Annotated in this window: 44 protein-coding genes (1 of these 44 running past the window's edge); 30 read left to right on the plus strand and 14 right to left on the minus strand. The window is 38.2% G+C overall.

The annotated features are described in order from the left end of the window. The 6 genes from K5G00_RS16165 to K5G00_RS16190 all read right to left on the minus strand — a co-directional run. Nucleotides 1–954: sulfatase-like hydrolase/transferase (locus tag K5G00_RS16165; RefSeq protein WP_238767221.1), on the minus strand; the 954-nt coding region annotated here is incomplete at its 3' end. A gap of 66 nt (nt 955–1,020) precedes the next feature. Next, the gene (locus K5G00_RS16170; RefSeq protein WP_238767222.1) at nt 1,021–2,526 is read right to left on the minus strand and encodes a sulfatase family protein; all 1,506 of its coding nucleotides are present in this window, start codon (nt 2,524–2,526) and stop codon (nt 1,021–1,023) included. Between the two features lie 160 nt (nt 2,527–2,686). Further along, nucleotides 2,687–4,189 (minus strand): RagB/SusD family nutrient uptake outer membrane protein, encoded by a 1,503-nt coding sequence (locus K5G00_RS16175; protein ID WP_238767223.1) that lies wholly within the window; start codon nt 4,187–4,189, stop codon nt 2,687–2,689. A gap of 12 nt (nt 4,190–4,201) precedes the next feature. Then, nucleotides 4,202–7,477, minus strand: a complete 3,276-nt coding sequence (locus K5G00_RS16180) for a SusC/RagA family TonB-linked outer membrane protein (RefSeq protein WP_238767224.1) — start codon at nt 7,475–7,477, stop codon at nt 4,202–4,204. Between the two features lie 156 nt (nt 7,478–7,633). Further along, entirely contained in the window at nt 7,634–8,641 is a 1,008-nt protein-coding gene (locus K5G00_RS16185; protein ID WP_238767225.1) for a FecR family protein, read from the minus strand. Nucleotides 8,642–8,705: 64 nt separating this feature from the next. Beyond that, nucleotides 8,706–9,275 carry an RNA polymerase sigma-70 factor gene (locus K5G00_RS16190; protein WP_238767226.1) on the minus strand — a complete coding sequence of 190 codons (570 nt, stop codon included), beginning with the start codon at nt 9,273–9,275 and terminating at the stop codon, nt 8,706–8,708. 158 nt (nt 9,276–9,433) lie between these two features. Between K5G00_RS16190 and K5G00_RS16195 the strand changes: the two genes are divergently transcribed. From K5G00_RS16195 to K5G00_RS16215, 5 genes are all read left to right on the plus strand, one after another. Then, complete coding sequence (locus tag K5G00_RS16195; protein WP_238767227.1) at nt 9,434–10,783, plus strand: alpha-L-fucosidase; 1,350 nt, start codon at nt 9,434–9,436, stop codon at nt 10,781–10,783. Nucleotides 10,784–10,906: 123 nt separating this feature from the next. Next, nucleotides 10,907–12,370, plus strand: a complete 1,464-nt coding sequence (locus tag K5G00_RS16200) for a glycosyltransferase family 2 protein (RefSeq protein ID WP_238767228.1) — start codon at nt 10,907–10,909, stop codon at nt 12,368–12,370. Between the two features lie 27 nt (nt 12,371–12,397). After that, complete coding sequence (locus K5G00_RS16205) at nt 12,398–13,393, plus strand: DUF4922 domain-containing protein (RefSeq protein ID WP_238767229.1); 996 nt, start codon at nt 12,398–12,400, stop codon at nt 13,391–13,393. 19 nt (nt 13,394–13,412) lie between these two features. Then, complete coding sequence (locus tag K5G00_RS16210) at nt 13,413–14,756, plus strand: SpoIID/LytB domain-containing protein (RefSeq protein ID WP_238767230.1); 1,344 nt, start codon at nt 13,413–13,415, stop codon at nt 14,754–14,756. Beyond that, on the plus strand, nt 14,749–16,035 hold the full coding sequence (locus tag K5G00_RS16215) for an AmpG family muropeptide MFS transporter (protein ID WP_238767231.1): 1,287 nt from the start codon (nt 14,749–14,751) through the stop codon (nt 16,033–16,035). The genes K5G00_RS16210 and K5G00_RS16215 overlap by 8 nt, the downstream gene beginning before the upstream one ends. A 15-nt stretch (nt 16,036–16,050) precedes the next feature. Here K5G00_RS16215 and K5G00_RS16220 read toward each other — a convergent pair whose 3' ends face one another. After that, a complete protein-coding gene (locus K5G00_RS16220; protein WP_238767232.1) occupies nt 16,051–16,449 on the minus strand; it encodes a DUF2752 domain-containing protein in 399 nt (132 codons plus the stop codon). A gap of 1 nt (nt 16,450) precedes the next feature. Further along, nucleotides 16,451–16,744 carry a CD225/dispanin family protein gene (locus tag K5G00_RS16225; RefSeq protein ID WP_238767233.1) on the minus strand — a complete coding sequence of 98 codons (294 nt, stop codon included), beginning with the start codon at nt 16,742–16,744 and terminating at the stop codon, nt 16,451–16,453. 510 nt (nt 16,745–17,254) lie between these two features. Between K5G00_RS16225 and K5G00_RS16230 the strand changes: the two genes are divergently transcribed. The 3 genes from K5G00_RS16230 (at nt 17,255) to K5G00_RS16240 (ending at nt 23,655) form a co-directional block, all read left to right on the plus strand. Further along, nucleotides 17,255–19,714, plus strand: coding sequence for an outer membrane beta-barrel family protein (locus K5G00_RS16230; protein WP_238767234.1), 2,460 nt, complete (start codon nt 17,255–17,257; stop codon nt 19,712–19,714). Nucleotides 19,715–20,050: 336 nt separating this feature from the next. Continuing rightward, nucleotides 20,051–20,410 carry a BlaI/MecI/CopY family transcriptional regulator gene (locus tag K5G00_RS16235; RefSeq protein ID WP_238767235.1) on the plus strand — a complete coding sequence of 120 codons (360 nt, stop codon included), beginning with the start codon at nt 20,051–20,053 and terminating at the stop codon, nt 20,408–20,410. After that, on the plus strand, nt 20,410–23,655 hold the full coding sequence (locus K5G00_RS16240) for a TonB family protein (protein WP_238767236.1): 3,246 nt from the start codon (nt 20,410–20,412) through the stop codon (nt 23,653–23,655). The genes K5G00_RS16235 and K5G00_RS16240 overlap by 1 nt, the downstream gene beginning before the upstream one ends. A gap of 105 nt (nt 23,656–23,760) precedes the next feature. On the opposite strand, the gene K5G00_RS16245 is transcribed toward K5G00_RS16240, so the two are convergent. After that, nucleotides 23,761–24,297: a peroxiredoxin gene (locus K5G00_RS16245; protein WP_238767237.1), complete on the minus strand. Its 537-nt coding sequence runs from the start codon at nt 24,295–24,297 to the stop codon at nt 23,761–23,763. Nucleotides 24,298–24,628: 331 nt separating this feature from the next. On the opposite strand from K5G00_RS16245, the gene K5G00_RS16250 reads away from it, so the two are divergent. After that, nucleotides 24,629–26,131 (plus strand): Gfo/Idh/MocA family protein, encoded by a 1,503-nt coding sequence (locus tag K5G00_RS16250; RefSeq protein WP_238767238.1) that lies wholly within the window; start codon nt 24,629–24,631, stop codon nt 26,129–26,131. A gap of 111 nt (nt 26,132–26,242) precedes the next feature. Here K5G00_RS16250 and K5G00_RS16255 read toward each other — a convergent pair whose 3' ends face one another. Continuing rightward, the gene (locus K5G00_RS16255) at nt 26,243–26,965 is read right to left on the minus strand and encodes a peroxiredoxin (protein ID WP_238767239.1); all 723 of its coding nucleotides are present in this window, start codon (nt 26,963–26,965) and stop codon (nt 26,243–26,245) included. A 292-nt stretch (nt 26,966–27,257) separates the two neighbouring features. On the opposite strand from K5G00_RS16255, the gene K5G00_RS16260 reads away from it, so the two are divergent. The 4 genes from K5G00_RS16260 (at nt 27,258) to K5G00_RS16275 (ending at nt 32,382) form a co-directional block, all read left to right on the plus strand. Then, the gene (locus K5G00_RS16260; protein ID WP_238767240.1) at nt 27,258–28,742 is read left to right on the plus strand and encodes a Gfo/Idh/MocA family protein; all 1,485 of its coding nucleotides are present in this window, start codon (nt 27,258–27,260) and stop codon (nt 28,740–28,742) included. A 75-nt stretch (nt 28,743–28,817) separates the two neighbouring features. After that, nucleotides 28,818–29,642 carry a patatin-like phospholipase family protein gene (locus tag K5G00_RS16265; protein WP_238767241.1) on the plus strand — a complete coding sequence of 275 codons (825 nt, stop codon included), beginning with the start codon at nt 28,818–28,820 and terminating at the stop codon, nt 29,640–29,642. A 101-nt stretch (nt 29,643–29,743) separates the two neighbouring features. Further along, the gene (locus K5G00_RS16270; RefSeq protein WP_238767242.1) at nt 29,744–31,261 is read left to right on the plus strand and encodes a TolB family protein; all 1,518 of its coding nucleotides are present in this window, start codon (nt 29,744–29,746) and stop codon (nt 31,259–31,261) included. 128 nt (nt 31,262–31,389) lie between these two features. After that, nucleotides 31,390–32,382, plus strand: coding sequence for an aldo/keto reductase (locus tag K5G00_RS16275; protein WP_238767243.1), 993 nt, complete (start codon nt 31,390–31,392; stop codon nt 32,380–32,382). A 6-nt stretch (nt 32,383–32,388) separates the two neighbouring features. Here K5G00_RS16275 and amrB read toward each other — a convergent pair whose 3' ends face one another. After that, entirely contained in the window at nt 32,389–33,486 is a 1,098-nt protein-coding gene (amrB, locus tag K5G00_RS16280; RefSeq protein ID WP_238767244.1) for an AmmeMemoRadiSam system protein B, read from the minus strand. Nucleotides 33,487–33,630: 144 nt separating this feature from the next. Continuing rightward, a complete protein-coding gene (locus tag K5G00_RS16285; RefSeq protein ID WP_238767245.1) occupies nt 33,631–34,533 on the minus strand; it encodes a hypothetical protein in 903 nt (300 codons plus the stop codon). 181 nt (nt 34,534–34,714) lie between these two features. On the opposite strand from K5G00_RS16285, the gene K5G00_RS16290 reads away from it, so the two are divergent. The 15 genes from K5G00_RS16290 to K5G00_RS16360 all read left to right on the plus strand — a co-directional run bounded on the left by K5G00_RS16290 (nt 34,715) and on the right by K5G00_RS16360 (nt 52,863). Beyond that, a complete protein-coding gene (locus tag K5G00_RS16290) occupies nt 34,715–36,457 on the plus strand; it encodes a sensor histidine kinase (protein WP_238767246.1) in 1,743 nt (580 codons plus the stop codon). Nucleotides 36,458–36,492: 35 nt separating this feature from the next. Then, on the plus strand, nt 36,493–37,191 hold the full coding sequence (locus K5G00_RS16295; RefSeq protein ID WP_238767247.1) for a response regulator transcription factor: 699 nt from the start codon (nt 36,493–36,495) through the stop codon (nt 37,189–37,191). A gap of 167 nt (nt 37,192–37,358) precedes the next feature. Then, complete coding sequence (locus K5G00_RS16300; RefSeq protein WP_238767248.1) at nt 37,359–38,075, plus strand: SDR family oxidoreductase; 717 nt, start codon at nt 37,359–37,361, stop codon at nt 38,073–38,075. A gap of 49 nt (nt 38,076–38,124) precedes the next feature. After that, the gene (locus K5G00_RS16305; RefSeq protein ID WP_238767249.1) at nt 38,125–39,042 is read left to right on the plus strand and encodes a sugar phosphate isomerase/epimerase family protein; all 918 of its coding nucleotides are present in this window, start codon (nt 38,125–38,127) and stop codon (nt 39,040–39,042) included. Nucleotides 39,043–39,047: 5 nt separating this feature from the next. Further along, a complete protein-coding gene (locus K5G00_RS16310; protein ID WP_238767250.1) occupies nt 39,048–39,371 on the plus strand; it encodes a MazG nucleotide pyrophosphohydrolase domain-containing protein in 324 nt (107 codons plus the stop codon). Nucleotides 39,372–39,373: 2 nt separating this feature from the next. Continuing rightward, complete coding sequence (gene yiaK, locus K5G00_RS16315) at nt 39,374–40,381, plus strand: 3-dehydro-L-gulonate 2-dehydrogenase (RefSeq protein ID WP_238767251.1); 1,008 nt, start codon at nt 39,374–39,376, stop codon at nt 40,379–40,381. A 198-nt stretch (nt 40,382–40,579) separates the two neighbouring features. Next, nucleotides 40,580–41,692, plus strand: coding sequence for an efflux RND transporter periplasmic adaptor subunit (locus tag K5G00_RS16320; RefSeq protein ID WP_238767252.1), 1,113 nt, complete (start codon nt 40,580–40,582; stop codon nt 41,690–41,692). A 4-nt stretch (nt 41,693–41,696) separates the two neighbouring features. Further along, nucleotides 41,697–44,765, plus strand: a complete 3,069-nt coding sequence (locus tag K5G00_RS16325; RefSeq protein WP_238767253.1) for an efflux RND transporter permease subunit — start codon at nt 41,697–41,699, stop codon at nt 44,763–44,765. Continuing rightward, nucleotides 44,722–46,101, plus strand: a complete 1,380-nt coding sequence (locus tag K5G00_RS16330; protein ID WP_238767254.1) for a TolC family protein — start codon at nt 44,722–44,724, stop codon at nt 46,099–46,101. The genes K5G00_RS16325 and K5G00_RS16330 overlap by 44 nt, the downstream gene beginning before the upstream one ends. Nucleotides 46,102–46,898: 797 nt before the next feature. Further along, a complete protein-coding gene (locus tag K5G00_RS16335; RefSeq protein ID WP_238767255.1) occupies nt 46,899–47,801 on the plus strand; it encodes an oxidoreductase in 903 nt (300 codons plus the stop codon). A 21-nt stretch (nt 47,802–47,822) separates the two neighbouring features. After that, nucleotides 47,823–48,611, plus strand: coding sequence for a helix-turn-helix domain-containing protein (locus tag K5G00_RS16340; protein ID WP_238767256.1), 789 nt, complete (start codon nt 47,823–47,825; stop codon nt 48,609–48,611). A gap of 301 nt (nt 48,612–48,912) precedes the next feature. After that, nucleotides 48,913–49,860, plus strand: a complete 948-nt coding sequence (locus K5G00_RS16345; protein WP_238767257.1) for a hypothetical protein — start codon at nt 48,913–48,915, stop codon at nt 49,858–49,860. Nucleotides 49,861–50,205: 345 nt separating this feature from the next. Continuing rightward, on the plus strand, nt 50,206–50,979 hold the full coding sequence (locus K5G00_RS16350) for a class I SAM-dependent methyltransferase (RefSeq protein ID WP_238767258.1): 774 nt from the start codon (nt 50,206–50,208) through the stop codon (nt 50,977–50,979). Nucleotides 50,980–51,489: 510 nt separating this feature from the next. Beyond that, nucleotides 51,490–52,047 carry a Crp/Fnr family transcriptional regulator gene (locus tag K5G00_RS16355; RefSeq protein ID WP_238767259.1) on the plus strand — a complete coding sequence of 186 codons (558 nt, stop codon included), beginning with the start codon at nt 51,490–51,492 and terminating at the stop codon, nt 52,045–52,047. A gap of 78 nt (nt 52,048–52,125) precedes the next feature. Next, nucleotides 52,126–52,863: an SDR family oxidoreductase gene (locus K5G00_RS16360; RefSeq protein WP_238767260.1), complete on the plus strand. Its 738-nt coding sequence runs from the start codon at nt 52,126–52,128 to the stop codon at nt 52,861–52,863. Between the two features lie 261 nt (nt 52,864–53,124). On the opposite strand, the gene K5G00_RS16365 is transcribed toward K5G00_RS16360, so the two are convergent. Both K5G00_RS16365 and K5G00_RS16370 read right to left on the minus strand, forming a co-directional pair. Beyond that, entirely contained in the window at nt 53,125–55,008 is a 1,884-nt protein-coding gene (locus K5G00_RS16365) for a serine hydrolase domain-containing protein (RefSeq protein ID WP_238767261.1), read from the minus strand. 159 nt (nt 55,009–55,167) lie between these two features. Beyond that, nucleotides 55,168–55,572 carry a hypothetical protein gene (locus tag K5G00_RS16370; protein ID WP_238767262.1) on the minus strand — a complete coding sequence of 135 codons (405 nt, stop codon included), beginning with the start codon at nt 55,570–55,572 and terminating at the stop codon, nt 55,168–55,170. A 148-nt stretch (nt 55,573–55,720) separates the two neighbouring features. Between K5G00_RS16370 and K5G00_RS16375 the strand changes: the two genes are divergently transcribed. Then, a complete protein-coding gene (locus K5G00_RS16375; RefSeq protein WP_238767263.1) occupies nt 55,721–56,527 on the plus strand; it encodes a LytR/AlgR family response regulator transcription factor in 807 nt (268 codons plus the stop codon). A gap of 403 nt (nt 56,528–56,930) precedes the next feature. Beyond that, nucleotides 56,931–57,671 carry the 5' portion of a hypothetical protein gene (locus tag K5G00_RS16380; RefSeq protein WP_238767264.1) on the plus strand. Its footprint extends 21 nt past the window's final position, so the window shows 741 of its 762 coding nt (coding positions 1–741); the start codon lies at nt 56,931–56,933; its stop codon lies beyond the right edge, outside the window.

Here is a 57,671-nt window from a genome sequence, read left to right on the forward strand (position 1 = left end):
GTCAAAATAATCCGGGTCAGCTCCACCTTCCTGGTGTGGCCCGTTGTCGGAACTAAACATCACGATGGTATTATTTTCCAATCCCAGTTCTTTTAACTTTTCCAATACTTCCCCAACCTGTTTATCGAGCAGACTAACCATCGCAGCAAAAGCGGCATGTCCCTGTGGTTGTGTTCCGTAAGAACCACTTCTAAATCCGGGATCGCCCGGTTCGGCTCCTTTAAAACTTTTCTCAGGAAGTAGCTTGCCTTCATATTCTTTCATATATTTTTCAGGAAGCAATAACTCGGCATGAGGAATGGTTGAAGGATAATAAAGAAAAAATGGCTTGTCTTTATTTTTTTCGATAAACTGTAATGCATGTTGATGAATAGAATCTGCAGCATACTCGGATAGGTTTGCCCCGGTATTTTCCTGCATAATTATCTTTTTCTGGTTGTTCCACAGGTGCGAAGGGTAATAATTGTGCGCCATTCGTTGGCAGTTGTAACCGTAAAATTCATCAAAGCCCTGCATGTTGGCGTCACCTTCTGAACCAGGATACCCCAGTCCCCATTTACCAAACCCGCCGGTAACATATCCCGCCTCTTTAAGCATTTCCGCCATTGTAAAGGTTGAATCGGGCATGGGCCATTGTCCTTCGGGCTGCCATTCTTTATTTCCACGAATTGGAGTATGTCCGGTAGTTTGACCTGTCATCAGCGATGAACGTGAAGGGGCACAGACAGTTGTGCCTGCATAATGCTGGGTAAACAACATTCCTTCGCGTGCCATTTTATCAAGATTGGGCGTTTGAAAACGGCTTTGACCGTAACAACCCAAATCGCCGTAGCCCAAATCATCGGCCAGAATGTAGACGATATTTGGCTTTTGCAATTCTTGAGTTTGACTCTGTCTCTGGCAGCTACTCCCTGCAAATAACAATACCACTAAAAAAAGCAACACTACTTTCATGATTTCCTTCTTATTTTAAACAGCTAAATAATCTGTATTCATTTTTCTTTTATGTAGCCCCTGCCACTATTTTGATTTCTCCCGGGAATATTCCCTCTCCAGCGTGCTAAAACCTATTTCCACGCCATTCCGCATTTCCTCATAGAGCAGCGGTTTTTCCTTTTTTACCCAATTGAGAACATCAACAGATTCCGGATGAACAGGATGAAATACGCTATTGACAGGCTCCATTTGGTGATCGTACTTTTGTGTTTTTATCCGCATCGAATCCAATATGGATTTATAAGATGGATCTTCTGCCAGATTTATTAATTCAAAGGGATCATTTTCCAAATTATACAGCTCTTCCTGTGGTTTACTTTTCTGAAAGAAAAGCGCCTGTGCCTTATTTAATTTATTTTCTGCATTAAGCGCACGCATTACATGCACTGCCGGACGATAAAACTCCAGGTAGGCCTGATGCGCATCATAGGGAATCTCGGGCTTATCGTTTCTAATGTATTCCCATTTGCCGTTGGTAACACATCTCGATTTCTCCATGATTTCATCCCAGAGGTCGCGTGCTGCATACACCTCATCGCGTTTAAAATCATTTTTTAGAAAGGATTTCCCGGTAAGGTATTCAGGCATTTCTGCCCCTGCAACATCAAGAATGGTGGCGGTAATGTCAGTGGTACTTACAACATCAGTTCTCACTTGTCCTTCACTCAGTCCTTTTGGCCATTTCACAATAAGCGGAATGTGTATCCCCGGATCATGGAGATATCCTTTTCCAAAGACATTACATCTTCCGTTATCGCCAATAAATATTACAATCGTATTCTCAGCCATTCCTTTCTCTTCCAACTCCGCAAAAATCATAGCCACTTCATTGTCGATGTATTCCATCTGATCCAGATATTTAGCCCAGTCAAGCCGGATAACCGGATCATCAGCAAAATACGGAGGTAATTCAACGGAATCAGGATTAACCGGATGCGCAGATTCTTCGCGTACTTTGTTCCACCATTCTCCACGATGGGTTGCCACCAACTGTATTTGTGCAAAAAATGGTTGGTCGGAAACCTTAAAGGTGTCCAGTTTATCAAAAATCCCAAATCTGTTTTTTCCGTCCCACGGGCCTATTTGTTCAAATTTAAAATTCACATCGATTTTTCTCCCTTTTTTCATCACTCCATGATGCCCAAGAATACAGGTGTAGCCGGCTTCACGAAGCCAATAGGTAAAAGGCTTGTATGGTTCAGGAAGTATCACATCCCTGTTGCTACGATGGTGCTGGGCATTAATTTTTAACTGGTGAACACCTGTCATCATCGCTGAACGACTGGGAGAACATATTGAATTGGTGCAAAACGCATTGGTAAACATTACTCCTTCCTGCGCCATTTTATTCAACGCAGGAGTCTTCACACCCTTCATTCCGTAGCATTCCAAATCAAGGCTAATATCTTCAGCCATTAACCAAATTATATTTGGTTTTTGCGTTTTCCCTGATTGTGATTGTTTCTGTCCCCGGCAACTACTACCCACTGACAACAGTACCACCAGAAAGAAAAACATACCCTTTTTCATATCTTATAAAAATTTATTCTATAGTCAGGAAACTTCTGTTTCCGAATAACTAAGACTTTCTACTCCAGCGAGCAAGAGATTCTGTTAAGTGCGAACCTGCATTTCTATTAAAAAGATGAAGTGGTTGCCTAAAACAACCACTTCCTGAAAACTACCTATTTTACCATCCTTCTGCCTGAGTGCAAAGCGGATTGGTTTGAATTTCTTTACTTGGTATAGGGAAATATGAATATTTTGATTGAAAATTAGCGGCTCTCTCTTCAGATGAGTTACTAATTTCAGTTTCTAACAATCCCCATCTGCGCAAATCGTAAAAACGTTCTCCTTCGCAGAAAAATTCAATTGCCCGCTGTTTTATAATATCGGCCATTACTTCATCTGTTGTGGCTGAATTTTCAAGCGGACTAAGATTTGCCCTTTCGCGGATTTGGTTTAAATATTCAATGGCTTTTGCTTTATCGTTGGTATTTAATTCAGCTTCTGCCAAAAACAGCAAAACATTGGCATACCTATAAGCCCGTACATTCAATTCCGATTCCGGCACAATTTCCTTCTCGAAATAATTTGCATAGGTATATTTACGTACATAAATCTTTGATTGATTGCTTGAACTAACCCCTTCAGTAAAAGGTTGCAAGTAGTAAATACACCCCGGATAATCCCAGGCCAGACCAGCTCTAGCCCGAATATCATAATCCCCGTCTTTATCCAATTCTGAAGTAAAAACATCAAGCATTTTTGGCGAGCAGTTGCATATGTCCCAGCCACCCAGGTCGCCACAGGCAAAAATGCGGTTGATCGGATTTGTCATCATCGTATTCGAGTTTTCTTCCCCCCATCTGCCTGTAGCTGCACCAACTTTTTCATAGGTAACCTCAAAAATACTTTCACTGTTGTATTCGGTTTCCAAATCAAAGTTCTTTGCATAATCGTCTACCAGAGAATAATTGTAAGGCGATTTTGTTAGGGGTTCGAGGGTAGAAATTGCCTTGTCCCAATTTTCCATATAAATATAGAGTTTACCTAAATATGCCAGCGCAGCACCTTTGGTAGCTCTTCCCTGATTTAACGCTTCTACAGGAAGCAATTCAGAAGCCTTTGTCAAATCACTTTCAACTTGTGCAAAAACCTCTGCCTGTGAAGATTTAGCCAATGGAAAATCTTCGTTTGCCTGAGATGCAGTGAGGCGTAAAGGAACATCTTTAAACTCTTTCGCCAGAATGAAATAATTGATTCCTCTCAGAAACAAAGCTTCGCCAGTTACCTCATTTATAAAATCAGCTGATAATTCACTGCTTTCTATCTCTTCCAACAACAGATTTGCACGATAAATTGCAGAATAGCACTCTTCAAACAGTCTTGCAACAAAATCATTATTGGGTGAGTTGATAAAAAGATAAGTCTGGTACTGGTCTTCTGTGTCGTTTCTCACAACCACATCATCGCCCCTGTAGTTTCTTATTTCTATTGATCTCACATTATAATATCCTCCGTTCGGATTTCTTAACGGAGTATAGGTTGCTGCCAAAGCCTGTGTGAAATCACTTTCAGTCTGAAAAAAAGTCTCCGTAGTAATTTTGTTTGGATTTACCTGATCGAGATAAGATTCGCATCCCGAAAAAATAAATAAAACTAGAAATGGCAATATTATTTTTATTTTCATGATTTTTAGATTTTAAAATGAAACATTTACCCCTATTGTTAATGTGCGTGGCAACGGATAACTGTATCGGTCAACACCGCGTTCCAAAGCACTTGAACTATTCACATCGGGTGTAAAACCTGAGTAATTTGTAAATGTGTACAAATTGTCAGCATTAACATATATTCTTGCTGTTTCGAAATACGGCACTATCGATTGAGGAATATTGTATCCGAACTGCAGGTTTGTAATACGCAGATAATCGCCACTTTCAAGAAAACGGTCAGAATCGGTTCGTGCATTTTGATTTGGATCCCCCCAAATCAACCTTGGGAAAGAAGTATTTGTATTGTCTTCACTCCACGCATTCAGTGTTGCACTTGAATAGTTCGTCCCTTTACTTACATCTTCAAGATCGGGACGCATCGAATTGTATATTTTCGCACCAAAACTCGATTGTAATCCCAGAGATAAATCAAAGTTTTTCCAGTTAACCGAACCGTTAAAACCTAAGGTAAATTCAGGGAATGGGGAACCTTTGTAAACACGATCGTCGTCATTAATTTTACCATCGCCGTTGGCATCTTTAAAACGAATATCTCCGGGTTTGGCATTGGGTTGAATCAAAACACCATCTTTACTGTGCGCATCCACTTCTGCCTGCGACTGAAACAAACCATCGCTTTCAATTAACCAAAATCCGCCAATTGGATATCCTTGTAGTGATTTTGTAGTATTGGCACCCGATTGGTTGGGTGTTCCGCTCCAGATTACCTGGTCACCTGTCCCCATTTTCACAACCTCGTTATTTACAGTACTTGCAACAAAGTTGAGTGAGTAACTCAGATCCTCAGAAACAAAATCGTTCCAGCCTGCCATAATCTCGAGACCTTTGTTTCTGATTTGTCCTGCGTTTTTTAATGGATCGTTACCTGCACCCGTTGAAATTGGGATAGGAACATTTAACAAAATATCAGTAGTGTTTTTAACGTAGTATTCAACCGTTCCTGTTAACTGATTATTAAAAAAGGCCACATCTAATCCGATATTTGTCATTTCGGTATTCTCCCATTTGATAGAAGGTGAAGCAAAAATCTTTGGAAAAGATCCATTCCACATTGTTGTTCCATCAATCAGGTAATTAATATTGGAGGTTACATCGGAAGAATACAAATAGTTACCAACCTCCTGGTTTCCAAGAACCCCATAACCAGCTCTCAATTTCAGCTGATATAACGGCTTGAAATCTTTCAGGAAATTTTCTTCGCTAATATTCCATCCTAAAGAAAATGAAGGGAAGTTCCCGTATCGTTTATTTTTCAAAAATTTTGAAGAACCATCTCTACGGATTGTTGCGCTAAGCAAGTATTTATTTTTATAAGAATAAAAAACACGTCCCAAAATCGAAGTTAGGGCTGTAACTGTTTCATTGCTTCCTCCGTTTGTTTCAGTGGCAGCGTCAACCACGGTAATTCCGTCAGCCATGTATGAACCTCCCGCACTTATTAAACGGTATTTACTTTGCTGAAAAGTATAACCTCCTAAAACAGTTAATTTATGGTCTCCAAACGTTTTATCAAAAGTCAACAAATTTTCAACCAGGGTATTTTTGGTTTGCCCACGGCTTTCTGTCATCTGATTGTAAGCACTTGAAACTAAACCCATTTCATAATGAGGGGTAAAACTGTAATTATAATTTCCCCTTAAATCGGCATTCACATTTAATTTATATTGAAAGTTAAACGGGAGGTCAACCATCATATATGTATTTACATATGTCTTTGAATTTTCTCTCTCAGCCCTTTGCAAATTTATAATTCCTAAAGGATTAGCCCAGGTAATTGCATCGCCCCAGGGTCCGTTATACCCACCGTCATTATCTTCGTTATAAATACTGTATGTTGGAATTGAGTTTAACATTGCTCCTACAATACCTCCTGCCCTGGTTACTGAACGCGCAACGGGGCTTGTTTGCTCGTACGATACCAAAAGGTTTTCACCGATGGTTACAATCCCTTTTTTAAACTCGGTTTTAACCTGAATATTCATACGTTCATAATCCGTATTAATAATAATCCCTTCCTGATTTGTATAACCTCCGCCAACATAGTACTTAAAGTTTTTGCTTCCTCCCTGTGCCGACAGATTATAATTCTGCATCAATCCGGTTCTCATCAGTTCGTCCTGCCAATCGACATCAGCCTGCGGAGTTAATGCCATATCAAGAGCTGAATAACCAGCTGCCTCTCTTGAAATCGTACTAATATTAATCCACTCATCAGCATTCAGTACATCTATTTTTTTTGTTGCATCCTGAAATCCAAGGTTTGCCGATGCTGTAAAAGTAGGAGTCCCGGAAGTATCCGAACCGCTTTTTGTGGTTACAATAATAACTCCGTTGGCAGCTCTTGAACCGTAAATAGCTGCAGATGATGCATCTTTGAGCACATCGATTGATTCGATATCGTTAGGATTCAAAAAATTAATGTTATCCATGTACATGCCATCGACAATATACAAAGGCGTGTTGTTATTAAAGGTACCAACACCACGAATCATAACACTTGAACTATTCCCGGGGTCACCACCTGTAGAAACAATTTCCACCCCTGCAATTTTACCTTGAAGAGCCCGAACGATATTTGTGTTACTTTCAATATTGAGATCTTCAGCTTTCATATTTGCAACGGCACCCGTTAAATCGGCTTTTTTCTGTGTTCCGTATCCAATGGCAACAACTTCGCCAATTCCGATAGCATCTTCCTGCATCACAACATTAATATTGGTCTGATTCCCAACAGGAATTTCCTGTGTTTTCATCCCAACAAAAGAAAACAGAAGAATGGCATTCTCCGGAATGTTGCTGAGTGTGTATTGTCCGTCGGGGTTGGTAACAGTTCCATTGGTGGTCCCCTTAAAAATAACGGTTACACCAGGCAATGGGACTCCTTCTGAATCAGTGACTTTTCCCGACAAAGACGCTTGTTGAAAGGTACTTTGCGTTTTGGGTTCGCTGGGAAAAAGAGTAATCTGCCTGCCTATAACTTTATAGTCGATCCCTGCTTCGTTTAAGATTTCATCCAGAATAACTGTAATTGATCTGTTTTCAAACTTTGCAGATACCTTTTTGTCTACGTTTATTGTGGCGTTGTAAAAAAACCTGAATTCACTTTCCTCTTCTATTTTATTTAATACCTCTTCTATCGAAGTGTTTTCAAGATCAAGAGAGATTCTGGCAGATTGAGAGTAGGAATCTTTTGCCCAGGTTCCTAATACTGTTAGTAGAATAGTTAGTACTGTTAGTTTCATTTTTAACAATATTCTATATAAACAAGGTTCGAAACCATGTTTACATTCATTTTTTTTCATAATTTTAAATGTTTTGGTTTTTACTTCTATTGGTTAAAATCAAATAATTTTTAAGAGATGGGAACTTGCCCTTTCCATCTCTTTTTTTATTCATTGTTACATAGGCATTTCTTCTTTTAAAATTTTACTTTCAATAGTTAAAACTCGCGTTTTCGAATTAAATGAATATTCGATAGGTGTAGTATTTTTAATTAATTCCAGCACCTCGCTAAACGATTCCATTTCGATGGTCCCGGTATACCAAAGGTTTTTAATTTGTTCTCCTTTTAGTTCTATCGATACATTAAACCATCTTTCAAGTCTTTTCGCAACAAGTTCAAATGGTTCACGTCTAAATTCCATTTTTCCGTCTTTCCAGGAAATATAAGAGGCAACATCTACACTGTCGGCATTAAAAATCCCATTCTCCAATACAGCCTGAAGACCTGGATACAGGACAAACTGTTTACCTGATTCTTTTGATTTAAGAGCAACTTTACCCTCGATAAGTGTCGTTTGAAAAGGTTCATCATTGTATGCACAAACATTAAATTTTGTACCTAAAACCTCTACGTTTCCATATTTCGTTCTAACAACAAACGGAGCATTACTTTTTTTAACCTCCAGATACATTTCTCCGGATAGTTCCACTTCCCGGATATCTGAGAATTCATGAGGATAAATAATTTTGCTCCCCGCATTTAACCAAACAACAGAACCATCAGGAAGCGCGAAAGAAGTTCTTGCTCCGTATGGCGTTTGAATTGTTTCTAATGTGGCTACATTAGATTTAGTAGGTTTATCTTTGTCGAAATAAAAATAGCCGGCAGCAATCAATACGGGAATTAGCAACACTGCTGCAGCTTTCTGCCAATAGTAGAAGAAACTCCTTTCGCGTTTTTGTTTCTCAATTATTTTAAGATGTGTTTTTAACTTTGCTGAGGTCAGGTCTCTCCGTTTAAAAAAGGGTAACGATTTCCATAACTTTTGATACAACTCAAATTCGCTTCGGTTACCTTCCGACAAAGAAAGCCATTTTTCAAACTTTTTCTGCTCTTGTTCCGTAGCATTCCCGCTTAAAACTTTGGCAAAAAAGTCTTTATTATTGAAATCGTTTTTGTTCATAATTTTCTAAGCTATTTATATGACGACTGAAAAAAATTCTTCCGTGACAAGGAAGATCCTTTTTTTAAAAAAATATTCGCAGAAATATCAGAAGAAGTGCCAGATATTCTTTAAAATCTTCCCGTAATTTTTTTAACGCCCGGCGAATCTGAGTATCAACAGTATTTTCTGAAACAGAAAGTTTTTGGGCAATTTCGCGGTATTTTAACTGCTCAAACCGACTAAGCTTAAATATCACTTTGCATTGTTCCGGCAACTGCTCAATACTCTCTTCCATTGATTCAAGTAATTCCAAAAACTCTAAACTGTCGTTAAATGAAGGAGGAAATTGTTCTGAAATACCGGCTTGATATCGATTTTCAACTTTTAAATGCTTTAAATAATCGACACTTGCATTATAAGAAGAACGAAACAGATACGATTTTAAAGACACCTGGACAGACAATCTTTTGCGATTCACCCACATATTTGCAAACAAATCCTGTATAATATCTTCAGCTGCTTCATTGTTTTGAATTATTGAAGTTACGTAATTACAGAGCCTGTCATAGTAATTATCAAACAGTAAATCAAAAGATTTTGAATCCCCTCTTCTGATTCCGGATAATATTTTCGCATCGGTTTTATCCTTCATCTTTAGGTTTGCAGCTCATTCTTTAAAATAAAAATGTCAAAGCTATATAATATTTTATTTAAATTGTAGCCATTTGAAATTGATAATTTCCAAAAAATCAGACATGAATTAATTGACAAAATAAATCTGGTTTTATTCTAAAAAAGAAAGCTTGCTTTATGTATTCAAAACAAATATTTTTTTTAACTGTAGCAGTGATTCTTATTTCCTGCAACAGCTCTCAAAAACAAATTCTTCCTGCAAAATCCCACCTCGAATGGTCAGATGCTGAAATAGGTGCGTTATTTCACCTCGACGTTCAGGTATTTGAGCCGGAATATAAATGGCGTGAAACCAGAGATTATCAACCCGATCCGTCGGTATTTAATCCAAAACAACTCAATACGGATCAATGGATAAAAGCGGCTAAATCTGCCGGAGCAACCTATGCAGTGCTGGTAGCCAAATATTGCAGTGGTTTTAGTCTTTGGCCAACAAAAGCTCACGAATATAGTGTAAAAAATTCACCCTGGAAGAACGGAGAAGGCGACGTTGTAAAAGATTTTATCGCCTCCTGCAAAGAATATGGGGTGAAGCCGGGGATTTACGCCAGCGCTTCTGCAAATGCTTATTGTCATGTCGACAATCCGGGCCTGGTTTTGTCCGGCGATTCAGATGAGCAAAAAAAGTATAACCAAATTGTAAAAGCACAACTCACCGAACTTTGGACGCAATACGGAGATTTATTTGAAATATGGTTTGATGGCGGTGTTTTACCTCCGGACAAAGGAGGGATTGAGATGCTTTCATTGCTGGAAAAATACCAGCCCAATGCCATTGCCTTTCAGGGGCCCTATGGTTTTGCCAACAATATACGCTGGGTCGGGAATGAAAATGGCGTGGCTCCCTATCCCTGCTGGGCAAGGGCCGACTCCACCACATCAGCTACCGGATTGATTCAAATAAAAGGACTAAATGGCAACCCCGATGGCGCGTTTTGGTGTCCGGGAGAAGCAGATTTTCCGTTGCGGGAAAATGCGTTTCAGGGAGGCTGGTTCTGGCACAAAGGGGAAGACTCTACGTTAAGGAGTGTAAATGATTTAATGGACCGCTATATTCAATCGGTAGGAAGAAATACCAACATGTTACTTGGTATAGTAGTTGATGACAGAGGGCTCGTTCCGGATGCTGACGTTACAAGGCTGGCAGAATTTGGAAACGAATTAAAGAGCCAGTTTGCGGAGTCACTGGGGAGTACCGGGGGAAAAGGAAACATTTTTACTGTAAATTTTCCATCGCCGCAAAAATTAAACTATGTGGTAATAGAAGAAGACATATCGAAGGGAGAACGAATCAGAGACTATAAACTTTTTGTGAAACAAGAAGAGAATTGGAAACAAATAAGTGAGGGGAGTTGTATCGGACACAAACGAATTGAAAAAATACCAAACCTGATTACAACCGGGATTAAGTTCGAAATTACTCGTGCCTCCGGAACACCGTTAATAAAAGAAATAAACTGTTACTAAAAATCTTTTGCAGAACCTGGCGTTAATTAAGTTGATTACAACTCATCACTTGTAAAAAAAACACAAAATGTAGTTTTAATTGCCATTTTCTACCTTTGTTAAAATTCAATTTTGAACTTTCGAATGAATCAAAAAACAGACATATTTCTTGCGTTTTGCGGAACAACAGAAACGCAAAAACTGGTTTCAGAATTTCGTGCAATTAAAGAAGTGAAACAAATTTTTATAGTTGCGCCGGAGGCTGTTCAGATTCAGGATGCTGAAACTTTGGTAAGCAGCACGCCTTTGTCAACCTCGTTTATAAAACAAATGGCACAAAAAAGTAAAGCTGAATTTGCTTTTATTGCCTTGCAAAACACTCCGCTTGAAATCGGGCAATTTTCTTTGGAACGACTTATAAATATTGCTAAAAATACGGAAGCCGCAATGGTTTATTCCGATTATACGGAAATAATAAATGGTGAGCGGATAAACCACCCTGTTATTGATTACCAGGAAGGAAGCTTGCGCGATGACTTCAATTTTGGCCCGGTGCAGTTTTATCGTTCCAATGTATTAAAAAGTTTTGCGGAAGACGAATTTTCTATGGCCGGATATTACGCGTTTCGGTTGCACGCATCGCGTTTCGGTGAATTGATTCGAATTCCTGAATTTCTTTTCACCATGGTTGAAACCGACACCCGTAAATCGGGCGAAAAACAGTTTGACTATGTGAGCAACCTTGCCCGTGAAAAACAAATTGAAATGGAAAAAGCCTGCACCAGCCATTTAATAAAGACAGGTGCTTTTCTTCAGCCTCCGTTTAAAAAAATTGATTTCTCGGAAGAAAATTTCCCGGTAGAAGCCTCTGTCGTAATTCCGGTAAGAAACCGCATAAAAACAATAAAAGATGCTGTTAATTCAGTATTGCAGCAAAAAACAAATTTCAAATTTAACCTCATCGTTGTGGATAACTACTCCACTGACGGAACCACAGAAATTCTTGCCGGGTTTGCCAAAGCCGGAGAACTATTTCACCTTGTTCCTGAACGTAAGGATTTGGGAATCGGCGGGTGCTGGAACGAAGCGATTTTTAATAAAAACTGCGGACAGTTTGCCATTCAACTTGATAGCGACGATTTATACAATTCTGAAAATACACTTCAAAAAATTGTCGATCAGTTTTACGAGGACAAATGTGCCATGGTAATTGGTTCGTACCAAATGACAAATTTTGCGTTGGAAGAAATTCCTCCCGGAATTATCGATCATAAAGAATGGACACCCGAAAACGGGCCAAACAACGCACTTCGAATTAACGGACTCGGCGCACCGCGGGCATTTTACACGCCGGTGCTGCGAAAAATAAAAGTTCCGAATGTGAGCTACGGAGAAGATTACGCCGTCGGGCTTGCCATTTCACGCGAATATAAAATCGGGCGGATTTATGAACCGCTTTATTTGTGCCGACGCTGGGAAGACAACACCGACTCATCATTGGATATCAACAAACTAAATATGCACAATTTATACAAAGATCGAATTAGAACAATTGAACTGAAAACGAGGTTAAGACAGTTAGGCAATCGCAGTAATAGTAGGCAGTAAAAATATATTCACCGAAATAAAATTGTGTTGGAAAATAGAATTATTCCACAAGAAGAACTCTCGAAATTTGGCTCTGTTCAAAGTATCAACGAACAGGCAAAGTCACTTATAGAACAGCAAAGATTAACCTGGGAAGTGGCTGCAAAAAACTTTGGCGCTTTGGCAACTATTCAAACCAAAGATTTTGATTTTGGACACTTTAAAATCACTGCTCAGTTTAATACGGAACGAATTCGCTCTTCGGCTGCAGAAACCGATGCAAAAAGTATTGCCGGGCGCACATGTTTTCTTTGTTTGAAAAATCTGCAACAAAAACAAAAGGGAATTCTTTTTCAAAATAAATACCTGATTTTAACAAATCCCTATCCGATTTTTCCCAAACATTTAACAATTTCAAACCGGGAACATATTCCGCAACAAATTCTGTCTCATTTGTCCGATATGTTGCAATTGAGTAAAAACTTGCCCGACTTCACCGTTTTTTATAACGGCCCGAAATGCGGCGCTTCTGCTCCCGACCATTTTCATTTTCAGTCAGGAAGCACAAATGTTATGCGCGTGGAAAAAGAATTTGATGAACTTGAAAAAAATCATTCGCAAATTCTCCTTCAAACCAACGATATCAAAATAGTTGCCATCGAAAATTATCTTCGGCGGTTTATCGCCATCGTCGCCTCAAAAAAAGAGTTGCTTGAAGAAAAATTTAAACAGATTTTCGATTTACTCGACATAAAAAACGGAGAAGAACCAATGATGAATGTGCTTTGTAATTATACTAAAAATCAGTGGAGAGTTATTATTTTTCCGAGAGAAAAACAACGGCCATCCCACTTTTTCAGAGACGATGAGCAAAAAATTGTTGTAGGACCGGCATCGGTTGAGATGGGAGGAATTTTGGTTTTACCCCGCGAGGAAGATTTTAAAAAAATTACGAAAAAAGAAATAGAAGAAATCTACTCGGAAGTGAGCATTTCGAAAGAAAAATTTAGTCCGGTCATAAAAAAAATAAGCAGACTGAAATAGCGTGCAAAAATCCTTTACGATGAAAAATCAACCTAAAATTGAAGTTGGAATAATTGCCTGTGAAGAACTACAATTTGCACTTTCAGGGCAATTCTCAAACAAAAATTCTGAATTCAGCGGAACATTTAAAGCTGGTGTAAAAAATGGCCAAGTTGTACTTTCCCAAAATTCAAAAGAAACAGAAATAACAAACGAATTTATATTTCAGCCTACAAACAACGATTCGTTTTTTGAATTAAATAATGTAATCATTGGCGTAAATTTTCACTGGGAACAAAAAGAAAACCAGCAATTTAAAGGAAGCTTAAAATTAATTCCGGAACACGAAAAAGTGCGGGCGATAAACATCATCGATTTGGAAGAGTACCTGAAAAGTGTGATTTCGTCGGAAATGAGCGCCACCAGTTCACCCGATTTGCTAAAAGCGCACGCTGTAATTTCGCGAAGCTGGCTGCTGGCGCAAATTGAAAAAACGAAGTCGCTGCAGGCTGGCGGCGGCTTGTATCAAACATCGCATGAAACAGAGGTTGAAATCGTTCGTTGGTATGATCGAGAAGATCACCACAATTTTGATGTGTGTGCCGACGACCACTGTCAGCGTTACCAGGGAATCACAAAAATTCACTCCGAAAAAGCTTTAAAAGCCGTGAAAGCCACCAGCGGCGAAGTACTCGTTTACGACAATAAAATTTGCGATGCGCGCTTTTCAAAATGTTGCGGCGGTGTGGCCGAAAGTTTTGAAAATGTTTGGGAACCGGTGCCGCACCCGTATTTAATAAAAGTGGTTGACAACAAAGAAAGCCCCCGCAATTTCAATCTTAATCTGGAAGATGAAAGCAATGCCGTAAAGTGGATTCTTAACAATCCGCCGGCATTCTGTAATACCATTGATAAAAAAGTTTTGTCGCAGGTTTTGCCCGATTTTGACCAGGCCACTACCGATTTTTACCGTTGGAAAGTGGAATACACTCAAAAAGAAATTTCAGAATTAATAAAAAAGCGTTCGGGAATCGATTTTGGCAAAATAATAAAACTGGAGCCCGTTAAACGTGGTGTTTCAGGCAGATTAATCAAACTAAAAATACGCGGAACAAAAAATACGCTCACCGTTGGCAAAGAACTGGAAATCAGAAAATGGTTATCGGAATCGCATCTTTACAGCGCTGCATTTGTAGTAGATCATTTGGATGTTGAAGAGGGAATTCCGCAGAAAATTGTGTTAAGCGGAGCAGGTTGGGGACACGGAGTTGGCCTTTGCCAGATTGGAGCTGCAGTAATGGGTGAACAAGGCTACTCGTACAAAAAAATATTAAATCATTACTTTAGGAGTGCCAAAATAAAAAAACTATATCAGGATGGCTAAACAAACAACTCGAAATCCATGGGCGTGGATACCAACACTTTATTTTGCAGAAGGGTCGCCTTATGTACTGGTAATGACGGTGTCGGTAATAATGTATAAACGGTTGGAAATTTCCAATACCGATATTGCACTTTATACAAGTTGGCTCTATTTACCGTGGGTTATCAAACCACTTTGGAGCCCAATTGTAGATATTTTGAAAACCAAACGCTACTGGATTGTGGCAATGCAACTTATTATTGGCGGCGCACTGGCCGGTGTTGCTTTTACAATTCCGGCCGGAAACTTTTTTCAGTATACACTCGCATTTTTCTGGTTACTTGCGTTTAGTTCTGCCACTCACGATATTGCCGCCGACGGTTTTTATATGCTCGGTCTTACCAAACACGACCAGGCTTTTTTTATCGGAATAAGAAACACTTTTTACCGGATTGCAATGCTGGCAGGTCAGGGTTTGTTTGTAATATTAGCCGGGCAAATGGAAAAAATTACCAGTGATATCCAACGGGCGTGGAGCCTTACATTTTTTGTAATTGCAGCTTTGTTTATGCTCTTTTTTGTTTGGCACCTGTTTATTCTTCCCTATCCTGCCAGCGATTCTAAACGTCAGGCAAAATCGCTTCAACAAGTTTTTTCCGGTTTTGGCGAAACTTTTATCTCCTTTTTTAAAAAAGAAGGAATTGTATTATCCATTATTTTTATTTTAATCTTCCGCCTGGGAGAAGCACAATTGGTAAAGCTTGCATCTCCCTTTTTACTTGACAATCCTGATGTTGGCGGACTTGGTCTAAGCACCAGTAACATTGGTTTTATATACGGAACAGCAGGAATGATCGCGTTAACACTTGGCGGAATTCTTGGCGGGATTGTAGTTTCCCGGCAAGGTTTAAAAAAATGGATGCTGCCCATGGTTTTTGCGATGAACCTACCCAACCTTGTTTATGTTTTTCTTGCTTTTATTCAACCTCAGAATTTATGGATAGTAACCGGTTCTGTCGTTATTGAACAATTTGGCTATGGTTTTGGATTTACAGCTTTTATGTTATATCTGATATACATTTCAGATGGAAAACATAAAACTGCGCACTACGCCCTTTGTACCGGTTTTATGGCTTTGGGAATGATGCTTCCCGGAATGATTAGCGGCTGGATTGAAGAATTGATCGGCTATAAATACTTTTTCATTTGGGTGATAATATGCACACTTCCCGGATTTATAATTGTTAACTATTTGAAATACGATCCGAAATTTGGAATGAAAGAAAAAGATAATAGGTAGCATCAGAACTTCGCTTCAATTGGGGACCAAAGCTGAGAATGGAATATAGGGAATATTGCGTAAAACCCAGAACAGCACAATAACAATCAAAATAATCCAGGGAGTTTGTTTGAGGTAAAGAATGTTGGGTAATTTCCAATTCAAACTTTTATTAAGTATGGGATGGGAATAATGATAAACAACCAGCAAAACCGCCGGTAAAAAAAGCACATTATTTCGGACAACACCGGCAAAATCCAAATGAAGCATGCTGTGTATGGCTCTTTGCGACCCGCAGCCCGGGCAATAATATCCGGTCAACGAATGAAAAACACATCGGGGGAAAAGCGCATTCTCAGTCGGATCTAAAACAAAAAACAGGACTGCTAATCCTATAAACAGAATCAGCAGCCCTGTTCGTAAAAATATCCTCATCCTAAAAATCGAAAAGTCCTAAAAATCCGCCAACAACAACACCAAGTATGGCTAAAACAAACCAAATAACAGCTCCCAGAATTGCCGCACCAAACGAAACCCATGCCCAGGTCTTCGCTTTCCTACTCGAATTTTGAGCTCCGGCATAATCACCTGCCATCCATTTAGAGTTAACCTGGGCAGCATAAATTATAGATACAATACCCAAGGGCAGGCAACATAAAACTGTTGTCAAAATAGCCCAAACCAAATAGTTGGCAGGAGGTGTCTGGAAATCTTCTTGTTGACTATTCATTTTAATACCGTATTAAATTTATTTTCAAATTAGATTATCTTATATCATTTGACTATAACAAATTTAAGCTTTGGAACTTAAAATAAAATCAAATCGTCAAAATATCTTGAACTGGTTAACTTTTTTTATTTTATTATTAAGCCACTATGGTACACTAAAGTCTGTATAATTAAAAGGCGGATGATTCTTTCTTCCAAAGATTTTAAGTTTTGTTATTTAACCTCTGGCAAGAGTGTTCTTTCATTATTCTATCCAACTAAAAATCAGTAAAATAAAGAGACAAAACGACCAAAACTCTTATTCAAAATGAATCATTTGTACTTCCTTTCTATTTGAAAATCACTATTGTCTCACAATCAACACCCCTTTGCTACAGCATGCAAATTAAGTGTCAAATTCCCCCTTTAACATTTTATTAACAATTTCACAATTAAACTCACAAAAGAGTATTTTGTCTTAATACTATAAATAAACATTTAGGAAAAGCAGAAAAATTCAAAAAACTAAAAAATGAGGAAATTATTTGGAGTAGTACTTATATTTTTCACTTTAAATTCCCTTGGAAATACGGGAAATAACAATACTGACGATGATGATAAACCAGGAGTAATAAAAGGGGCAATTGTTGATGAAACAACAGGGCAGCCGATGGAATACGCCAATGTTGCTGTTTATAATACAAAGGATTCATCGCTTGTTAACGGGGGTATAACAAATGAAAAAGGACAATTTGAGATCAAAGGCATAAACTATGGAGAGTACTACATTGAAGCCAATTTTATAGGTTTTGAAAAAACAAATATTGATGAAGTAGTTCTGAACGAAAATACTCCGCTTTTTAATTCCGGGAATATTGGGTTAGCCCCGTCAGCAGTGGAGTTAAACAGTGTAGAAGTGGTCGCAGACAAAGCTCCGGTTGAGTTTAAACTGGATAAAAAGATAGTAAATGTAAGCCAAATGATTAATGCTATTGGCGGAACAGCAGTTAATGTTTTGGAAAACACTCCTTCAGTACAAGTTGATATCGAAGGAAACGTGTCATTAAGAGGTTCTTCCAATTTTACGGTGTTGATTGACGGCCGTCCAAGCGTTTTAAGCGGCAGCGATGCACTGAGGCAAATTCCTTCATCAGCCATCGAAAATATTGAAATTATAACCAATCCATCGGCAAAATACGAACCTGATGGAACCGCGGGAATAATCAACCTGGTGATGAAAAAGAATTCGATGAATGGTATCAACGGAATTGTGAATGCCTCAGTTGGAAGCGGAGATAAATACCGAGGAGATTTTACGTTAAATTATCGCACAAATAAATTCAACTTTTTTGTTGGCGCCGACTGGAGAGACGAAACCAACGGTGGTGGAATGAACTCTTTTCGTGAATCGTATTCCAACGATACAACGACCTATCTTGATATTGGTGGTGACAGGAACTTCATCAGGCAGGGACATAACTTTAAGTCAGGAATCGAGCTTTTTCTTTCGCAGCAAACCACACTTTCTGTTTCCGGCGAATTAGGAAAATCCGGAAGCACGCGAAACGAAGGGGGAAAAACACGTTCCTACTCTATTCCCGCTAGTGTTGATGACTATTTTGCAGTGACAGAAGAAATATCAGACCGGGAAAACGACTTTTACAGCGGACGTTTAAATTTCCAACATAAATTTAACAACAATGGCCACCGAATTGAAGCAATGGCTTATTACTCCAATGAAGAGGGAACAGATTCAGAAGAAGAAAGTGAAATACTGGCAGATGAGAATTTTGTAAGAACTGATGAATATCTTGACAGAGTAAGAACCGTAGAAACGGAAGATGAAAAAGAGTTTCGTTTTAAACTTGATTACACATATCCTTTTAGCGAAGACGGCAGATTTGAAGCAGGATTGCAAAGCAGGATTGACAAAGAAATTGAAGGAATCCAATTTTTAGATTACAATCAGGCAACTGATACATGGGCAGAGAATTCCACGTATTCGAGCACAACCGACTTTAAAAGAGGAATTCATGCCGCTTATTCCACCTTTAGCAATAAACTTGGCGCGATTCAATATATGTTAGGATTACGTGGAGAGCTTACACAAAGAGAAATTTTAAATACAAATGCTACAGAGTCAGCATCATTAAACCGGTTCGACCTCTTCCCGACACTCCACCTTTCTTACCAACTTTTGGAAACCAACGAATTTATGGCAAGTTACAGCCGCAGAATTGACCGCCCCCGGGGATGGGACTTAGATCCGGCACCTAATTATTTTAACAGATATACCATTCGGTTTGGTAATCCTCAACTAAAACCGGAATATACCGATTCCTACGAGGTAGGTTACATGAAAAGATTTGGCCGATCTTATATTTCACTTGATGCATTCCGAAGGGTAACCAACAATAAAATAGAACGTTATGAGGAGTTACAGGAAAACGGAGTTTATTACCTTTACTCCGATAATTTTGACAAAGATTATTCTACTGGATTGGAGCTCACAGGCAACGTGAACTTTACCAAATGGTTGCTGGTTAATGCAAGCCTTTCAATGTTTAATTACCGTATTACCGGTGATATCAACGGCGAATCGATTGACAGGGAAAGTACCAACTGGGATGGAAGAATGAATACGACTTTAAAATTTAGTGAAAATTCGAGAATGCAACTTCAGGGATTTTTCCGGGGCCCCTCGGTTTCTGCTCAAGGTGAATCAAAAGGGATGATTTTCACCAATGTTTCTTACCGACATGAATTCTGGGATAATAAACTTTCCGCAACACTTAGTGTTCGCGACCCGCTTGGAACTGCAAAATTTGAACGTGAATCTTACGGAGAAAATTTTAAAAGTTGGTTTGAATGGAAAAGAGAACCACGTGTAGTTATGCTCACAATGAGTTACAAAATAAATAATTTTAAAGAGGAACGACGAAACGGTGGCGGCGGAGATGGAGGAATGGATATGGGAGGAGGAGAATATTAAACCGATGCAGCCCAATTGTGTAAAGCTATCAGTCTATGGTAGCTTTTTTTATGCCCGGATTTATTGTATGTGATCAAAAAAATACAATTGAGGAAACCAAAATTATAAAAACAAAGAACGTTAAGTCAAATTTTCTTAGCTTTTCAGTCAACGCTCAAAAAGGCCAATCCTAGCAAAAATATTTATTCTAAAAACAATTAAACTGAAAAATCAGTTGCGAAACTGGAAAATCAGTTATATTTTTGTGATGTTATATTAAGTCATTCCATACTTATTTTGGAATTTTATAAAAAATCCTGAAACAAATTCAGGATGACATTTTCAAAAGTCAGAAAAATGAAAAAACTTACGCGAAAAGAAGAGGAAGTAATGAAAATTCTCTGGAAACTGGAGAAAGCATTCGTAAAAGACATTATTGAGCAGTACAAAAATCCAAAACCACATTACAATACAATTTCCTCACTTGTACGTTTACTGCAGGAAAAAGGAATTGTTGGCTACAAACAATACGGAAACACATACCAGTATTTTCCTCTTATTTCAAAGGAAGAATACCGGCGGCCATTTATGAAGCAGGTGGTTAGCGACTATTTTGACAATTCGTACCAAAATGCTGTGGCATTCTTTGTAAAAGAAAAAGGTTTGTCGGCAGAGGAGCTGGAAGAACTCATAAAAATGATAAAAGACAAAAATTGATGGAGCATTTTCTCATCTACATTGGAAAAGCAGCGGTTGGAGCGGGTGCATTTTACCTGGCATTTCTGATGTTGTTTCAAAATCAGAAACATTTTGTTTTTAACCGCATCTATTTGCCGGTAACAATGGTGTTGAGTTTTATCATCCCACTCGTTACTTTTACAACGGTAAAATACATTGAACCTGCAAACTTCAGCACTGCCAGCATCGCTTATCTGGCAGATACAACTGCAGAAACAGCTGCGGAATCTGCTTTTGTCATGGAATGGTACCACTATCTTTTGGGAATCTATTTTTTGGGAATTTTTGGCTTTCTAGTTCACCTTTTGCTGGGTCATTTCAAAGCCATTCAGATTATTCGAAAAAGCCGGAAAAAAGAACTTTTTGAAACACCTGTAAACATCACCCAAAAAGATGTTCATCCTTTTTCGTTTTTTAGCAAAATTGTACTCTCGGAAAAAACACTCAGCAGCAAAAACCTCGAGATGATTGTTTGCCACGAAAATATCCACGTAAAAGAAAAACATACCCTTGATATCCTTTTTACCGAAATACTTTTTATGTTGCAGTGGTTTAATCCTTTTGCCTGGTTAATAAAAGATGCAGTAAAAAACAACCTGGAGTACAAAACAGATGATCAGGTCACACAGCACTTTAATCCGCAAAATTATCAAATGGCCATGGTTGCCCTCGCCGATAAAAAAGGCGTAGCACCTTTCCTCACCGCCTTAAATGGCTCCCAACTAAAAAACAGAATCATTATGATGAAAAAGAAAACCAAAAATAAATTTGGCCTTGTGAAACAATTGATTGTACTCCCTCTTCTGGCTGTTTTGGTTATGGGTCTTTCTTCCCGCGAAGTAAAAACAGAAATACTAAATACTCCTGTGAAAGAAAATACTCCGCTTGACGATCTCGCTGTTATTATAGACGGAGAAGAAATTCAAACTGATTCCGAACCATTGAATCTTTTGGATTTTTCAAAAGGATTTTCAGGGCAAGAGGTTATCGAAGCCTTGAAGCTGGATGAAAATAAAGTACAACTGTCTTTATTTTACATTGATAAAAATACGGACGATGTTAAGTTTGTAATCCGCACCTCTGATTATACTCCGGGCTCCAATCCTGAATTTGACAAAATGACGGAAACAACACAAGAAGAAAAATTGCCGATCAAAAAAACCTTGTATGCGGTAAATGGAGAATTAATAAGTAAATCTGAAATTGACAAGCCAGAGGATTTTAATTCAGCAACTGTTTTCTCGGGGAAAGAAGCGATTGAAAAGTTTGGCCATGTAGCTCAAAATGCTACAGTTATTGATTTTAGTGTTTCGGAAGCAGATACAAATTCGTACGCGAAAGCCAAATATTCGGTATCCGGCAAAGTAAGCGATAAAAACGGCAATCCGATTCCCGGCGCTTCTGTTCTTGTAAAAGGCGCGGCGGTAGGAACAATTACCAATCCGGAGGGAATTTATCAGCTGAAACTCGAGGAAAAAAATGCTACCCTTGTTTTTTGGATGATAGACTATCAGAAAAAAGAGATTCAGGTTTCAGACAAATCTGAAATAAATGTAGAACTGCTCCCTGATGAAGACATAAAATTACAGAATATCCTGATTCCGGAATATACATCACAACAAAAGGGGGAAAAAGCAGGATCTGAAGAAGTTTTTTACAATGTAGACGAGAGACCTCAATTTGCCGGCGGCGAAAATGCCTTAAGAAAATACATTTCCCACAGCATCAAATATCCTGAGACTGCCATACAAAAAGGCATCGAAGGTAAGGTCTACATAACTTTTATCGTTACCAAAAACGGAGAAGTTATGGATCCAAAAGTTACAAAGGGTATTGCCCCTAGCTTAAATGAAGAAGCCCTGCGGGTTATAAACAATCTCCCGAACTGGAAACCAGGAAAAAAGAATGGTAAAAAAGTAAATACATATCACACTGTCCCTGTTGAATTTAAGCCGACACTCGAACAAATTCAGAAATACAGAAAAGTAGGATGGGAGGGAAAACCTCTTAATAATTACAATTTCACCATAAGTGGAAGAGTAACAGATGAAAAAGGAAATGCAATAAGAGGTGCCGCCGTTCTTTTAAAAGGCAAAACTGTTGGAACGCTATCTGACACAAATGGGAACTACCAACTGAAAACAAACAGCAAAAACGAAACGCTGATTTTTTCCATGGTCGGCTACCAGACAAAAGAAGTATCTTTTGAAGGAAATACAGATATGGACGTACAATTATTTTCAGAGCAAAAAGGTAAAAAAGATGAAATAAAAGTTACCGGTTACAGGAAAAATAGTGCCGGAATAAAAATTAAAGGCAGTCATTTTGATGGAGAACCAGCCTATATTGTCGATGGAGAAAAAAAAGACAACATCGATTATTTAAACCCGGAGGATATAAAAAGTATATCCGTTTTAAAAGGTAAAACAGCTGCGGCATTATACGGAGATAAAAACAACGTCAAAAACGGGGTAATTTTAATTGAAACCAAATCCAATAAAGCCTTTGATTCAACCGACAAAACAATTGTTGTTGATGGGAAAAAATTTGATGGAGATATCAATGATATTCCTGTTGACGATATTGCGAATATATCTATTTTAAAAGGAGAAACAGCTTCACAAGAAATTTACGCTGAAAATGCAAAAAACGGAGTTGTAATTGTAAACACTAAAACAAAATTCTATTCCGATTTAAATAATGACAATAAACCATATATAGTTGTTGACGGAGAAGAATACGGTGAGCCAATGTCAAACATTACTCCTGAAAGCATCAAAGCTGTAAATGTTTTGAAAGGTGAAGCGGCGACAGAATTATACGGTAAAAAAGCCCAAAGTGGAGCAATTTCGATTACAACAAAAAAAAATGAAGTAATTACAACTCCTTTGCAGCTACGAAAATTTATTGCAAATTCAATAAGATATCCAGTCGAGGCACATGAAAAAGGACAATACGGAACTGTTGTTGTTAATGTAAAAATAAAAAATAAAACATGGAAAGAGGTCCAAGCGACTAAATCATCAAAACAAAGAGTCGATTTAGATGAGATTGTCGCTATTGGTTACGCACCCGAGAAACAGGTTGAACCAGCAAAAGGATTTGAATATTCTGCTTCGTTTGTTAAAGAAGTTCAGCGCGTTATCCAATTAAACCCTCTGATTGACATTCCTGAATTTGAAGGAAAAACATTACGTATCACAGTGAGATTCATGCTACAATAAATTTTAAAATTTTAAAAGGGGCTGGTTAAAAAGCCCCTTTTTCTTCCCACTTACCACAACTGGATCTCCCAGTTACAAAAGATCCGATTTTATTTTTCTTTTCTGTTAGTTCAGTGTTGCTTCACCCGGCACCCAGTCGCACGGCGTAAGTTCGCCCAACTGGAATGCATCAAGTAAACGAAGCGTTTCTTTAACATTTCTTCCCACATTTAAACCGTTCACCGAAACATGTTGTATAACTCCTTCCGGATCGATAATGTAGGTTGTACGATAAGCAATTTTGTTTTCTTTTTCTAAAATCCCTAATTCTTCAGAAAGCGATTTTGAAGTATCGGCGAGCATCGGAAATTTTAAATTTTTCAAACCCGGATGGTTGTTTCTCCAAGCAAGATGCACAAATTCCGAATCGATCGACGCCCCGATTAAATTCGTATTTCGTTTTTCAAACTCTTCAAACTGCTCATTAAAAGCTGAAATCTCGGTAGGGCAAACAAAAGTAAAATCGAGCGGCCACCAGAAAAATACAGTCCATCTCCCGTTACTAATGTTTTCTGAACTGATTTGTTTAAACTCTTTTCCCGGCTCCAAGGAAACTACTGCTTGTTTTTCAAATTCGGGGAATTTGTCACCAACTGTTAACATATTCAAAAATTTTTAAGGTTATTACTATTAAGACTTACTAAAAATTGAGGTGGCAAATATAAATTATGCTCAATCCCCGATCAAATTGATTTTTTTTAAGCGGAATAGAAAAAAGCTATTTTCAGAAAAGTAAAACATTGAATTTGAACAAATTTCAAAACAGGTTAATGTAAATCCCCGCATTAATTTAAAAAAAATGCTTTTCCTGTTGTATAAATAACAAGAAGCGGATCTTTGAACTAACCTTTAATATCATTATATTTAGCTGATTTTTGAAAAATAACATTGATAAACAGGCAAATGTCTATCCAATTAAAAACATCAAATTATTATGGAAAATTCTGATAAAAAAGCAGTTTCAAGAAGGGCTTTTCTTGGAACAACTGCGGCCGTTGCTGCAGGTATTACGGTTGTACCAAGACATGCAGTTGCAGGGTTGGGACACAAAGCTCCGAGCGATAAGCTAAATATAGCAGCTGTCGGTATCGGGGGAATGGGTAATTCTAACCTGAGAAATCTTCAGGAAGAAAACATCGTTGCTCTTTGTGATGTTGACTGGAAATATGCCGCTCCGGTTTTTGAGCACTATTCTGGTGCAAAAAAATACAAAGACTGGCGGAAAATGTACGATGAAATGGGTAAAAGTATTGATGGTGTAGTTGTTGCTACAGCCGACCATACTCACGCTATTATTGCAGCCCATGCCATAACAATGGGAAAACATGTTTATGTTCAAAAACCATTGACGCATACTGTTTACGAATCAAGATTACTAACCAAACTGGCTGACAAATACAAAGTTGCCACTCAGATGGGAAATCAGGGTTCATCAGGCGAAGGCGTAAACCTTACAACTGAATGGTTGGCAAATGGTGAAATTGGTGAAGTAACAAAAGTGGAAGCTTTCACTGACCGCCCAATTTGGCCTCAGGGTTTAAATACTCCGGAACAAGGACAATGGGTTCCTGATACTTTAGACTGGGATTTATTCACAGGCCCGGCAAAAATGAAACCTTTTAATGAAATTTATCATCCATGGAACTGGCGTGGTTGGTGGGACTATGGAACAGGTGCTTTGGGCGATATGGCTTGTCATATTCTTCACCCTGTATTTGTTGGTCTTGAGTTAGGTTACCCGATACATGCTCAGGGAAGTTCTACATTGTTACTGCAGGATTGTGCGCCAACAGCTCAATCAGTAAAACTTACTTATCCGGCAAGAAAACCAAAACGTGCATGGAAAGGAATGAAAAGAAATGCTGATTTACCTGAAGTTGATGTTTACTGGTCGGATGGCGGAATCAAACCAATGCTTCCGGAAGGTTGGCCAGATGGAAAAGATCCAAATAATGCAGGTGGTTATGTTTGCTTCCACGGAACAAAAGACAAATTAATTTGTGGTTGTTACGGAAGAGACCCATGGTTGCTTTCAGGTCGCGTGCCGGAGGCTCCGAAATTCCGCCGCAGGGTTGAAACCAGCCACGAAATGGATTGGGTTCGTGCTTGTAAAGAAAGCGCCGAAAACCGCGTTCCTACTGCATCTGATTTCAGCGAAGCAGGACCATTTAACGAAATGGTGGTAATGGGTGTTCTTGCAGTTCGTTTACAATCATTGTACAAAGAACTGGATTGGGATGGTGACAATATGCAATTCACCAACTTAACTAACGATGAAACCATTAAAACGGTTATCAAAGACGGTTTTGAAATTCACGACGGTCACCCAACATTCAAGAAAACATGGACCGACCCGGTTCCTGCAAAAGAATTTGCTGCTGAATTAATTAAGCATACTTACCGCAAACCATGGAGTTTGCCTGATATGCCGGCTTAATCTACCACTTATAAATAGTTCAAAGGGCGTTTGTTTTTTTACAAACGCTCTTTTTATTTTGTAGTTGATTGTGAAAGTATTTCAACCTCCCATCTCAATTTTGCGCCGGTACTATTTATTCATTTTCTTAAACCACATAAATTCGCCAACATTATAAAACTGATTTTCGAGTTCTGGATTTTCTTTTAATTCTTCTATTGAGTAAGGTCTGTGCGGTATGAGTACATCGTCACCGGGATTCCAGTTCGCCGGAGTAAGTACATTTTCCTTTTGGGTTAGCTGCAACGCAGTAACTGTCCTTATTATCTCGTCAATACTTCTGCCTACACTCATCGGGTAAAAATTTATGGCCTGAACAACATTATCAGGGTCGATAATAAAAACTCCCCTGACATCCCTTGAATCATTTACGGAAGAATGTAACATTCCATACTTCTTTGAAATTTTACCGGATAAGTCAGCAACAATTGGAAAGTTGATTTTAACACGTCCTGAATTATCCTTCAGTATCCTTTCTATAAACTCCTTCCACAACAAATGTCTTTCAACTTCATCAATAGATACGACGGCAATTTTTATTCCCAATGAATCCAACTTCTCCTGTTCGTATGCAAGGGCACACAATTCAGAGGTACAAACAGGAGTAAAATCAAGCGGATGGCTAAACAGTATCTTCCAACTTTTGCCAAAATCTTCCGGGAAGTTTAGCATCCCGTTCGTTGTATTCTCTTTAAACGAAGGAGCTTTGTCCCCAATTAAAGGTAGTTTACCATCCTTTGCCCGGGATGTTATTACAAAAAGTACAATTAAACTTGAAATAGCGAGTCGTTTCATAAAGTATTAATTTATTCGATTTCAACTGGCTGATTGTTTGCAGATAACAAAAACAAATACCGTTTCAATAAAAACATCGGATTTACAACTGTAGTTTGTTAATAATCTGTTAATCCGAACAACCTCTGGCAACAAAACTTAATTGTAAAAATTAATTAATTCATGGCTAAAAAAAATTAAAATGAGCGTAAATGTTGTATTAGCAGGTTTCAGAGAGATTAATCAGTAGGTAATACCTGATATTTTTTATATTTTGCGCACATAAATTCTCCAGTAAAACAGGATTGGTGATATGAAAAAAAAGAAAAGTATTTCTCGCAGAAACTTTATTGGAACATCGGCATCTGCAGTAGCAGGGATGACCATTTTACCTTCAAAAGTAATATCCGGTTTTGGATATAAAGCACCAAGTGATAGATTAAATATTGCAGGAATTGGAGTTGGTGGAATGGGACACAACAACCTGCGAAACATGGAAACAGAAAATATTGTTGCGCTTTGCGATGTTGACTGGAAATATGCGGAAAGAAACTCTTTTATCCGCTGGACACAGGCCAAAAAGTACAAAGATTACCGTGTAATGTTTGAGCAACAAAAAGATATTGACGCGGTTATGATAGCAACTCCGGATCATTCACACGCCCTTCCTGCGGTAATGGCTATGCGCGAGGGGAAACATGTGTATGTGCAGAAGCCACTTACACATTCAGTATATGAATCAAGAATTCTGCGCGAAACAGCCAACCGGTACGGAGTGGCAACCCAGATGGGAAACCAGGGAAACTCAGGAGAAGGTATTCGACAAATTTGTGAATGGATCTGGTCCGGAACCATTGGAGAAATAACCCGTGTTGATGCCTGGACAAACCGTCCTATCTGGCCTCAGGGGTTGGAACGTCCTGAAAAAGATCAACGTGTACCCAAAACGCTGGACTGGGATCTTTTTATCGGCCCGGCAAAATGGAGGCCCTACAATGAAATTTATCATCCCTGGAACTGGCGTGGATGGTGGGATTTTGGAACGGGCGCTTTGGGCGACATGGCTTGTCATATCCTCGATCCCGTGTTTAAAGCATTAAAGCTTGAATATCCTTCTTCAGTGCAGGGTTCGTCAACACCGGTAAATACCGAATCGGCGCCCAATGCTGAATTTGTAAAATATGAATTTCCAAGGCGTGACAATTTGCCTAAAGTTGGTATGCCCAAAGTGACGGTTCACTGGTACGATGGAGGTTTGATGCCTCCCCGCCCCGATGAACTGGAGGGAGGAGAACAAATGGGTGACAATGACGGTGGATGTGTTTTTTACGGAACCCGCGGCAAAATAATGTGCGGAACTTACGGTAAAAATCCAACACTGCTGCCTACCAAAGAAATGACTCATTTTGAACAACCTGAAAAATCAATCCGCCGAATTTCAAACGCACTTGAAGGAGGGCATGAACAGGATTGGATAAGAGCCTGCAAAGAAGATAAAAATGCAAGACTTGAAGCCTCATCCAATTTTAATTATTCCGGCCCATTGAATGAAATGGTGGTTATGGGAGTTTTAGCGGTTCGTTTGCAAAGTCTGCAAAAAAAACTATTTTGGGACGGACCAAATATGCGTTTTACCAACATCAGTCCAAGTGACCAGATTCGCGTACTTACAAAAGATAATTTTGAAATCGTAAACGGGGATCCCAGATTCCAGAAAGATTATACAACCTTGCCGGCAATTGAAACCACCGAAGAATGGATAAGGCATACCTACCGGCAGGGTTGGGAACAGATTTAAAAATATCAGGTTGCAAAATTTCTGCTACTGACCGGATTGTTTTAATTTTATCAGAAACCATAAATCTTTCAACAAATGCCAGGTAAAAAAGTCAGGTTTGGTATAGCATTAAGTGGCGGGGGTGCAAGAGGAATTGCCCATATCGGTGTTTTGGAAACGCTTGAAAAATATGGAATAAAACCTAAAATAATTTCAGGAACCAGCATGGGAGCAATTGTAGGGGCTTTTTATGCTGCCGGATACCCGCCCAAAGAAATTCTTGAAACCGTATCGTCGCGTAAATTTCATAAAATGATTAACTGGCACCTTCCTTTTAGCGGCCTGATTGATATGGATAAAGTTCAGGAGGTGATGGAGGAAAAAATCGAAAAAGATGATTTTTCGGCTTTAAAGATTCCTTTTTACTGTGCAGTCACAAATCTGAACAGCGGGCTTTTTGAGATAAAATCTAAAGGAAAACTTTTTCAATGGGTACTTGCCTCAGCATCGATACCCGTAGTTTTTGAACCTCAGATTATTGACGGGCAAACCTATGTTGACGGCGGACTTTTAAATAACCTTCCGGCAGCGTCCATCCGCGACAAATGCGAAGTGCTTATTGGTGTTCATGTCAACCACAATGGTCCCGAAGATGAAGTTAAAGGATTAATGACAGTTGCTGAAAGATGTTTCAGGTTAGGGATTGCACAAAATGTTGAGGAAAGTAAAAAACTCTGCGATTTTCTTATTGAACCTCCCGAAGCCCGCGATTTTACAACCTTTAATTTCAACAAGGCCCGGGAAATATATGAAGTTGGGAAACGGGAGAGTGAAAGATACATTGCCCATGCTTTCGATTCTATTGATATTGAAAAGATACTGGAACTCCAAAAAAGTCTGGCAAAAAATACAAAAAACTAAACCGCCCTTATTGTAACAATCACAAATAAATTTCCAAAGCCGGCTGTTTTTTGGTTTTTTTCGTAAATTAGAGTTTCACTAACAAACGAAATAAACCTGCTATGAAACAAAATCTATTAATACTTTTTATCATGTTGGCTTCAACTGGTTTTGCCCAGCAGAATGTGGGAATCTTCCATCTCAACAAAGATATTGGCGCCCCAAAAAAAGAAGGTTTCGCAGCCTACGATAAAAATACACAGGAATATACTTTAAAGGGTGCCGGCTATAATATTTGGTTTGGAAGAGATGAATTCCGCTATTTGTTTAACAAAATAAAGGGCGATTTTATTTTAACTGCAAATTTTGCTTTTGAAGGTGTAGGAGTAGATCCCCATCGAAAAATCGGTTGGATGGTGCGCGAATCGGAAGAGGATAATGCAGCCCATTGTTCAGCAGTTCTGCATGGCGATGGATTAACCGTTTTGCAGTGGCGCGTTTTACAGGGAGCTCTGATGCGCGATCCGCAGGATGAAATTTTTGCAACAAAACCCAATTATGAAATACTCCAATTGGAACGGGTTGGCAAACGAATCATTTTCAGGGCGGCGCACCCCCGGGAGCCCTTACAGGAAATCGGAAGTACAGAAATGGAATTTCAAGATGAAGTTTTAGCCGGATTGGTTATCTGCTCTCACAACCCTGATGTTGTCGAAACGGCAAAAATATGGAATGTACGAATCGATCAGCCTGTGGACAAAGATTACAATCCGGGACGCGAAGGGTGGATTGGATGCCGGCTGGAAACGATGAATGTTTTTGATGGAAAAAGAAAAGTAATTTTTGAAAAACCAAGTCGTTTTGAAGCACCCAACTGGATGCCCGACGGAGATAAATTGCTCTTTAATATGAATGGCTCTTTGTATAAAATTCCGACTGACGGCGGCGATTTGGAAAAACTCAATACCGATTTTGCCGATCAGATTAACAATGACCACGGAATTTCGTTTGACGGGAAATTGCTCGCGATCAGCCACAGCCGCGAGGGTGAAGGAGGTCGGGGTTCGTCAGTTTATGTTTTACCGCTGGAAGGTGGCACCCCACAGGAAATAACAAATGCAGTTCCTTCGTACTGGCACGGATGGGCGCCAAATAATAAAGAAGTAGTTTATGTTGCCCGGCGAAATGGAGTACCTGTGTACAATATTTACAAAAATTCAATAAAAGGAGGAAAAGAAGTCGCATTAACCGATAATAAACCCGGAGAGCATGTTGACGGATGTGAATATTCGCCCGACGGAAAATACATCTATTACAACGGCAGCCAATCGGGCACCATGCAGATTTGGCGCATGAAACCTGATGGTTCGGAAAAAGAACAAATTACTTTTGATGAGTACAACGACTGGTTTCCACATATTTCACCCGATGGAAAATGGATGGTTATGATTTCGTTCCCCCCGACAATTGATGTAAATGCACACCCTTCATACAAACGGGTAATGCTTCGTTTAATACCTGTTAACGGGGGGGTACCAAAAGTTATTGCCTATATGTATGGCGGTCAGGGCACAATTAATGTTCCTTCGTGGTCTCCCGACAGCCAACACATTGCATTTGTAAGCAATTCAAGCAAATAAAAATCGGATGGCAAAACCAATGTCTGTGCCGAAATTGGTTTTGCATTTTTGATTTGAACATTATATCTTTTCGTCAGTTTTACAATTGACCGACGAATAAATCATTCATTCTTCAAAATATTTATTTTATGGAATATAGAAAATTAGCAAATTCAGATTTACAAGTATCCGTTATTACGTTTGGAGCCTGGGCAGCCGGTGGCTGGATGTGGGGAAAAACAGAACGCAACGATGCAATTGAAGCCATTCGGGCATCGTACGATTTAGGTGCAACCTCCATCGACACGGCTCCCATATACGGACAAGGTGAGAGTGAGGAAATAGTAGGAGAAGCGATAAAAGGAATTCCCCGCGACAAACTGCAAATCCTTACCAAATTCGGAATGAGTTGGGATGGAACAGAAGGCGAATTTTATTTTAAAAGTAAAAACAACGCGGGAAAAGACATCGACATATATAAATATGCCGGAAAGGAACGGGTAATTAAAGAATGCGAGGACAGCCTTCGAAGACTGGGAACAGATTATATTGATTTATACCAAATTCACTGGCCCGACACAACCACTCCAATTACAGAGACATTTGAGGCCGTTGCAAAATTAATAGAGCAGGGAAAGGTTCGCTACGCCGGCGTTTGTAATTACAGTGCGGAACAAATGGATGAAGCAGAAAAGGCAGTAAAACTGGTTTCCAACCAAATTCCTTTTAGCATGGTCAACCGCGGTGTAGAAGATAAAACCGTTCCTTATTGTATCGAAAAGGGAAAATCGGTGCTGGCTTACAGTCCGATGGAAAGAGGTTTATTGACCGGAAAAATTACACCCGGATATGAATTTCAGGAAGGAGACCACCGCGCAGGACATGGAGCCTTCACCGATGAGAATATTAAAATTACAAACGAACTTTTGAATAAAATAAAACCAATAGCAGAAGAAAAAGGAGCGACTCTGGCGCAATTGGTTTTAAAATGGACCATAGAACGGGCCGGAATTACAATTGCTTTGGCAGGAGCAAGAAATGCAGAGCAGTCGGTTCAGAATACAAAGGCTGCTTTGATCTCATTAACAGAAGAAGAATTTAAATTTATTTCCGACGAAGTTGACAAAACAGTTCTGAAATAATCCCGGCTAATTAAAACCAACAGCTGTAAAACCGACCCAGTGACGATTTGTTGCGATTGCGGTTTTACCCATGCCTAAATCCTTAACCGGAAGTTCAGGGTGATCAATCGTAGTTTGATAGCCCAAAGGGACCCCGTTTAAGGATTTTGTTTTTTGTAATTTTTGCAGGTTGCCGGCAACTTTTAACCCCAACGGAACGGAATATCTTCCGCACCATGTCCACTTATATTCTTTAAAATTATCCTCGTTAACGGTAGTTTTAAAAAACAGGTTTGCCTTTTCGCTGGTTAACTCTCCGGTAAAACAACTTTCAATAATCCCCTTTTCTTTTTCAAGCGCTTTTTGTGTCCCCGGACTATCGGTTCCAAACGGGGCTAAATCCAGTCCGCTCCAATCCTCATCACCGTAATGAACGGCGTCGGTAGTAATAAGGATTGAAAAATCCCGCCCCCAGTTCAGGTTTTGTGCTTTTGCAATCGAGTGGATTGCATTTGCCAGTTGCAAAGAAATAGTATTCATTTTTGAAAGTGACATAAAGGGAACAAGAATACTGATGATCTCTACATTCGGATTTTGCTCCTGCAAAAATGGAATCATCGACTCAACGGAGTGTTCCACCATTTGCATACTATCATGAACAACAAAAAGATCCTTAGGTAACTTTTCAATAATTTGATTGCGCAACGAAGAAACGCGAACATCTCCGTAAGGTCCTTTCCATGCGTCAAAACTGTCGAAAACAATTCTGTTGTTCAACTGAAACAAAGCAGCTTTATGCGCAACTCCAAAAATGATAAGCGTTTTCGATTTTACATTTTTTAAAACTGCAGGATACAACCAACTCGCATAGGTGTAATCATCATGAGGGCAAATCGCAGCCTTCCAAAATAAACTGCTGTTCTGATTTACTTCTTCCAACTCATTTTTAAATCGAGAATTGATACGCGATACAACAGAATCCATCTGCCAGTCGAGATGAGCAAAACCAATGGTATCAATAACTTCCCGTATTCTCGGATTTTCACTTTCCGGAGGCTTCATCTGATTACAAAAAGTCAATAAAAACAAAAGGAGAAATGCCAGGAGCCAGACTGCAGTTTTCATTCTATTTTTTCCTTAATATACAAAATTTTAATCATGTTCAACAAACAAAAAGCCGACTCTTTACAGAATCGGCTTACAGACCTTAACGAATACATGAAATCGAAATAAGGTAAAAAGTCTGTTTTTCAAGAACGAATTTGCTGTTTAATTATTTTCCTCGCTTTCTTTTACTTCTACTTCCACTTCAACATCTTTTTTGTCGCCTCTTTTTATTTCTTTTATACGAATTACTTTTCCCTCCTCCTGAATGACTTTAACCGTCTCTTCTTCTCCTTCTAAATGAAATACATTTTTATCATCTGAAATCCGGGTTTTCCCATCCTTCGTTTTTGCAACAACCACTTTATGAACTTTTGGTGTATCCCGGAAAGTGGCATGACTTCCTTTTTCGTTAATTATAATTTCTTCTACTTTTTGAGTTTTAACTCTACCGGGTTCAGTTCTGATAATGGTAATCTTTTCCTTCCCATCTTTCATTTTTTTCTTTTTATAGGAAATAATTCCAGGGTCACTCAAATCGATAACATTGTCATCGTCTGCATTTCCAAAAAAATGGAGCCGGGGAACAGATGGCACCGGAGGAACTCCCGGAACTTTTGGCGCAATAAAAACTCGGTTTTCCCCTTTGTCGCCATGCCAAACCATAACATCGTGATCGCCGTGCAAGTAGTCCTTTCTCACATCAAACCGATATTCCAAAGTTGAATCTCCATCCGCCTTCAACACAAATACATTTCCTTTACCGTGGCTGGTAACATCGAAATCAAAATCCATGTCTCCCAACAAAGAGTCGGTATCAAATTCCTTTTTCGAAAACCATTTCATACCGCCGCCTATTGTATCGCCATTCCACACAAAAAAATCGTCGTTGGTTAAAATGGTGTCCAATTCTGTTTTATTTCCATCTTCATCAACCTTTACCAATTTTATGTGCCGTTCCTTCTTTTTTCCACGCGGAGGATCCTGTGGATTCTCACGTAATGAAAATGAAGAAAGTAAAAATGCTGCGCATACAAGTACCGTTGTAATCCCAAAAAATCGTTTCATATTTTTCTATTTTAATTCAATTCTATTTCGAAACAAATATAACTTACAACCAAACTATCAATCAGTTAAAGCCCGGTTAAAATCTGTTAAGGAAAAGTTAAAATCAGATTTACACCCACTTAAATATCTATATTTGAACTGTTTTTAGTTCAGTCTAAAGAATTCAAACAGAAAATTCAGAATGAATAAAAAGATTATTACAGGTTTAATCGTATTGATGGGAATTTCAATTCTTGGGATTATAACTGTGCAGTTGGTTTGGATGAACAATGCAATACGCATTAAAAATGAATTGTTCAGCAGAAGTGTAAACGATGCATTAAACAGCACGGTAGCCAAACTGGAAGATCTGCATAATTTTAATGTAGTAAACCGGATGGCTTTTGCCGATTCGATTCATTGGAACAGCACCAATAGGTCAAACTTCACTTTCAGAACACTGCCCCACCCTCCGGGTGTTTTATTGCCCGATTCGGTAAAACGCGCGCCGCAACCTGTGCGTGTTATTCGTGAAGTAAATCCAAAACGAAAAAATGCCCGTTTCGAAATAAAAATTGATTCCGACAATAAAACATCCGTAAATACTTATGAATATAGTTTTGATGTTGACACCGGGGAGGAACACGAAATTGAAAGGATTATTATTGCCGGCGACGATTCGGCAACAAATAATATTTTTATGATTAAAAAAGACTCTTTTATTACGAATATTGCTGATATCGATTCAATATATTCCGTGGGACTTGTGAGAATTGATTCTTTAATAACCAACCTTGATACGATTGCGGTTGTTGCACCCGATATCTCAAAACGGGCCGAGGTAAAAGCCGGCAAACTAAAAAGAATGGCCAACCAGGTAGTTACCGAAATTTCAGCCTGGGATGTGCAAAACGTTGATACAACGCTCATCAAAAAAGTACTGACAGAAGAATTGGCAAACAAAGATATTCCTATCGACTTTGAATACGCCATATTAAAAGACAGCAGTTTTTTGGATAATCCAACGGGAACAAGCGATTCCTTAAAACTTTTGAATACAGATTACAAAATTGAACTTTACCCGCACGATATCATTCAAAAAAACCTAAAACTGGCTGTGTTTTTCCCGGGACGCGATAGTTTTATTTATCGCTCGCTAAACTGGTTGCTCATTGCCTCTTTTCTTTTTTCGCTGATAATTCTGGTCACGTTTAGTTTGAGCATTTTTTACATTCTGCGTCAGAAAAAAATATCGGAGATGAAATCCGACTTTATTAATAACATGACGCATGAGTTTAAAACCCCAATCGCCACCATTTCTGTTGCCACCGACTCAATTACCAACAATAAAGTAATTCAGAATCCCGAAAAAATAAAATACTTTACGGGAATGATAAAAAAAGAAAACACCCGAATGAACCGGCAGGTGGAAGATATTTTAACCATTGCACGTTTGGATAAAAAAGAATTTGAATTCTCATGGGAACCTGTCGATGTGCACGATTTGATTCAGGATGCTGTTCAGGGAATTATTTTGCAGATTGAAAAACGAGAGGGAAAAATAGAAACACACTTTAATGCAAAAAATCCGGTGGTTACAACCGACAAAATGCATTGTACAAATATTATTTATAACTTGCTTGACAACGCCAATAAATACTCGGCTGAGCTACCTGAAATTAAAATTACAACTGCAAGCAAACCCAAAGGTGTATTAATTTCGGTTGAAGACAAAGGCATTGGAATGAGCAAGTCGGTGCAAAACAAAATTTTTGAACGTTTCTACAGGCAAACCAGCGGGAACATCCACAATGTAAAAGGGTTCGGGCTTGGATTAAGTTATGTAAAAGCAGTGGTGGAAGCCAACCAGGGAACGATTACCGTTCAAAGTGAAGCCGGAAAGGGCAGCCGTTTTGATTTGTTTATTCCCTACACAAGAAGCTAAAAAATGAAACCTGATTTTTTTGATTTTAATATAAAATGGATCAGCAATACAACATATTTCTCGTGGAAGACGATTTAAGTTTTGGGGCAGTTTTAAAATCCTATCTCGAACTAAACGACTACAATGTAACCTGGGTTGACGACGGAAAACTGGCAATGGGAAAATTCCGTGAAAATGAATATCATATTTGTATTTTGGATGTGATGCTTCCCAATATTGACGGTTTTATGATCGGGACTGAAATTCGAAAAATGAATAAGGATATCCCATTGGTTTTTCTGACAGCCAAAACCTTAAAAGAAGATATTCTAAAAGGATACAATGTAGGAGCCGACGATTATATCACCAAACCTTTCGACACTGAAGTTTTGTTGTGTAAAATTCAGGCAATTATCAAGCGACAATCAACAACTTCGGTAAACAACGATGTTCTTTTTGAAATTGGTTCCTACCGTTTTGATTCAAAATTGAGACACATTGAACGGAAGGGTATAAAACAAAAACTGTCTCCCAAAGAATCGGATTTGCTAAAGCTACTTTGCCAAAATAAAAATGAATTGCTTCCCCGTGAAAACGCCTTGCAAAAAATATGGGGCGACGACGGTTATTTTACGGCGCGCAGCATGGATGTGTTTATTACTAAACTTCGAAAATATTTGTCTGAAGATCCAAACATAGAAATCAAAAATATCCACGGAAGTGGTTTCTTGCTGGAGGTAAAAAATCCTTCCTGACATTCCCATAACATATCTTTTTCAGGAATCATACTGTTTGCGCTAAAAGAAAAAATAAGAGAACAGCTATTTCATTTTTGCACACACTTTGTTCGGGTTGAGGCACCTGTTGTTTGAATATTTCCGTTGCCTTTTTTTATCTTTAGGTCAAATACCACAAAGAAACAATGAAAGAAAAACAAAAAGTTGCACTTATTACAGGAGCCTCCCGTGGAATTGGGAAAGCCATCGCTATTGGATTGGCAAAAACAGGATACCGGGTTGTTTTAATGGGAAGAAGCCTGAATGATTTGGATAAAGTAGCCCGGGAAATTCAAAATTTCACCTCTCCTGAACCATTCGTTTATCAATTGGATATCAGTAACAGCCAGCAAATAACTGAAACCATAAAAAAAATAGTGAAAGAAACCGGACGGATTGATGTACTGGTAAACAACGCCGGTATTTTCTTTGATGGTTCGCTGTCGCTGTCTGAAGAAAAATTTAAAACGTTACTCGATGTCAATCTCACTGCGCAATTTGTGATTTTACAGGAAGTTGTTCCGGTAATGAAAATACAAAAAACGGGCTATATCTTTAACATCTCTTCCCGCGCCGGAGTAATCGGATTTGCCGGAAATGCAGGCTATGTAGCTTCAAAATTTGGTTTTGTTGGTTTGAGTCAGTCATTATACCGCGAGCTCACACCACAGGGAATAAAAGTAACCACCATTTGTCCGAGCTGGGTAAACACGCGGATGGCCTATGAAGCAGGGACACCTGCTGAACCGGAAGAAATGATCCAGCCTGAAGATATTTTTGAAACTATAAAATGGCTGTTGGGCCTGTCACCGGGAGCAAGTGTTAAAGAAATTGTTGTAGACGCCCCTAAAAGTATCCACTAAATTTAGGATTATTTTTTATCTTCAATCGTTGTAATCTAAACCTGGAAAAATGAAACCATCTCGCAGAATTTTTGTAAAAACAATGATGGCGGTGCCATTTGCAGCCTCCGGATTAAATCTGTTTGCGTCAAACTCAAATTCAGTAAACAAAGCGTACGGGTACAAATTTAAAATCAGCCTGAATGTATATTCTTTCAACCAACCACTGCGCGATGGAAAGATTGATTTGTTTGATGTGCTTCATTTTTGCGCTAAACACAATTTCGATGCTATCGATCCGACAGGATATTATTTCCCTGCATATCCCGATGTTCCTCCGAATGATTTTATGACAAAATTTAAACGGGATGCTTTTTTACTCGGACTGGACATTAGTGGCACAGGAGTGCGAAACGATTTTGCTAATCCCGACAAAAAAAGTCGTGATATGGATATCAAAATGATAAAAGAATGGATTCAGGCGGCGGCAAAAATGGGAATTCCAAACATTCGGGTTTTTTCCGGCACAAATCCCCACGAAGGTTTTTCGCGCGACCAGGTATTTGACTGGATGGCTGAAGATTTAAAAACATGTTGCAGTTTTGCCAAAGACTACGGCGTTATTGTTGCACTTCAAAACCACAACGATTTTATAAAAACGGCTGACGATGTCGATCGAATTTTTAACAGTGTAAATTCAGAATGGCTGGGACTAAATCTTGATATTGGAAGTTACAGACAAAGCGATCCCTATAAAGAAATTGAACGAAATACAAAATATGCCGTCACATGGCAGATCAAAGAAAATGTTTGGATAAACGGAGAGGAAACTCCAACCGACTTTGTCAAACTGTTCAGAATAATAAAAGAGTCGGGGTATCGTGGATATCTTCCGTTGGAAACATTGGGCGAAGATGATCCCTTCAAAAAAGTGCCGGTTCTTCTTGAAAAAGTAAAAAATGCACTCGATATCATTGAATCAGAATAAAAGTTATGCCGGAATTACCACAAAAAGCGACTTTAAAAAACTTTCAGAAATATGTTTCGGAGCTTGAATCTGAGCGGGGTTTTTCCCAACAAACAGTTCTCGACAAATGTCTTCTTTTAGGTGAGGAAATCGGCGAACTTTTTAAAGCCATTCGAAAATCGGAAGGCCTGGCTGTTGATGAGCATTCTCATTTTTCAGAAATCGGTGACGAACTGGCTGATATTTTTATCTATATCTGCGCCATTGCCAACCGGAAAGGAATAGACATGGAGACGGCATTCCTAAAAAAAGAAGAAAAAAATAAATTTCGAACCTGGAAGTCAATTTAAATATGGAACAAATAAGGATATCTTTTGATAAAATGAAATCGGTTTTTAAACGGGTTTTGCTGAAGTACGGTTTTGAAGAATCAAAAGCTGAAAAATGTGCAGATATTTTTACCACCAACAGCCTGGAAGGAGTTTATTCGCACGGCGTTTATCGCTTTCCTCGTTTTATCGATTACATCCGGCAAGGTTTTATAAAAGTTGATGCAACTGCGGAACTCGCAAATGCCACCGGAGCCCTGGAGCAATGGAATGGAAATTCAGGACCGGGTCCCATTAATGCTGAAATATGCGCCAAACGTGCAATGGAGCTGGCTTCAAAAAACACAATAGGATGCGTTGCGCTGGGGAATACCAACCATTGGATGCGGGCCGGACTCTATGGCTGGCAGGCAGCAAAAAAAGGATTTTCATTTATTGCCTGGACAAACACAATTGCCAACATGCCGGCATGGGGAACTGCAGACAGCAAACTGGGAAACAACCCAATGGTTTTTGCAGTGCCTTACGGAGAAAGTGCTATTGTTCTCGATTTTGCCATGACACAATTTTCTTACGGGAAAATGGAAGCTTCTCAACTGGAAGGGAAAAACCTGCCTTTTGATGGCGGATTTAATAAAAAGGGAGAACTCACAAAAATACCGGGTGAAATTTTAGAAACAGGAAGGACCCTTCCCATCGGATATTGGAAAGGAGCAGGGCTGTCATTATTGCTCGATATTTTTGCAGCCATTCTATCCGCCGGAAAAGCTACACACGAAATCAGTAAACACGAGATTGAACATGCGGTTTCGCAGGTTTTTATTGCCATCGATTTAAAAAATCTACAGAATTATCCTGCCATTGAAAAATCAATCAACGATATCATCAATGATTTTAAAACTTCGATTTCGGAAAATGAGACGAACAAAATCCGATACCCCGGCGAAAGGATAAAAAAAACCAGAGAAGAAAACTTTAAAAAAGGAATACCGGTAAACCCGTCAATATGGCAAACAATTACCAAATTATAACCCTACAATTTGAGAACCTGATCACCAAACAACGACGGCATTTTAACCGGAACTTGTAAAATCAAATCCAAATTTCCGACATAAAAACTAAATGAATTGTTAATGGCGTTTTTTTTTAACATTTGTCATTTAACTTTTTAACCTTGCACTAGTCAAACACTATTTAGTAACCGAAATTTTTAAGAAAAACAACAAATTGTGGCAACAAAAAAGATTTTCAGGATTTCAATAACAGTTTTATTGATTCTTGTAATGGGGGGAATAATTCTGTACCCTAAACTCAAACCATTGTTATCAAAAGAAAAAAACGCTCAAAGTAGTATGCGGATGGCAGGCAGCAGAGCCAATCAACCTTTAATGGCAAGTGGTTATGTGTTGGTTCCTACTGAAATGAGTGAACTACGAAAAGCCGTTGGTTCGCTTTTACCGGATGAAGAAGTTGAGTTATCCTTTGAAACATCAGGTAAAATTGTAGGAATTTATTTTGATGAAGGAACCCGAGTAAAAAAAGGTGATTTACTGGCGAAAATAAACGACAGGCCATTACAGGCGCAATTGTTAAAACTTCAGGCACAGTTGAAACTTACAGAAGAAAAAGAATTCAGGCAGCGCCAGTTGCTTGACCGCGATGCCATCAGCCGCGAAAGCTATGATCAGATTTCTACAGAGTTGCAAGCTCTTCAGGCCGATATCAAATTAATTGAAGCACGGATAGCCGAAACCGAACTCAGGGCGCCGTTTGACGGCATTGTTGGTTTGCGGATGATAAGTGAAGGTGCAATAGCAACCACACAAACCAAAATTGTACGACTTGTAAAAGTAAGTCCGTTGAAAATCGAATTTTCTATCCCGGAACGTTATGCAGGCGAAGTAAATCCCGGGTATCCCATTTCTTTTAATGTTGACGGTTTTACCGAAGAATTTCGGGCTAAAGTTTACGCTATAGAACCCAAAGTTGAACTGGAAACGCGAACTATTGTATTAAGAGCACTTTATCCAAATAAAAATGAAGAACTAAAACCCGGACGATATGCAAGTGTTACGGTTAAACTTTCGCAAATTGAAAATACTGTTTCAATTCCAACCGAAGCGGTTATTCCCGAAATGGACGGAGAAAAAGTATTCATTTTAAAAAATGGTAAAGCTGAACAAAGAAATGTTGTAATTGGCCTTCGTACTGAATCTCATATTCAAATTAAAAAGGGGCTGAATTTTGGCGACACCTTGCTTACCACCGCAACTCTTCAATTAAGGGAAAGCCTTCCTGTTCAACTCGATACCTTAATAACCAATCAAAATACAGTTTTGTAACATCATGAGTCTATCGTCATTAAGTATAAAACGACCGGTGTTAGCCACCGTATTTTCGCTGGTTATATTACTCTTTGGGGCTATTGGAATGACCTACCTCGGGGTAAGGGAGTTTCCAAGTGTAGACCCGCCGATTATTTCGGTAAGGACATCGTATCCGGGAGCCAACTCCGATGTTATCGAAACCCAGATTACAGAGCCTTTAGAGCAATCTATTAACGGGATACCGGGAATCAGGACATTAACCAGTTCGAGTAGCCAGGGAAGTAGCAGGGTAACAGTTGAATTCGAACTTTCTGTTGATTTGGAGACAGCTGCCAACGATGTGCGTGATAAAGTTTCACAAGCACAGCGGTATTTACCCCGTGACTGTGATCCTCCAACGGTATCAAAAGCTGATGCAGATGCCAGCCCCATTATGTTTATCGCTGTTAAAAGTGCCAAACGTTCACTCCTCGAACTTTCGGAGATTGCAGAATTAACTTTTAAGGAACAGCTACAAACTATTTCAGGAGTGAGTTCAATAAGCATTTGGGGCGACAAAAGATATGCAATGCGCATTTGGCTCGATCCGGTAAAACTGGCGGGCTACCAAATGACTCCGCTTGACGTGCGGAATGCTATTTTGCGCGAAAACGTTGAACTTCCTGCAGGAAGTATTGAAGGTAACTCCACGGAATTGACCATCCGCGCACTTGGATTAATGACAACTGCCGAAGAGTTTAACAGCCTTATTTTAAAACAGTCGGGAGAACAGTTGATAAGAGTTCGTGATATTGGCCGCGCAGAAATTGGCCCTGAAGACATCCGGGGAATTATGAAAATGAACGGGATTCCGATGGTAGGTACTGTTATTATCCCACAGCCCGGAGCCAATCATATCGACATTGTTGATGATGTTTACGACAGACTCGAATACATCAAAAAAGATTTACCCGACGATGTTGAGATTGAAATTGGCTTTGACAATACCGATTACATTCGGACTTCCATCAAAGAAGTTCAAACCACCATTTACCTGGCTTTCTTTTTGGTTGTGGTCATTATTTTTGTATTCCTTCGCGACTGGAGGACAACCGTTCTGCCCATACTGGTAATCCCGGTTTCGTTGGTTGGTTCATTTTTTATCATGTACATCGCTGGTTTTACAATAAATGTATTAACCTTACTGGCCATTGTACTTTCCATTGGCCTTGTGGTTGATGATGCCATTGTGATGATGGAAAATATATATGTAAAGATTGAACAGGGAATGTCGCCGCGGGAAGCAGGAATTAAAGGTGCCAATGAAATTTTCTTTGCAATTATTGCAACAACAATTACACTTATTGCAGTATTTTTTCCCATCGTTTTTCTGGAAGGAATGACAGGTCGCCTTTTCCGGGAATTTAGTATTGTAATCGCAGGTGCTGTAGGTATTTCATCGTTTGTAGCTTTGACGCTCACCCCCATGCTTTCAACAAAAATCCTGAAAACCAGACACAAAAGAAGTAAAGCTTATAACGCCTCTGAAAAGTTTTTTGTAAAACTTAACAGTACGTATCAAAACTCTTTAAATTCATTTTTAAAGAAAAAATACATCTCTTTAATTATCCTTCTTTCTTCCGGTGTATTTATTTATTTTTTATGGAAAATTATTCCGGCTGAGATGGCACCAATGGAAGACCGTTCTCAGTTAAACATTAACATCACAACACCGGAGGGTTCTACTTACGAATATAATTTTGACTATGTAGAAGAAGTTAACGATGTCGTTAACAGGCTTGTGCCTGAGGCTGAGAAAGTAACCGCGATGGTAAGGGGAAGCTGGGCGTTTGTCCGGATTGTATTGGTCGATCCCTCAGAAAGAGAACGTTCGCAACAGGAAATAGCCGCCCAGTTAACAGCCGAATTGCGAAAGATGACAAAGGCCAGAGCCAGCGTTATCCAGCAATCTACATTTGGAGGACGGAGGGCCGGCTTGCCGATTCAGTACGTTTTACAAGCGCCCACCATCGAGAAACTTCGGGAAATATTACCCGAATTTATGGCAAAAGTTCAGGACAACCCCATTTTTGAAATGGCAGATGTAAACCTAAAATTTACAAAGCCTGAACTTCAAATAGAGATTGACCGCGACAAAGCCAATTTATTGGGGGTATCAACTCAAAATATTGGACAGACACTCCAGTTGGCGCTCAGCGGACAACGATTTGGCTACTTTATAATGAACGGAAAACAATATCAGATTTTGGGAGAACTCGCCCGTCAGGACAGAAATAAACCACTTGATTTAAAGTCACTATATGTTCGGAACAATAGTGGTGAAATGGTTCAACTCGATAATTTTGTTTCCCTGAAAGAATCAACAGCCCCTCCACAATTGTACCGCTACAACCGATTTGTGTCAGCAACGGTTTCTTCCGGTTTGGCAGAAGGCAGAACCATTAGTGAAGGGTTGGCAGAAATGGATAAAATTGCAGCGGAAGTTCTTGATGACACCTTTAGAACAGCGTTGGCAGGTGACTCCAAAGATTTTATGGAAAGCTCATCGAGTTTGATGTTTGCGTTCCTTTTGGCGATTGTTTTAATTTTCCTTGTACTTTCGGCGCAGTTTGAAAGTTTTAAAGACCCGATTATTGTAATGATGACCGTACCATTAGCCCTTACCGGAGCGATGTTTTTTATGTGGTACTTTAATGTTACGATGAATATTTTTAGCCAGATTGGTATCATCATGCTGATTGGTCTGGTGTCGAAAAATGGTATTTTGATTGTTGAATTTGCCAACCAGCGCAAAGAAGCCGGCATGAGTAAATTTGATGCGATCAAATTTGCATCGGCTGCCAGATTCCGGCCAATTTTAATGACCAGTTTATCAACTGTTTTAGGAATTCTTCCTTTGGCAATGGGATTGGGAGAAGGAGCACAAAGCCGCGTTGCAATGGGTATTGCCGTTGTTGGCGGATTAACCATTTCAACATTCCTTACATTATATGTAGTACCAGGAATTTACTTATTTATTTCAAGTGAAACAAAATCTATCAAAGATGAATCAAAAAGTCCTGAAAAAAACAAACCGGCATATCATTAAAAAAACAACAATCATTCTTCTGTTTTTTGTGTTTGTTTTCCAGCACAACAAAGCGCAGGAAATCTATGATTTGAGTCGTTGTATAACAACCAGCCTTGAACAAAACTATGCGGTAAAAATCGTCAGAAACCAGGAAGAAATTGCCGAAAACAATGTAACCCGGGGAAATGCCGGTTATTTACCAACTATTACGACGACAAACCGGTATGGGGCAAATTTGACTACTACGACTCAAAATATGAATGACGGTTCGGAACGGGTGTCAAGTGGTATTTACAATACGACAGGATCGGCCGGACTAAACTTTAACATGACGATATTCGACGGTTTTAATGTAAAAACAAGCTATCAGAAATTGAACGAGTTAAAAAAAATGGGAGAACTCAATACCCAAATGTCCATCGAAAACCTGGTTGCTCAAATTGCCGCTGAATACTACTATTACATCCAGCAGATAAACTATTTCAAAAATATGGAATATGCTGTTTCATTGTCGAGAGAGCGGGCCAGAATAGATGAAGAACGTTATTTGCTCGGAGCCTCTTCAAAACTTGAACTGCTTCAGTCGATTGTTTATCTTAATGCCGACAGCTCAAATTTAGCCAGACAGAACGAAGCGATTCTTGAATCGGAAATACGCTTAAAAAAGCTGATGGCGGTGGAAAACCTGGAAGAACTTATCGGGGTAAAAGATTCTTCCATCCTTTTTAACCCTGATCTTGTATACAACGAGTTGCTTGATGCAACGATGAATTTTAATACAGGTCTTCAAATCGCAAGAAAAAATCAGACCATTTCTGAACTCGACTATAAAATTATTACATCAAGGGCTTACCCATACCTGTATTTATCTTCAGGATATACCTACACTTATCGCGGGTATGGAACAGGTTCAATAAGCGATTACGGAACACTCGCCATAAGTAACCAGCAGTCTCGTGCATTTAATTACGGAATCAATTTAAGTATGGATATTTTCGACGGGAATAACCGCCGCAGAGAAAAAGCAAATGCACAAATTGATGTCAAAAACAGGGGAATACGACTCCGCGAAGTAGAACAGGATATTAAAGCAGAATTACTTACCGTTTATTATGCCTACGAAAACAATCTTCGTTTGGTACAAATGGAAGAGCAAAACCTGGAAGTTGCGCGCGAAAATCTGGAAATTGCTTTGGAAAGATATAAACTGGGAAGCCTTTCAGGGATTGAACTTCGCGAAGTTCAAAAAAGTTTGCTTGATGCCGAACAACGATTAATCTCTATAAAATATCAAACAAAACTGGCTGAAATTTCATTGCTTCAAATTTCCGGTAAGATTATGGATTACGCATAAATTCAGGATAGTAGTTCGGCCCCGGGATATGATCATGCTATCCCGGGATATGATCGTTGTAGCCAGAGATATGATCATGCTATCCCTGTTTTTAGCACAAAAAAACGCTGTTTTACCACGTAAAACCGGGATATGATCATGCTATCTCAGGATATCATTACGCTATCCAGGGATATGGTCTTGCCCGCGTTGGATATTGTCATTCTATCCAGGGATATTATCGTTCTATCCTTAGATAGAATCATTGTATCCCGAGACAGGATGGTTCTATCCCTCTTTGCAATATTTCCAAAACCAGCTAACAGCGGGAGATTGAACAGTTTTTCACAAAAAGATATCCCTCGCGCCAAATTTACAGACCGGAAAAAAACTCCTTGGTTTTAAAATAAATGATTGTTATTTTTAATGTACAAAAAATCGCCGACACATGAGCTAAACCTGTTGTGCCGCCCATAAATCCATCCTTAAATGAATCGTTCGAAAGAAATATCCAAAAAATAATTTTGATTTTTATGAAAAAAACGATAACACAGTACATATTGCAGGGCGGGATTCAGTGGTACTCCAACTGCGGATTCTCATTTCGCAGTTCCGTGTCCTTCGGACAGGAATCCTCTCCGAAATCCGTAACGACAACTTGCAAATGATTGTTATCGGCAAGTTTAAATATAGAACAATCACTAAATTCATTAAACCTTTGGACTTTTCAACAAACTAACTTTGGGCTTTACAGCAAACCATTTTGTTTTTTATATGCTGAACTTTGATTCAGAATATAAAACAGTAAAAAACAAAACATGATGTGGACAACAAACAATATTCCGGATCAAACCGGAAAAACAGTAATCGTAACAGGTGCAAATGTTGGTATTGGCTATGAAACAGCCCTTGCTTTATACAAAGCTGGTGCAAAGGTGATGCTTGCCTGCAGAGATTCCAAACGTGCAAAAGATGCGCTGGCTGAAATCCAAAAAACAAATGGGAAAGGTCAATTGGAAAGTGCCATGCTGGACTTATCAGATTTAGATTCTGTTCAGCGATTTTCAGAAGACTTTATTCAAAATCACCATCAGTTGGACATACTGATTAATAATGCAGGGGTGTCAATGCCTCCTGCATCAAAAACGAAGGAAGGATATGAATTACAATTTGGTGTAAACTTCATAGGCCATTTTGCACTCACAGGCCATTTATATTCTTTACTTCAATCAACCCCGAATTCGAGAATAGTAACCGTTAGCAGTAACGGGTATCAAACCGCAGTAATTGATTTTGATAATTTGAAATCTGAAATAAACTATGAACCTTTGCGTGAATACAGGCAGAGCAAATTGGCCGACTTAATCTTTTCAATTGAATTACACCGTAGAATTACGGCAAAAGGAGATAAAGTACTTTCCATTGCAGCACAGCCCGGAGCAAATAAAACTGAATTGACACGCCATCTGAGTGAAGAAGCCATCCAGGCGGGGATTGAACGTTTGGGAGAATTTATGGAGCCATGGCAGGGTGCTTTACCATCGTTATATGCAGCTGTCTTCAACAAAGCGAAAGGTGGCAATTTATATGAGCCCGATGAGGATGGATACAGAGGTTATCCAACTTTAACAAGTATTAAAGAAAACGCTTTAGACAAAACAGTTGCTGAACGGCTTTGGAATTTGGCTGAACAAATTACGGGGATTCACTATCCAGTATAGCAGAAAACAAATAGGTTATCAATGAACTCAAAAGAAGAAAAATCGACCGGCTCAAGCCCTGATATTTGGCAAGAGCAATTTATCTCATCACACATTTTTTTGTATGTTAAGAAAGGGATATTGCGATTTTTTGACGGAGACAAAACGGTCACATTTAAGTCAGGTGAATACTTCATAGCAAGAAAAAACAGACTTGCCCGATACATCAAAGGAAGGAGTAATGATGAATTTGACTATGTTGCCTTTATCTATGAAGAGGATTTTCTAAAATCGTTTCAGGATAAATACACGATACAGGAAAAGGACTTTTACTCTGCCGATACGTTTGTAAGAATAAAAGAAACCGAAGCAATACCTTATTTCATTCGTTCACTTGAGTTCTATGATAATTCATTAGGTAAGCCGAACGACGCGTTCAGGAATGTGAAATATGAGGAACTATTAATCATTCTTCTGCAAAATCAACCTGAATTTGCCGGACTGTTTTTTGATTTTGGGTTCCCTCAAAAAATAGATCTGGAAAAGTTTATGAACGGTAATTACAGATTTAATGTAAGCATAGAGCGCTTTGCTTTCTTAACCGGAAGAAGCTTATCAGCATTCAAACGTGACTTTGAAAACATATTTAAAACATCGCCGGGCAAATGGTTGGTTCAAAAAAGATTGGAGGAGGCCCATTTTCTGATTCAGGAGAAAAACCAAAAAGCATCTGACATATATCTTAACTTAGGTTTTGAAAACCTGTCCCACTTTTCGTATGCGTATAAAAAACGATTTGGACATTCACCAGGTAAAGTAACAAATAACTGAGAAAATACCAGCCGATAGATTTTGCATATTGCAGGCCGGGGTTCGGTGGTATGCCAACTGTGAATTCTCGTTTCGGAGAGTGTCCGTCAGACTGTGCTAAAACTAATAGAGTATTCGGATAGGTACACATAAAAAAATGGAAGAAATGAAATCTCAAAAGGTTAAATACAGTTTTTACACAGACTCCCGTTAGGGTTAATTTAAAAATCAATTCGGCCCCTGAAAAAGCTCGTTTCGGAAATAAAAAAATTAGGCCGTTAATCAAGAATGTTTAGATTTGAGCAAACAAAAAAGCGAATAAATGAACAAATTTTTTAGAATATTAAAAAAGATAATTTTATATACATTTTTCATTCTTTTACTTCTTTCGGTTGCGGGTTACATTTACCTCTATGTTCTTCCCAAAGGACCTGAAATCACAGCAGCCAGTAAAATTAATGTAGGAATGGACTCTTTTGTAATCCATGCTTATAAAAATAGTGAGAGAAAATCAATTAAGGTATGGACTTACAAACCTGAAAATTGGAACAACAAAGACAAAATAATTTTCGTTATGCACGGCGGTGGGCGAAATGCAGATGGCTATCTAAACGCTTGGGTTGAATTAGCCAATAAAAATAACCTACTAATAATAGCACCTGAATTCGAAAATAAGTTTTCAAGATATACAACGAACGACTATCAAGAGGGGAATTTATTTACCTTTTTGGGAACTAAAAACCCGAAAAGCGAATGGGCATATACAGTCGTTGAAAATATATTTGACCACATTAAATCGGTTAATAATATTACAAACGAGCAGTACGATATTTTTGGTCATTCAGCTGGCGGACAATTTATACATAGAATGGTAATGTTAATGCCCGAATCGAAAATTGGTACAGCTATCGCTGCAAATTCCGGATTTTACAGTTTCCCAAACCAGAACCTTAAATTTCCGTATGGTATCAAAAATACAGAAACAGATTTGCAAAAATCTTACAAAAAAAGATTGATTATTCTTTTGGGAGAATTGGATAACGACCCAGGTTTAGGAACTTTTAGAACCACGGATTTGGCAATGGAACAAGGAGCACATAGGTTGGAACGTGGAACAAATTTTTATAATGCAAATAAGGAATTAGGAAATAAAAACAACTGGGAATTTAACTGGACAATAGACACAGTAAAAAATATAGGTCACAACTATAAAAAAATGTCTGAAAGTGCAATTAAGTGGATAAAAACTAACCCTGTATATACAAAATAGGCATGACAGTAGTAAAATCAATGGTTGTAGCCGCTTCAAAATTGTAACGGTTTGATAAGTTTGAAGCCCGCAATCGCCCACTTTGCACATACTCACCGTTAGTCAGAATCCAATAATTGTGACGCTAAACATTGCAAAACATAGATAATAACAAATTTATTTTTCATAAATTTGAACCATGTTAAATAATAATTTGGATATTGTATTGTAAACAATTTACACTTCTTGTGTAGATTGTCCTTTTCGTTTATTCTCGAATCTTTCTTTCGAGCAATTTTTCTATTAATATAACTAAAGTATAACAAGCATACTCTAAAATGAAAAGTATGCATTAAAATTAATGCAATGAGTAATAACGAAAAACATACAATTCACGATTTTGATTTAAACATCATTTATGAATATTTTTCAAGCACAGAAAGACAAGGCCCCGGAAATATAGACGAAACCCTTAAAGCGTTGAGTTTTATAGACGGTCTTACCGAAAAGTCCAAAATTGCTGATATTGGTTGTGGAACAGGTGGTCAAACAATGGTATTAGGAGCACACACACCGTGTGAAATTATCGGTATTGATGCCTGGTACGGTTTTATAAATCAATTCAACCAAAATGCCCAGAATAAAAATCTTCAGGATAAAGTGAAAGGCATTGTTGGGAATATGGAGAACCTTCCATTTCAGGAAGAAGAATTTGATTTGATTTGGTCAGAAGGAGCAATTTATCATATGGGATTTGAAAAAGGATTAAAGGAATGGAGAAAATTTTTGAAACAAGGCGGATATATCGCAGTTACAGAAAATACCTGGTTTACTGAAGAACGACCTGCTGAAATTCAAAATTTTTGGCAGGAAATTTATCCTGAGATTGATACCATTCCGAATAAAGTTGCTCAAATGCAAAAAGCAGGTTATCTTCCGATTGCCACTTATATCTTACCAGAGAAAATTTGGACTGATTATTATTCCTCGCAAATATTGAAACGTGAATCTTTTCTGAAAAAATATAAGGGCAACAAAACCGTAGAAGAATTTGTAGCCTCTCAGCAATATGAAGCAGAGTTATATTACAAATACAAAGCATATTACGGTTATATGTTTTATATTGGAAAGAAGATTTAAACGATGATGAACCTGCTGTAAATTTGCAGTTGGATTAAAATGTGAAATTCCTTTCGTGTGTTAGCTTTTACGCACGAAAGGTCTTTTACGAACTTTGTGAAATGAGAGTTGAAAAATGCCACCCGATAACACTTTGTATTAGTAATGGCAGGCGATGTGGTAAAATTAAAGGTTTGTAGCCGGCTCAAACTGCGTTGCAGTTTGACAGGAAAGAAAAGTACAATGCAATCTACTACTAATCAAACAAGTTACAGTTAGCGAACAGTCTGAATTACCAAACAGCCGACATTTAAAAAAGCTATTGACATACTTCCGCAGACGATTCACTATTCGACTGACTCAACTGCATTTTAACAGGACATGATTACCCGACCAATATTTGTGGAACAGTCGTTCGCTGACGTATAGGAAATTATTACGGAAAGACAATCATTCAGACTTACAGCCAACGAGCAATACTTTTTACCAAATGGTAAATGTGCACAGACTACAATTACTAATTTTACGATTATGAAAGAATTGATAAATTACTTATTACAGTTTGGTCATCTGAATAATCAGCAAATAGACCTTATAACAAACAAAGCAAAAGAAATCGAACTTCATAAAGATGAGTATTTTATAGAGGCCGGAAAAAGTTTAAAGCAAGTCGGTTTTATTGTAGAAGGCATTTTTCGTGTTTGCTACTACAACAATAAAGGTGAAGAAATTACCAAAATCTTTATTGAAGAAAATCATCTTTTATTTAATCCCAGAAACGAACCTTTTACTGAATATGTTCAGGCAACTACTGATTGTAAACTTGTTGTAATTTCAAATTCTGATTGGAAACAAATAGGCGATACCATTGTTGGTTGGGACAGCATTATACAAAAAGTAATCAATAAATCTCTTACCGAAAAACTTGAACGGGTTAGCCCTTTGGTTTCGCAAGACGCAGCTACACGTTATCTTGAATTTATTGAAAAATACCCAACGCTTGTCAATCGTATTCCATTAGCTTACATTGCTTCTTATCTGGGAATTACGCAACAATCATTGAGCAGAATTAGAAAAAACATTCGCTAATTCACTTTTTACCAAATGGTAAACGGCTTCATTTTTTTACTTACCACTTTTACCGTGTCAATTTAAAAAAAGTAAAAAATGAAAACAGTATTGATTACAGGTGGAAGTGCAGGCATAGGACTTGCTACTGCAAAAGCATTTATTAATAACGGTGCAATCGTTTTTATTACAGGCAGAAATCCTGACAACCTAAAAAAAGCGGAAGCAGAAATCAATAGTCCTAATCTGAAAACAATCGTTTCAGATATAACAGACTTAACAAGTATTTCGGCTTTGGCTCAAACCATTGCTGACAAAGAGGAAAAATTAGACGTTCTTTTTCTAAATGCAGGCATAGGAACATTTGCCTCTATTGAAACCACAAGCGAAGAAAATTTTGATGAGCAGTTTAACACCAATGTTAAAGGTATGTTCTTTACGTTACAGAAACTCATTCCGCATTTAGCTGAAGGTTCGGCTGTTATTCTATCTTCTTCCGGTGCATCTGTAAGTGCAGCACCGAACACAAGTGTATATTCTGCCACAAAATCTGCGGTGGACGCCATTGGGCGTGTAGCGGCAAGTGAATTGGCAATCAGAAAAATAAGAGTGAATGTTATAGCACCGGGACCAACTATCACGCAAGGTTTTAATAATTCTGTCCCAGCCGAAGCGGTGAAAGGACTACAAAAACAAACTGCGGCAAGCATTCCATTGAAAAGATTAGGTTTAGCCGAAGAAATTGCAGACACCGTTATTTTCTTAGCCTCCAATGCAAACATTACAGGAGCTTATTTATCTGTTGATGGCGGTTTTACCTTGCGTTCAAAAGTTTAACGGTAAGAAATGACACCACAACTTTACAACAACAATCCTGGGCTATTGTATTCTATATTGCCAAGTTTACTTTTATAAGCAAATTATCCACAGTGACACCCGAAATGGGGGTATAAACCAAGTTGGTAATAGGGATATAACCCAAAGTTTTGCGTTACACATACGGTGGCAGTAATTGAACATTGAGTAAACTGCGTTTCTCTTAAGCTATTCCAGGAAAAGCAAAATTATAGCCCAACTTTAAAATGTTGGGCCAATTTCTTAATAATTAAATCCAATTAAATTATAATACATTAACCAGGGAATAAAAAACAAAGCAACAACAACGATTACAGATTGGTATATTAAATCAAAAGTTCCCAGTTCTTTAAACCAAATAGCTTTTGTTAATAACCAGAGGACAAGAAGTTCTAATGGGATAATTATAAACGGTATCATTAGTGCTATTTTCATGAGCAACGGTATACCATATGAAAATTCCATGGGATCGGTCGTTATTAAAGTAAAAGCCACCAATGCAATAAAAAGTACAATTAAAGAGGCAAGTGAAAAATTAACGATTTTAATAAGATGACTTTTTTTATTGCGGACAAATAATTTACGTACAGCGCTAACCATGATGTAAATCAATAAAATAAGGATAGTAATCCCAATCCAGAAAATCTGAAACTTGACAGGTTCGTACCATTTTAATTTTTTGTATGCATAGGCATCGTTAAAGAAATAAGAAATTTCTTCTTTTGTATCTCTGCCAAAAGCCAGGTATTTGCCATCTTTTGATTGGAATGATAAATCGGACACCGGAACAAGTTTATCATGGTATGGTAATATCTCAAGCGTATCACCTTTTGTTACTATTTCAATTTCAGGAATTAAGCCAAACAGAACACCCAATTTATCCAACGTTCTTTGCCCATAACTGGCTGTATATCGGTATGTACCGGTAAACATTTCCAATGGTTCATCAACTTTACCAACTGTGGGTGTCACTTTTTTTTCGGTACTACTGGTTGGGATCAGCTGTGCTAAAAGATCATTAATAAACTGGTCAATAAATACCCTGCTTTTACCATATTGATAGCTCGAAGAGTTTGCACTAATGAAAAGACCTATATTTTTTTCCGGAATCAATGATAATTGACTTTCAAACCCCGGAATATTACCAGTATGCCCACAAAGTGTTATTCCGTTCCAATTCCTTTCCTGAAAGCCCATCAAATATCCGTATTCAGCATTTTTATATTGTCTGAATGGTTCATAAAACATTTTAGCTACAGTGGTAGAATCTAAAATTTGAATCCCTTTAAAATTACCATTGTTTAAGAACATGGAAATAAAGTGTCCCATATCTGATACCGTTGCGTTTAATCCTCCTTCCGGATAATTGAGTTGATAATTTGGTTTGCAAGGAATTAATTGCCCTCCCTTTTGCAAATAGCCTGTTACATAGTTTTCTTTGAGTCTGTTTTGCCTTTTAAAACTGCTATATTCCATTTCCAGTGGTTTCAATATCCTTTGTCTGATGTACTCATTACAAGGCAGACCGGATACATCTTCGATAATAAGCCCCAATAAACCATATGCCTGTCCGGAATACGATATGACCTTACCCGAAGGCCTTATTTGAGTTGGCATATGTTTTATTAAATATTGGGCTAAGGGAATTACATCTTTTTCTTCCAGAACTGCGGAGCCAATATAGTATTCATCTATACCTGCAGTATGGGTTAAAAGGTGACTTACAGTAATCGTGTCGTTGAATTTAGAATCTAATTGAAATGTTGTAAGATAGCTGTTAACGTCCCTATCAAGTTCTAACTTTCCATCCTCGTATAATTGCATAATTGCTGTTGCTACAAAAGTTTTTGAAACAGAACCTATTCCAAATATTGAAGAATTGCTATTCACCGGAGTATTGGATGCAATATCGGCTAAACCATAACCATTCATATGAAGAATAGAATCTCCTTGTATTAATACAATGGTAGCTCCTGCCATATTATAGGAATTCATACCTTCTGTAAATTGAGAATCGATCCAGGCTGATAAATCAACATTTTGGCTATCTGTATTTTGGGAATATGTTTTATTCCCGAATGAAAAAACAGAACATAGAATTAAAAGATTAATAAGTAAATGTTTCATTGATAGTATTTGATTTTGATAATTATTTTTTGCAGATGCACATAGTGAAAGTTTTGTACTAAATAGTACCCCGGATATAACGATACCTGCTTGCTGAATACATATAGCTTCACCGGCAAAGCTATCGGACAAGTAAGATGTGTTATTGAAAAATGAAATTTAAACGCTAACCTGCTTAGTTTGCTTTTTCTCAATCAAAATAGAAGCTATAAACCACAGTAGCAATGACAACAGGTAAATGAGAATGCCATATATGGTACATATCATGGTTGCACGTATCCCTTCAAATACTATTTCTGGTCTAATCTCTAACCCTTGTTCGGTATTTGCTTGAATTATTGAAAACATGCCGGAAAATCCAATCATCTGACCTAAAACTCCAGTTGTCAGTGAAAATAAGCCCATCATTCTACCATATCCAAGCTTTCGTAAAAAGACTGTTTTATCAGTTGATTTGGAATTGTATGCAACAATAAAATGATAAAATATCCAGGCAGTTGTAATAACCAATAAAATTGTTAGAGCACTCATAAAGGGACCTCCCATTAAAAATAAATCTTTCATAAATAAAAAACTTAATAGTTAATACTTCTGCCAAAGTATATTGAATCGCGAAATTCATCAAGGTCAAATCCGGTTCTTATCGGGTAATCTGCCGACTCTAAATGGTAATTATTATATCTTTAACGAAAATAGTGCGAAAAAATAAAAAATGAATAAAAAATCAAGTAATCTATATTACCATATCGCCTATTGGATTTTTGTATTACTTGTGTTAAGTATAACTTTTGGATTTTCTTGGGGAAACAAAACCGCTGCCCTTTTCTTCGTAAGTATGCTTCTTCCAATTGTTATCGGAACCTCCTATTTTTTCAACTATGTACTTGTTCCTAAATTTTATCTCACTAAAAAGTATAAACGATTTGCATTTTATACTTTTTGCACGGCAATTATATCAGTATACCTCGAAATGTTAGTTTTAGTTTTTTCTTTTGTCTACCTGGTAAATGTAAACTATCAAAACCTGAGTCCTAATGCTGTTCAAGTTACTCTTTTAGCGGTTGTATTGTATTTACTGGTATTTATTGGATCGTTTCTCTTAATGATGAGGCAGATTACGGAAAACAGACAATTGATACAACAACTTACAGATGAAAAAGAGAAACTGAAGAAATCCTTTCTTGAAATTATGTCAAACCGAAGGATGGTTAAAATACCTTATAATGAAATTATTTACATCGAAAGTTTGTCCGATTACATTAAGGTAGTTACTATTAATGGAGAAATTGTAAGCAAAGAAAAAATAAGCCTGCTAGTTGAAAGATTACCCGATATTTTTTTGAGAATTCATCGTTCATTTATTATCAACACAGAAAAAGTTAAAGAGCACTCTTTGAATGAGGTTTTAGTTGATGATATCAGACTAAATATTGGCAGAAGCTATAGGAAAGCGGTTAAAGAATTGTTGAATAGCAATCGTGAAACAACAACTACCGCCAATCGAGTAGATGGCCGGTGAGCTAAAACCGCACATTTGCAATGTGTGATTCAATCACTTCTATACAAAAAAGTACATAGAGAAAATTCACTCCGCCTACCGCTCGTTTGCTACTAAATTTAAACTGAGCCTGTTTTCACGAGATGCTTCTCAAAAACAACGGACAAGGTTTGTCTGCCACACACGACACCACTGCAGGTAATACCATAAATGTTAAATTTTTTGTTATCGTTTTTACTGAATTATGTTTATTTTTAGGTAGTTAAAAACCAAAACCGAAAATGAAACACCAGCCACGAATAACAAAAATCAAAAATCTGAAAAATGAATTTGCTGGATTAAAAATTGGTTTGAGCAGACGTTATGGGTCAGTTTAAAAACCAGTAATCAATTACGTTTATTATATGCTAAAACCAAAAAAATCATGAAACCAAAAAGAATATCTCTTGTACTATTAGGTTTGATTATTATCATTTCAACCGCTTGTCAAAAAGATGATACCCCTGCTTGCAGCTATCCAAAGAATGCGAAACTAAAACGTATCGTATCATGTTTAGATTTAGACTTTACCTGTCCTGCTATGGAATGTCAAAATATTCTGGGGATTGAGGAAGAGTATAAATACGACAGTAAAGGCAGATTAGAGAGGGTATTGATACGCCCAAGATATGAAGATGGCATTCTCACCTCATTGTTCAGTAATAATTTATACAAGTACAACTCAAAAGACCAATTGGTGAAAATTGAATATTATAGTTTATTTGAAGATGAGTATTATATTTATCAAACCGATACCTATACCTATTCTGACGATGGTAAAAAAATAAAAGAAAACATCGAATATCTTAATTCGGATAATCAATACAAACTTTATAAATACTCTGATAACAGATTGACAAGAATTGATATTTATAAATCAGATTCCGATGAAATAGAGTACTATATACTACTTGAGTACGATGATTCGGAGAATTTAGTTAAAGAAAAGTTTTATAATAAAGATGACGTTAATTGGTTTGATATTAAACATGAGTTTGAGAATGGATTAAATGTAGTAACGCATCATGCTACGGGCAAGTTTATAAAAACCTACGATGAGAATGAAAATTTAGTTTTTGTGGAATCAGACTATTTTTCCGGAAGCTCTAAAGGAAATTTCAGGCAT

The organism is Maribellus maritimus, assembly GCF_022267315.1.
Classification (GTDB): Bacteria; Bacteroidota; Bacteroidia; order Bacteroidales; family Prolixibacteraceae; genus Draconibacterium; species Draconibacterium maritimum.

Coding starts and splice junctions, on each gene's coding strand:
- K5G00_RS16170 (WP_238767222.1), bottom strand. CDS start 2,526: ATGAAAAAGGGTATGTTTTTCTTTCTGGTGGTACTGTTGTCAGTGGGT.
- K5G00_RS16175 (WP_238767223.1), bottom strand. CDS start 4,189: ATGAAAATAAAAATAATATTGCCATTTCTAGTTTTATTTATTTTTTCG.
- K5G00_RS16180 (WP_238767224.1), bottom strand. CDS start 7,477: ATGAAACTAACAGTACTAACTATTCTACTAACAGTATTAGGAACCTGG.
- K5G00_RS16185 (WP_238767225.1), bottom strand. CDS start 8,641: ATGAACAAAAACGATTTCAATAATAAAGACTTTTTTGCCAAAGTTTTA.
- K5G00_RS16190 (WP_238767226.1), bottom strand. CDS start 9,275: ATGAAGGATAAAACCGATGCGAAAATATTATCCGGAATCAGAAGAGGG.
- K5G00_RS16195 (WP_238767227.1), top strand. CDS start 9,434: ATGTATTCAAAACAAATATTTTTTTTAACTGTAGCAGTGATTCTTATT.
- K5G00_RS16200 (WP_238767228.1), top strand. CDS start 10,907: ATGAATCAAAAAACAGACATATTTCTTGCGTTTTGCGGAACAACAGAA.
- K5G00_RS16210 (WP_238767230.1), top strand. CDS start 13,413: ATGAAAAATCAACCTAAAATTGAAGTTGGAATAATTGCCTGTGAAGAA.
- K5G00_RS16215 (WP_238767231.1), top strand. CDS start 14,749: ATGGCTAAACAAACAACTCGAAATCCATGGGCGTGGATACCAACACTT.
- K5G00_RS16220 (WP_238767232.1), bottom strand. CDS start 16,449: ATGAGGATATTTTTACGAACAGGGCTGCTGATTCTGTTTATAGGATTA.
- K5G00_RS16225 (WP_238767233.1), bottom strand. CDS start 16,744: ATGAATAGTCAACAAGAAGATTTCCAGACACCTCCTGCCAACTATTTG.
- K5G00_RS16230 (WP_238767234.1), top strand. CDS start 17,255: ATGAGGAAATTATTTGGAGTAGTACTTATATTTTTCACTTTAAATTCC.
- K5G00_RS16235 (WP_238767235.1), top strand. CDS start 20,051: ATGAAAAAACTTACGCGAAAAGAAGAGGAAGTAATGAAAATTCTCTGG.
- K5G00_RS16240 (WP_238767236.1), top strand. CDS start 20,410: ATGGAGCATTTTCTCATCTACATTGGAAAAGCAGCGGTTGGAGCGGGT.
- K5G00_RS16245 (WP_238767237.1), bottom strand. CDS start 24,297: ATGTTAACAGTTGGTGACAAATTCCCCGAATTTGAAAAACAAGCAGTA.
- K5G00_RS16250 (WP_238767238.1), top strand. CDS start 24,629: ATGGAAAATTCTGATAAAAAAGCAGTTTCAAGAAGGGCTTTTCTTGGA.
- K5G00_RS16255 (WP_238767239.1), bottom strand. CDS start 26,965: ATGAAACGACTCGCTATTTCAAGTTTAATTGTACTTTTTGTAATAACA.
- K5G00_RS16260 (WP_238767240.1), top strand. CDS start 27,258: ATGAAAAAAAAGAAAAGTATTTCTCGCAGAAACTTTATTGGAACATCG.
- K5G00_RS16265 (WP_238767241.1), top strand. CDS start 28,818: ATGCCAGGTAAAAAAGTCAGGTTTGGTATAGCATTAAGTGGCGGGGGT.
- K5G00_RS16270 (WP_238767242.1), top strand. CDS start 29,744: ATGAAACAAAATCTATTAATACTTTTTATCATGTTGGCTTCAACTGGT.
- K5G00_RS16275 (WP_238767243.1), top strand. CDS start 31,390: ATGGAATATAGAAAATTAGCAAATTCAGATTTACAAGTATCCGTTATT.
- amrB (WP_238767244.1), bottom strand. CDS start 33,486: ATGAAAACTGCAGTCTGGCTCCTGGCATTTCTCCTTTTGTTTTTATTG.
- K5G00_RS16285 (WP_238767245.1), bottom strand. CDS start 34,533: ATGAAACGATTTTTTGGGATTACAACGGTACTTGTATGCGCAGCATTT.
- K5G00_RS16290 (WP_238767246.1), top strand. CDS start 34,715: ATGAATAAAAAGATTATTACAGGTTTAATCGTATTGATGGGAATTTCA.
- K5G00_RS16295 (WP_238767247.1), top strand. CDS start 36,493: ATGGATCAGCAATACAACATATTTCTCGTGGAAGACGATTTAAGTTTT.
- K5G00_RS16300 (WP_238767248.1), top strand. CDS start 37,359: ATGAAAGAAAAACAAAAAGTTGCACTTATTACAGGAGCCTCCCGTGGA.
- K5G00_RS16305 (WP_238767249.1), top strand. CDS start 38,125: ATGAAACCATCTCGCAGAATTTTTGTAAAAACAATGATGGCGGTGCCA.
- K5G00_RS16310 (WP_238767250.1), top strand. CDS start 39,048: ATGCCGGAATTACCACAAAAAGCGACTTTAAAAAACTTTCAGAAATAT.
- yiaK (WP_238767251.1), top strand. CDS start 39,374: ATGGAACAAATAAGGATATCTTTTGATAAAATGAAATCGGTTTTTAAA.
- K5G00_RS16325 (WP_238767253.1), top strand. CDS start 41,697: ATGAGTCTATCGTCATTAAGTATAAAACGACCGGTGTTAGCCACCGTA.
- K5G00_RS16330 (WP_238767254.1), top strand. CDS start 44,722: ATGAATCAAAAAGTCCTGAAAAAAACAAACCGGCATATCATTAAAAAA.
- K5G00_RS16335 (WP_238767255.1), top strand. CDS start 46,899: ATGATGTGGACAACAAACAATATTCCGGATCAAACCGGAAAAACAGTA.
- K5G00_RS16340 (WP_238767256.1), top strand. CDS start 47,823: ATGAACTCAAAAGAAGAAAAATCGACCGGCTCAAGCCCTGATATTTGG.
- K5G00_RS16345 (WP_238767257.1), top strand. CDS start 48,913: ATGAACAAATTTTTTAGAATATTAAAAAAGATAATTTTATATACATTT.
- K5G00_RS16350 (WP_238767258.1), top strand. CDS start 50,206: ATGAGTAATAACGAAAAACATACAATTCACGATTTTGATTTAAACATC.
- K5G00_RS16355 (WP_238767259.1), top strand. CDS start 51,490: ATGAAAGAATTGATAAATTACTTATTACAGTTTGGTCATCTGAATAAT.
- K5G00_RS16360 (WP_238767260.1), top strand. CDS start 52,126: ATGAAAACAGTATTGATTACAGGTGGAAGTGCAGGCATAGGACTTGCT.
- K5G00_RS16365 (WP_238767261.1), bottom strand. CDS start 55,008: ATGAAACATTTACTTATTAATCTTTTAATTCTATGTTCTGTTTTTTCA.
- K5G00_RS16370 (WP_238767262.1), bottom strand. CDS start 55,572: ATGAAAGATTTATTTTTAATGGGAGGTCCCTTTATGAGTGCTCTAACA.
- K5G00_RS16375 (WP_238767263.1), top strand. CDS start 55,721: ATGAATAAAAAATCAAGTAATCTATATTACCATATCGCCTATTGGATT.